The 42,350-nt window shown below is 54.8% G+C and carries 33 protein-coding genes and 1 pseudogene (1 of these 34 cut by a window edge); 23 read left to right on the plus strand and 11 right to left on the minus strand.

Annotated features, from left to right (window positions below; translation table 11 throughout):
* Positions 1–156, plus strand: the 3' portion of a protein-coding gene (locus C3451_RS11510) for an ATP-dependent endonuclease (protein ID WP_023299709.1). 1,503 nt of this gene lie to the left of the window's left edge; the window shows 156 of its 1,659 coding nt (coding positions 1,504–1,659); the start codon falls outside the window, past its left edge; the stop codon is at positions 154–156.
* Here C3451_RS11510 and C3451_RS11515 read toward each other — a convergent pair.
* A complete protein-coding gene (locus tag C3451_RS11515) occupies positions 153–1,109 on the minus strand; it encodes a VirK/YbjX family protein (protein ID WP_045623363.1) in 957 nt (318 codons plus the stop codon). The genes C3451_RS11510 and C3451_RS11515 overlap by 4 nt on opposite strands.
* Positions 1,110–1,268: 159 nt before the next feature.
* Between C3451_RS11515 and macA the strand changes: the two genes are divergently transcribed.
* Together macA and macB are read left to right on the plus strand one after the other, a co-directional pair.
* Positions 1,269–2,384 (plus strand): macrolide transporter subunit MacA, encoded by a 1,116-nt coding sequence (gene macA / locus C3451_RS11520; RefSeq protein ID WP_022647609.1) that lies wholly within the window; start codon positions 1,269–1,271, stop codon positions 2,382–2,384.
* Positions 2,381–4,321 (plus strand): macrolide ABC transporter ATP-binding protein/permease MacB, encoded by a 1,941-nt coding sequence (macB, locus tag C3451_RS11525; protein ID WP_045623365.1) that lies wholly within the window; start codon positions 2,381–2,383, stop codon positions 4,319–4,321. The genes macA and macB overlap by 4 nt, the downstream gene beginning before the upstream one ends.
* A 70-nt stretch (positions 4,322–4,391) precedes the next feature.
* Here the strand turns inward: macB and cspD are convergent, their stop codons facing one another.
* Complete coding sequence (gene cspD, locus C3451_RS11530) at positions 4,392–4,613, minus strand: cold shock-like protein CspD (protein WP_006174390.1); 222 nt, start codon at positions 4,611–4,613, stop codon at positions 4,392–4,394.
* Positions 4,614–4,880: 267 nt separating this feature from the next.
* On the opposite strand from cspD, the gene clpS reads away from it, so the two are divergent.
* The 3 genes from clpS to C3451_RS11545 all read left to right on the plus strand — a co-directional run bounded on the left by clpS (position 4,881) and on the right by C3451_RS11545 (position 8,211).
* Positions 4,881–5,201, plus strand: coding sequence for an ATP-dependent Clp protease adapter ClpS (clpS, locus tag C3451_RS11535; RefSeq protein WP_006174393.1), 321 nt, complete (start codon positions 4,881–4,883; stop codon positions 5,199–5,201).
* 27 nt (positions 5,202–5,228) lie between these two features.
* Complete coding sequence (gene clpA, locus C3451_RS11540; RefSeq protein WP_022647611.1) at positions 5,229–7,508, plus strand: ATP-dependent Clp protease ATP-binding subunit ClpA; 2,280 nt, start codon at positions 5,229–5,231, stop codon at positions 7,506–7,508.
* Between the two features lie 253 nt (positions 7,509–7,761).
* The gene (locus C3451_RS11545; protein ID WP_045309092.1) at positions 7,762–8,211 is read left to right on the plus strand and encodes a hypothetical protein; all 450 of its coding nucleotides are present in this window, start codon (positions 7,762–7,764) and stop codon (positions 8,209–8,211) included.
* 71 nt (positions 8,212–8,282) lie between these two features.
* Here the strand turns inward: C3451_RS11545 and infA are convergent, their stop codons facing one another.
* The 5 genes from infA to trxB form a co-directional block, all read right to left on the minus strand.
* Positions 8,283–8,501, minus strand: coding sequence for a translation initiation factor IF-1 (infA, locus tag C3451_RS11550; RefSeq protein WP_002211347.1), 219 nt, complete (start codon positions 8,499–8,501; stop codon positions 8,283–8,285).
* Positions 8,502–8,785: 284 nt separating this feature from the next.
* Complete coding sequence (gene aat / locus C3451_RS11555) at positions 8,786–9,490, minus strand: leucyl/phenylalanyl-tRNA--protein transferase (RefSeq protein ID WP_023299713.1); 705 nt, start codon at positions 9,488–9,490, stop codon at positions 8,786–8,788.
* 45 nt (positions 9,491–9,535) lie between these two features.
* Positions 9,536–11,257, minus strand: coding sequence for a cysteine/glutathione ABC transporter ATP-binding protein/permease CydC (gene cydC / locus C3451_RS11560; RefSeq protein WP_045623367.1), 1,722 nt, complete (start codon positions 11,255–11,257; stop codon positions 9,536–9,538).
* Complete coding sequence (cydD, locus tag C3451_RS11565; RefSeq protein WP_045623369.1) at positions 11,257–13,023, minus strand: cysteine/glutathione ABC transporter permease/ATP-binding protein CydD; 1,767 nt, start codon at positions 13,021–13,023, stop codon at positions 11,257–11,259. Before cydD ends, cydC begins: the two co-directional genes overlap by 1 nt.
* Positions 13,024–13,137: 114 nt before the next feature.
* Entirely contained in the window at positions 13,138–14,106 is a 969-nt protein-coding gene (trxB, locus tag C3451_RS11570) for a thioredoxin-disulfide reductase (RefSeq protein ID WP_028012555.1), read from the minus strand.
* Positions 14,107–14,649: 543 nt separating this feature from the next.
* Here trxB and lrp point away from each other — a divergent pair.
* From lrp to C3451_RS11625, 10 genes are all read left to right on the plus strand, one after another.
* Entirely contained in the window at positions 14,650–15,144 is a 495-nt protein-coding gene (lrp, locus tag C3451_RS11575) for a leucine-responsive transcriptional regulator Lrp (RefSeq protein WP_000228469.1), read from the plus strand.
* Between the two features lie 135 nt (positions 15,145–15,279).
* Positions 15,280–18,945, plus strand: a complete 3,666-nt coding sequence (locus tag C3451_RS11580) for a DNA translocase FtsK 4TM domain-containing protein (protein WP_045623370.1) — start codon at positions 15,280–15,282, stop codon at positions 18,943–18,945.
* Positions 18,946–19,072: 127 nt separating this feature from the next.
* Positions 19,073–19,687, plus strand: a complete 615-nt coding sequence (gene lolA / locus C3451_RS11585) for an outer membrane lipoprotein chaperone LolA (protein WP_022647618.1) — start codon at positions 19,073–19,075, stop codon at positions 19,685–19,687.
* Between the two features lie 9 nt (positions 19,688–19,696).
* Positions 19,697–21,040, plus strand: a complete 1,344-nt coding sequence (gene rarA / locus C3451_RS11590; RefSeq protein WP_045623372.1) for a replication-associated recombination protein RarA — start codon at positions 19,697–19,699, stop codon at positions 21,038–21,040.
* A gap of 92 nt (positions 21,041–21,132) precedes the next feature.
* A complete protein-coding gene (gene serS / locus C3451_RS11595) occupies positions 21,133–22,425 on the plus strand; it encodes a serine--tRNA ligase (protein ID WP_003858266.1) in 1,293 nt (430 codons plus the stop codon).
* A 211-nt stretch (positions 22,426–22,636) separates the two neighbouring features.
* Positions 22,637–25,081, plus strand: coding sequence for a dimethylsulfoxide reductase subunit A (gene dmsA / locus C3451_RS11600; protein ID WP_045623373.1), 2,445 nt, complete (start codon positions 22,637–22,639; stop codon positions 25,079–25,081).
* Positions 25,082–25,091: 10 nt separating this feature from the next.
* Positions 25,092–25,709 (plus strand): DMSO/selenate family reductase complex B subunit, encoded by a 618-nt coding sequence (locus tag C3451_RS11605; protein ID WP_063153539.1) that lies wholly within the window; start codon positions 25,092–25,094, stop codon positions 25,707–25,709.
* A gap of 1 nt (position 25,710) precedes the next feature.
* The gene (locus C3451_RS11610) at positions 25,711–26,574 is read left to right on the plus strand and encodes a dimethyl sulfoxide reductase anchor subunit family protein (protein ID WP_023299719.1); all 864 of its coding nucleotides are present in this window, start codon (positions 25,711–25,713) and stop codon (positions 26,572–26,574) included.
* Positions 26,575–26,848: 274 nt separating this feature from the next.
* Entirely contained in the window at positions 26,849–27,997 is a 1,149-nt protein-coding gene (locus C3451_RS11620; protein ID WP_023299720.1) for an MFS transporter, read from the plus strand.
* Between the two features lie 123 nt (positions 27,998–28,120).
* On the plus strand, positions 28,121–28,642 hold the full coding sequence (locus C3451_RS11625) for an anti-virulence regulator CigR family protein (protein WP_032624534.1): 522 nt from the start codon (positions 28,121–28,123) through the stop codon (positions 28,640–28,642).
* 36 nt (positions 28,643–28,678) lie between these two features.
* On the opposite strand, the gene pflA is transcribed toward C3451_RS11625, so the two are convergent.
* The 4 genes from pflA to ycaO all read right to left on the minus strand — a co-directional run bounded on the left by pflA (position 28,679) and on the right by ycaO (position 34,980).
* Positions 28,679–29,419 (minus strand): pyruvate formate lyase 1-activating protein, encoded by a 741-nt coding sequence (pflA, locus tag C3451_RS11630; RefSeq protein ID WP_003858250.1) that lies wholly within the window; start codon positions 29,417–29,419, stop codon positions 28,679–28,681.
* 203 nt (positions 29,420–29,622) lie between these two features.
* Positions 29,623–31,905 (minus strand): formate C-acetyltransferase, encoded by a 2,283-nt coding sequence (pflB, locus tag C3451_RS11635; RefSeq protein WP_022647624.1) that lies wholly within the window; start codon positions 31,903–31,905, stop codon positions 29,623–29,625.
* A gap of 51 nt (positions 31,906–31,956) precedes the next feature.
* Positions 31,957–32,814, minus strand: a complete 858-nt coding sequence (gene focA, locus C3451_RS11640; RefSeq protein ID WP_017384832.1) for a formate transporter FocA — start codon at positions 32,812–32,814, stop codon at positions 31,957–31,959.
* A 405-nt stretch (positions 32,815–33,219) separates the two neighbouring features.
* A complete protein-coding gene (ycaO, locus tag C3451_RS11645) occupies positions 33,220–34,980 on the minus strand; it encodes a 30S ribosomal protein S12 methylthiotransferase accessory factor YcaO (RefSeq protein ID WP_022647625.1) in 1,761 nt (586 codons plus the stop codon).
* Between the two features lie 127 nt (positions 34,981–35,107).
* On the opposite strand from ycaO, the gene C3451_RS11650 reads away from it, so the two are divergent.
* The 7 genes and pseudogenes from C3451_RS11650 to C3451_RS11680 form a co-directional block, all read left to right on the plus strand.
* A complete protein-coding gene (locus C3451_RS11650; protein ID WP_023299721.1) occupies positions 35,108–35,800 on the plus strand; it encodes a DUF421 domain-containing protein in 693 nt (230 codons plus the stop codon).
* Between the two features lie 162 nt (positions 35,801–35,962).
* Positions 35,963–37,051: a 3-phosphoserine/phosphohydroxythreonine transaminase gene (gene serC, locus C3451_RS11655; protein ID WP_022647627.1), complete on the plus strand. Its 1,089-nt coding sequence runs from the start codon at positions 35,963–35,965 to the stop codon at positions 37,049–37,051.
* Between the two features lie 68 nt (positions 37,052–37,119).
* The gene (aroA, locus tag C3451_RS11660; protein ID WP_045622039.1) at positions 37,120–38,403 is read left to right on the plus strand and encodes a 3-phosphoshikimate 1-carboxyvinyltransferase; all 1,284 of its coding nucleotides are present in this window, start codon (positions 37,120–37,122) and stop codon (positions 38,401–38,403) included.
* 185 nt (positions 38,404–38,588) lie between these two features.
* Positions 38,589–39,272, plus strand: coding sequence for a (d)CMP kinase (gene cmk / locus C3451_RS11665; protein WP_015570968.1), 684 nt, complete (start codon positions 38,589–38,591; stop codon positions 39,270–39,272).
* Positions 39,273–39,383: 111 nt separating this feature from the next.
* Positions 39,384–41,057 (plus strand): 30S ribosomal protein S1, encoded by a 1,674-nt coding sequence (gene rpsA / locus C3451_RS11670; protein ID WP_003858235.1) that lies wholly within the window; start codon positions 39,384–39,386, stop codon positions 41,055–41,057.
* 170 nt (positions 41,058–41,227) lie between these two features.
* Positions 41,228–41,515, plus strand: a complete 288-nt coding sequence (gene ihfB, locus C3451_RS11675) for an integration host factor subunit beta (protein WP_003858233.1) — start codon at positions 41,228–41,230, stop codon at positions 41,513–41,515.
* A gap of 211 nt (positions 41,516–41,726) precedes the next feature.
* Positions 41,727–42,335 (plus strand): annotated as a pseudogene (locus C3451_RS11680) (ComEC family protein); the annotation flags it as partial.
* Between the last annotated feature and the right edge of the window lie 15 nt (positions 42,336–42,350).

Here is a 42,350-nt window from a genome sequence, read left to right on the forward strand (position 1 = left end):
CGGGTGATTGCCAAAGCTATCCATCGGTCGTCAAAACCGGATTTGGCCATTGAAGTCGCGACGGAAGCGGGCAGGCGGGGCGTGGAGTCGGTGCCCACGCTGCTGCGTAAAATGTTCTCCCGCGTCCTCTGGCTGGCTCGCGGGAGGGCCGATTAACGGGCAGTCGCCTGCGAAACCTGTTGGATCAGGCTATCAAGCAGGGCATAGCGGCGGCGGTACTCGGACCGTTTTTTACTCGCAATCTCTTCCATCGGTTTGCGTGGCATGGTCAGTGGCAGGGCAAAGTTGCCGTTCTCCTGCTGCTGTCCGCCAAGGGAGCGCCAGAAGCTGTCATAGTCAGCCAGCAATTTTCCCTCTTTTTTCTTGCGATAGCGCCAGCTGCGGTAGATGTGGGTGGCGTTACTCACCGCGAGGATCTGCTCGACGGGGAAGGCGCCTGCCAGCGTCATGACCGCTTCAACCAGCAGACGTTTTGGGAACAGTCCGTGACAGGCTTTGGTCGCCAGCTGAATGTGCTCGTGCGGGACATGCGCTTTCGCCCCCTGCATTCCGCCGATGAAGAGCGTTGACTTGCCCTGGTATTTGCACAGCGTAAAGGTCAGCTCGGCCAGCACCGTGTTCTGGTGGTCACAAAAAGTGAGGGTCGCTTCCCCTTCTTTGTCCAGAAACGCATCCGCGCTCAGGCGAACGCTAAACTGCTGCTCCTCTTTGCCCGTTAACGTCACCAGCGTGATGCCCTGGCTGGAAAGGTAGCCGTTCAGCAGTGACGCCGGAAGATGGCGGCTCATCATCTGATAGTGATTGTCCAATGCGTCCAGCGTATTGTGACGGCCCATATTGACGGTCAGCCACGGTCGGTGCAGGCGGCACGGCAGGCCGGGCTGCACGCGCAGGATCTGCATCAGACGGGGCTGTTTTGCAAGGTTTCCGAGCAGGCGCGCAGTGGTGAACGGCGTTGCCAGCGAGCGCAACATAAACTTACGTCGATAGGCCGGATTTTGCCACGCCAGCCCCGGCGTGAGGGAACCCGATGCCAGGCTTTTAAACAGTTGCCAGCCCGATTTAGGCTGGGACAGCGTTGAATAAGGTGTATCGACGATGGAAGACATGTTAGATCCTGCTTCTGGTGGAATTTCGCTATTTCAGCAGGCGCTTTATCAACATCGGGTAAACAATTCCCGACGATTACGGGGATCGGGGGTTTCGTTGAGGAGTGGTTTAGATAAAATCAACGGTGATGATAGCCAGAACAATTATTTGGAATATTTATGAACCTGAAGGGAAAACGCAGAAAGCTGTTTCTGCTGCTGGCGGTAGTGGTGTTAGCAGGCGGATTCTGGTTATGGAAGGTACTGAACGCGCCGGTACCCCAGTATCAAACGCTGATTGTTCGTCCGGGCGAGCTGCAACAAAACGTGCTGGCGACGGGGAAGCTGGATGCCCTGCGTAAGGTTGACGTGGGCGCGCAGGTCAGCGGTCAGCTTAAAACCCTGTCGGTTGAGATTGGCGATAAGGTTAAAAAAGGCCAGTTGCTGGGCGTGATCGATCCTGAGCAGGCGCAAAACCAGATCCGCGAAGTGGAAGCGACGCTGATGGAGTTGCGCGCGCAGCGCGCTCAGGCTCAGGCGGAGCGTAATCTCGCTCAGGTCACCCTGTCGCGCCAGCAGGCGCTGGCGAAAACGCAGGCCATCTCGAAACAGGATCTGGACACAGCCGCCACGGAGCTGGCGGTGAAGCAGGCGCAGATTGGCACCATCGATGCGCAAATCAAGCGGAATCAGGCCTCGCTGGATACGGCGAAAACCAACCTCGATTACACGCAAATCGTTGCGCCAATGGCCGGGGAAGTGACGCAGATAACCACCCTGCAAGGCCAGACGGTCATCGCCGCGCAGCAGGCGCCGAACATCCTGACCCTGGCGGATATGAGCACCATGCTGGTGAAAGCCCAGGTATCTGAAGCGGACGTCATTCACCTTAAGCCGGGGCAGAAAGCCTGGTTTACGGTGCTGGGCGATCCGCAAACCCGCTATGAAGGGGTGCTGAAAGATATCCTGCCGACGCCGGAGAAGGTCAACGACGCCATCTTCTACTATGCGCGTTTTGAGGTGCCAAACCCGCAGGGCGTGCTGCGTCTGGACATGACCGCTCAGGTGCATATCCAGCTGACCGGCGTGAAAAACGTGCTGACGGTTCCGCTCTCCGCGCTGGGCGAATCCGCCGGGGATAATCGCTACAAAGTTAAGGTGCTGCGCAACGGTGAAACCCGCGAGCGGGAAGTGGTAATTGGCGCACGTAACGACACCGACGTGGTGGTGGTTAAAGGGCTGGAAGAGGGTGAGGAAGTGGTCACCAGCGAAAGCCTGCCTGGAGCCGCGCAATGACGGCGCTGCTTGAGCTGAATGACATTCGTCGCAGCTATCCGTCCGGCGACGGGCCGGTGGAGGTGCTGAAAGGCATCTCCCTGCGCGTTGAAGCCGGTGAAATGGTGGCGATTGTCGGGGCATCGGGCTCGGGTAAATCAACGCTGATGAACATTCTCGGCTGTCTGGATAAGCCTACCAGCGGCACCTATCGCGTGGCCGGGACGGATGTTTCCACCCTGGACGGCGACGCGCTGGCGAAGCTGCGTCGCGAGCATTTTGGCTTTATCTTCCAGCGTTACCATCTGCTTTCACACCTGAGCGCGGCGCAGAATGTGGAAGTGCCGGCGGTGTATGCGGGCGTCGAGCGCAAAAAACGCCTCGAACGCGCGAAGGCGCTGTTAACGCGTCTTGGGCTGGCGGAGCGTGTTGATTATCAGCCTTCGCAGCTTTCCGGCGGTCAGCAGCAACGCGTGAGTATTGCCCGCGCGCTGATGAACGGTGGGCAGGTGATCCTCGCCGATGAGCCAACCGGTGCGCTCGACAGCCATTCCGGTGAAGAGGTGATGGCGATCCTGCATCAGCTTCGCGATCAGGGGCATACGGTGATTATCGTCACCCACGATCCGCAGGTGGCAGCGCAGGCGGAACGCATTATCGAGATCCACGACGGCGAGCTAGTCAGCAACCCGCCGCCACGTCAGTCCAGAGCGGCGGCGGCGAAAGAGGCGCTGCCGGCCGCAACTGGCTGGGGCCAGTTTTCCAGCGGTTTCCGCGAGGCGCTGACCATGGCCTGGCTGGCGATGGCGGCCAACAAAATGCGCACTCTGCTGACCATGCTTGGCATCATTATTGGTATTGCCTCAGTGGTGTCGATTGTGGTGGTGGGCGATGCGGCGAAACAGCTGGTGCTGGCAGATATTCGCGCCATCGGGACTAACACCATCGACGTTTATCCCGGCAAAGATTTTGGCGACGACGAGCCGCAGTATCAGCAGGCGCTGAAGTATGACGATCTGGCGGCTATTCAGAAGCAGCCGTGGGTGAACTCCGCCACGCCTGCCGTCTCGCAAAACCTGCGTCTGCGCTACGGCAACATCGACGTGGCGGCCAGCGCTAACGGCGTCAGCGGAGATTACTTCAACGTCTACGGCATGACCTTCAGCGAAGGGGCGACCTTCAACGCTGAACAGCTGGCGGGCAGGGCGCAGGTGGTGGTGTTAGACGCTAACTCCCGCAGGCAGCTGTTCCCGAATAAGACCAATGTGGTGGGGGAAGTGATCCTCGTAGGCAACATGCCAGCGACGGTGATCGGCGTGGCGGAAGAGAAGCAGTCGATGTTCGGCAGCAGTAAAATCCTGCGCGTCTGGCTGCCGTACACCACCATTTCCGGGCGCATCATGGGGCAGTCATGGCTTAACTCTATTACCGTTCGAGTGAAGGAGGGCTACGACAGCGGGCTGGCGGAACAGCAGCTGGAGCGGCTGTTAACCCTGCGCCACGGGAAAAAGGATTTCTTCACCTGGAATATGGATGGCCTCTTGAAAACGGCGGAAAAGACCACACGTACTCTTCAGCTGTTCCTGACGCTGGTGGCGGTGATTTCGCTGGTCGTCGGCGGGATAGGGGTGATGAACATTATGCTGGTGTCGGTGACCGAACGTACGCGGGAGATCGGCATCCGCATGGCGGTCGGAGCCAGAGCCAGCGACGTGCTGCAGCAATTTTTGATTGAAGCGGTGCTGGTGTGTCTGGTGGGCGGTGCGATGGGGATTGCGCTCTCGATGATGATCGCCTTTGCGCTCCAGCTCTTCTTACCGGGCTGGGAGATTGGCTTCTCGCCGATGGCGATCCTGACGGCGTTTTTATGTTCCACCTTCACCGGTATTCTGTTCGGCTGGCTACCGGCGCGAAACGCGGCGCGGCTGGATCCGATGGATGCGCTGGCGCGCGAATAACCCGAAAATAAAAATGCCAGCCGATCGGGCTGGCATTTTGCCTGCAGGGTGTACACAATGAATCAGAGAGCTATGCAACCGCTTCTGCTTCAACGGGGACGATCAGACTGGCATGATTGCCTTTTGGCCCCTGGTGTACATCGAACCGGACGGACTGCCCGGCTTTGAGCGTCCTGTAACCATCCATCTGAATGGTGGAATAGTGAGCGAAGATATCCTCGCCGCCGCCTTCGGGGCAAATGAAGCCAAACCCCTTGGCGTTGTTGAACCACTTAACAGTACCCATTTCCATGCTTCGACATCCTTCGTAAATCTTATAAATTAAGATGGAATGAACCGGTGGTGGAGTGGGGGCTGTTCAAAACCTCGCCAACTCACGCTTGTACAATTTAGAGAAACGGAAGAAGCCGTCAAGCGTTTGGCGCTGGAGTTGGGACAATAATCAACCAAAATTTGAGGCAGTTAACGCTATTGCAACAGTTTGTGACAGACATCGCGGATGACAGTAATAGATGATTGTTATCTAACATCTGAGGTAGATTCAAAGTGGTTATGCATAATGGGTAAGACCAACGATTGGCTGGATTTTGACCAGCTGGCGGAAGATAAAGTGCGCGACGCGCTAAAACCGCCATCTATGTATAAAGTTATGTTAATGAACGATGATTACACGCCGATGGAATTTGTTATTGACGTGCTACAAAAGTTCTTTTCTTATGATGTTGAACGTGCAACGCAACTGATGCTTACCGTTCATTATCGTGGCAAAGCGATCTGCGGCATCTTTACTGCCGAAGTTGCGGAAACCAAAGTAGCGATGGTGAACGACTATGCAAGGGAGAATGAGCATCCGTTGCTGTGTACGCTGGAAAAGGCCTGATAAGGCATAAAATTGGGGGAGGTGCCTATGCTCAATCAAGAACTGGAACTCAGTTTAAACATGGCTTTCGCCAGAGCGCGTGAGCACCGACATGAGTTTATGACCGTCGAGCATTTGCTGCTCGCACTGCTTAGCAACCCATCTGCCCGCGAAGCGCTGGAAGCCTGCTCCGTGGATCTGGTGGCGCTACGTCAGGAACTCGAAGCCTTCATCGAACAAACCACACCGGTGCTGCCAGCCAGTGAAGAAGAGCGCGACACACAGCCGACGCTCAGCTTCCAGCGCGTGCTGCAGCGCGCGGTTTTCCACGTCCAGTCTTCCGGACGTAGCGAAGTGACGGGCGCCAATGTGCTGGTCGCCATCTTCAGTGAGCAGGAGTCCCAGGCGGCCTACCTGCTGCGTAAACACGAAGTCAGCCGGCTCGACGTGGTCAACTTCATCTCTCACGGAACGCGAAAAGACGAGCCTAACCAGGCATCGGATCCCAGCGGACAGATCAACAGCAATGAAGAGCAAGCAGGCGGGGAGGATCGTATGGAAAACTTCACCACCAACCTTAACCAGCTTGCTCGCGTTGGCGGTATCGACCCGCTGATTGGCCGCGACAAAGAGCTGGAGCGTGCCATCCAGGTGCTGTGCCGTCGCCGTAAGAACAACCCGCTGCTGGTGGGGGAATCTGGCGTGGGTAAAACCGCGATTGCCGAAGGTCTGGCCTGGCGCATTGTGCAGGGCGACGTGCCGGAAGTGATTGCCGACTGCACCATCTACTCGCTGGATATTGGCTCGCTGCTGGCGGGCACCAAATACCGCGGTGATTTTGAAAAACGTTTCAAAGCGCTGTTAAAACAGCTGGAGCAGGACACCAACAGCATCCTGTTTATCGATGAGATCCACACCATCATCGGCGCAGGCGCGGCTTCCGGTGGTCAGGTAGATGCCGCCAACCTGATCAAACCGCTGCTCTCCAGCGGCAAGATCCGCGTGATGGGCTCTACGACGTACCAGGAGTTCAGCAACATCTTTGAGAAGGATCGTGCGCTGGCGCGTCGTTTCCAGAAAATCGACGTTACCGAGCCGTCGGTTGACGAAACGGTGCAGATCATCAACGGTCTGAAAACCAAGTACGAAGCGCACCACGACGTGCGTTACACCGCGAAAGCGGTGCGTGCGGCGGTGGAGCTGGCGGTGAAATACATTAACGATCGTCATCTGCCGGATAAAGCGATCGACGTGATTGATGAAGCGGGTGCGCGTGCGCGCCTGATGCCAGCGAGCAAGCGTAAGAAAACCGTGAACGTAGCGGATATCGAGTCCGTGGTGGCCCGTATCGCACGTATCCCTGAGAAGAGCGTCTCTCAGAGCGACCGTGATACGCTGCGCACCCTCGGCAATCGCCTGAAAATGCTGGTCTTTGGTCAGGATAAAGCCATTGAGGCCTTAACCGAAGCGATCAAGATGGCCCGTGCTGGCCTGGGGCATGACCACAAGCCTGTCGGTTCCTTCCTGTTCGCCGGCCCGACCGGTGTGGGTAAAACCGAGGTAACGGTGCAGCTCTCCAAAGCGCTGGGCATTGAGCTGTTGCGCTTTGATATGTCCGAGTATATGGAGCGTCACACCGTCAGCCGTTTGATTGGTGCGCCTCCGGGCTACGTGGGCTTTGACCAGGGCGGCCTGCTCACCGACGCGGTGATCAAGCATCCGCACGCGGTACTGCTTCTTGATGAAATCGAGAAAGCGCACCCGGACGTGTTCAATATCCTGTTGCAGGTGATGGACAACGGGACGCTGACCGATAACAACGGGCGCAAGGCCGATTTCCGCAACGTGGTGCTGGTGATGACCACCAACGCCGGGGTGCGTGAAACCGAGCGCAAATCCATCGGCCTGATCCATCAGGATAACAGCACCGATGCGATGGAGGAGATCAAGAAGATCTTCACGCCGGAGTTCCGTAACCGTCTGGACAACATTATCTGGTTCGATCACCTGTCTACCGAGGTGATCCATCAGGTGGTGGATAAGTTCATCGTCGAGCTGCAGGTTCAGCTGGATCAGAAAGGCGTGTCGCTGGAAGTGAGCCAGGAGGCCCGCAACTGGCTGGCCGAGAAAGGCTACGACCGTGCGATGGGTGCCCGTCCGATGGCGCGCGTGATTCAGGACAACCTGAAGAAACCGCTGGCGAACGAACTGCTGTTTGGATCGCTGGTTGACGGCGGCCAGGTGACCGTGGCGCTGGATCAGGCGAAGAACGAACTGACGTACGATTTCCAGAGTGCGGCGAAGCACAAGCCGGAAGCGGCTCACTGAGTTGAAAGGTAAAAGCAAAACGGCAACTTCGGTTGCCGTTTTTTTTGTTTGCTCCCTCTCCCAGTGGGAGAGGGCTGGGGTGAGGGCATCAGGCCGCAGTGAAATTTTGCGAGGCGCTTTCCAGTTTCTTTCGAAGTCAGTTGCTGGATAAATCTACAGTAATAAAATGGCGTCGCACCTGCAAAATCGGGTGCCGGGATTGGCGTCCTGAAAGTGTGTGCACAGACAATCTTGCGTGCATAAAGGATTACATATGACTAATATTAATAGCTTCGCCCAGCTCTACACCGAACTCTCCCTCAACCCCGATCTCCCAACCCTGGCCGAGCGCTGCAAGCTGCTCACCGAAATCCTTCTCGACTGCAAATCTCTCCCGCAAACGCAGCCCGTTTGCCGCTGTCTCGGAGCTTATCTGGAAGAGGTAAAATCCGGCCTCACAGAATCCATGCGTGATTTTCAGGTGGTGGAATTTGAGGACGAAGCGGAACAGCCGCGACAAAAAGAGTGGTTGCTGGAAGATACAGAAACGAAATGTGACTACTGCCGGGCGTTAAACCACGTGCTGCTGGTTTCGCATTTTGACCGCGATATGTTGCCGCACCTGACGGGACTGTTGCATGACATTACCCACGCGATAGCTGAAGATTTAATCGTACCCATGAACCCGTGCATGACAATACATCTGCCGACACAGCCACACTAAGGCCATAAATAAAAAAGGCCGGGATTGTCCCGACCTTTTAAATATTCATCTGCCATTACAGGCGAAAACAATTAGCGACTACGGAAGACAATGCGGCCTTTGCTCAGGTCGTACGGGGTCAGTTCAACAGTCACTTTGTCGCCCGTCAAAATGCGGATATAGTTTTTGCGCATTTTACCGGAGATGTGCGCAGTTACCACGTGACCGTTTTCCAGTTCTACGCGAAACATGGTATTAGGCAACGTATCAAGTACGGTACCCTGCATTTCAATATTGTCTTCTTTGGCCATCTAATCCTCTGGGGTATCACTACCAAGTTTTGAACCGGCAAGATAATGCCGAAATTCATCAATTAAGTAAAGAATTGCGCGTTTAAAACGCAGCAAAACAATTTCAGCGTATTGCCCAAGCGTCACGGTACAACCGAACGGAAAGCGCATTCGTAAAGGGGATACGACAGGATAAACGTCAGGACGTTATCTGAAGCGAGGGTCCCAAACGGCGGCGGGGCAACAGGCAGAAGCTACTCTGCGGCGTAATTATAACACCCTCATAAAAAATATGCGGAAAACATTTAGGCATTGGGCATAAAGAGCATTCTGGGAACCCAAAAATCGCGCGGAAGAGTCTCCTGTCGGCACTGTTCAAGGTGTTCGATATAGCGTCGGCGGGAAATTTCAACCGCGCCGAGCGAGGCGGTGTGCTCATTCAGCACCTGACAATCCATCAGTTGTCCGCCGCGTTGGGCAAATTCCTGGCTAAAAACCAGCAGCGCGGTTTTCGACGCATTCGTGGCGCGGGAGAACATCGACTCGCCGCAGAAAAGCGTGCCCTGCGCCACCCCGTACATTCCCCCAACGAGGTCATCATCTTTCCATACTTCGATGGAGTGCGCGTAGCCCAGCTCATGAAGCTGGTGGTAGGCGATAATGATATCGCGGGTTATCCAGGTGCCTTCATGACGATCTTCAGCGCAGCCTTCGATTACCTGCCCGAAGGCGTGATTGAGCGTGACGCGATAGGGCGAATTTGCGTGAAAACGTTTCATGCTGCGGCTCAGGTGAAACTGCCCGGGCCACAGCACGGCTCGCGGGTCCGGAGACCACCATAAAATCGGGTCGCCGGGAGAAAACCACGGGAAGATGCCGCGCTGGTAAGCCATTAAGAGACGCGCCGGGCTGAGATCGCCGCCCAAAGCCAGCAATCCGTTAGGTTCACGCAGCGCCCCCTCCGGAGAAGGGAACGCAATATTATGGCGAGAAAGCTGCACCAGGCGCATGACAACAGAACTCCAGTACGCGAGAGAGGACGCTACAAATATAGTCTACAGGCGCTGTTTAAACTGGTAGTAGCGACCCTGTTTTGCCAGCAGCTCTGCGTGATTACCTTGCTCAATTATGTGTCCGTTGTCCATCACAATTATTCGATCTAAACTCACCAGCCCGCGCAGGCGGTGAGTGACCATCAGCACGGTTTTGCCTTTCATCACCTTTGTCAGTAAATCAAGAATTTGACTCTCGGTTGTCGCATCCAGACCTTCTGTCGGTTCATCCAGCAACATCAGCGGCGCATCGTGCAGCAAGGCGCGCGCGATGGCCAGACGACGCAGTTCGCCGCCGGAAAGCTGTCGGCCCCCTTCACCCAGCCAGCTGTTCAACCCGTCGTCCTCAAGCAGCTTGTGCAGCCCAACCTGTTCCAGCATCGCCCGCAGCGTATCGTCAGAGGCGTCCGGTGCCGCCAGAAGAAGATTATCGCGCAGCGTAGCGCTGAACAGGTGCACACGCTGGGGCACGACGCTGACGGTTTTACGCAAGGCCGCTTCGCTATAATCAGACAGCGGAAGGTCGTTAAACCGAATCTCGCCCTGCTGCGGGTCCCAGGCGCGCGTGAGGAGTTGCAAAAGCGTCGATTTGCCACATCCCGTACGGCCAAGGATCGCAATGCGCTGCCCGGCATCAACAGAAAGGCTGATATCTTCCAGCGCGTTTTGCGCCTGCTTGTCGTAGGCGAAGGTGACGTTGCTGAGCGTCAGCGCGACCTGCTCCGGCACGATGGTTTGACCCGCGCTGAACTTCACTTCCGGCTCCTGCTCTGCAATATCCGTAATGCGCAGCGCAGAGGCAATCACCTGGCCGAGATGCTGAAAGGCGCCGGTGACCGGGGCTAAGGCTTCGAAGGCTGCCAGGGCACAGAAAACAAACAGCGCAATCAGCGGGCCAGGCTGCGGGTTACCGCCCACGCCACCGGAGGCCATCCAGAGCATGGCGATAACGGCAAACCCACCGATTAACATCATCAGCGCCTGAGAAAACGCGGTCAGTTCAGACTGGCGACGCTGGGCTTCATGCCAGTTCAGTTCCGTATTTTCCATACGGGTGCGATAGCGCTTGCTGGCACCAAAAATGGTGAGCTCGGCCTGACCCTGCAACCAGGAGGTGAGCTGCTGGCGGTATTCCCCGCGCAGACGCGTCAGGTTCTCCCCGGTGGTTTTACCTGCACGATAAAACAGGGGCGGCAGAATAATCAGCGTCATCAGCATGATGCCGCCGAGCGTCAGTGCGATGGGAACATCCAGGAAACTCAACCCCAGCGTGACCACGACAATCACCACAAACGCGCCCACCATGGGCGAGATGACGCGCAGATAGAGGTGATCCAGCGTATCCACATCCGCAACTACGCGGTTGAGTAATTCGCCCTGCCGAAAACGTGCCAGCCCGGCAGGGGAGAGGGGCAGCAATTTGCTGAACGTATAAATACGCAGGTGTTGCAGCACGCGGAAGGTCGCGTCGTGGCTGACCAGGCGTTCGAAGTAGCGCCCGGCAGTTCGCGTAATCGCCGTGCCGCGCACCCCGGCGGCAGGCAGCATGTAGTTAAAGCTGTATAGCCCGGCAAAGCCTGCGGCCGCAGATGCGGAGAGGAACCAGCCAGAAAGCGTAAGCAGGCCGATGCTGGCGAGCAGAGTGATAATCGCCAGTACGATCCCGAGCGTCAGCATCCATTTGTGGCGTTTATACAAAGCAAGATAGGGAAGCAGGGCGCGCATCAGATATCCTCCTGACGGTTCGCCAGCAGGGTCGCAAAGGGCCCCTGCGCGGCAACAAGCGCGGCGTAATCGCCTTGCTCAACAATGTGTCCGTTTTCCATCACCCAGATCTGATCCCAGTCGGTAATACCTTCCAGCTGGTGGGTCACCATCAGGGTAGTTTGCTGGCGTGAGGCTGCGTTAAGCGCATCCATCACGCGCTGCTCGCTGTGAGCGTCCAGGCTGGCGGCGGGTTCGTCCAGCAGCATTAACGAACAGGGGTTCAGCAGCGCACGGGCAACCGCGACGCGCTGTGCCTGGCCCACTGACAGCCCGGCAGACTGATCGCCAATGACGGTATCGACACCCTGCGCAAGCAGCGGCAAAAACTCGCTGACCCAGGCGCGGTCGAGGACCGATTGCAGCTCATCGTCACGTGCATCCGGCCTTGCCAGCAGCACATTCTCGCGCAGCGTCGGGGCAGGCAGCTGAGGGTTTTGACCCACCCAGCTTAGCTGTTTACGCCAGGCATCAGGATCGAGCTCGCGCAGCTCCGTTTTGTTGATACGCAGCGATCCGGTGTACGCCATAAAACCTGACAGCGCATTCAACAATGAGCTTTTACCTGAGCCGCTGGTACCCACCAGCACCACACGTTGCCCGGCAGGCAGGGTGAAGTTCAGCGGGCCGGCCAGCACTTTGCCTTCAGGCGACAGAACAGAAAAATCCTGTGCTTCAATGGTCACCGGATCGTTCGTATTCAGCGTCACCTCACCACGCTCCGGATGCGCCAGCGGCGTTTCCATAAAGGTTTTCAGGCTGTCGGCAGCACCCACCGCCTGCGCTTTGGCATGGTAAAAGGTGCCGAGATCGCGAAGCGGCTGGAAAAATTCCGGGGCCAGGATCAGCGCCAGGAACCCGGCGGAAAGCGTGACCGCCGTACCGTAGTGGCCAAAGTCCAGCGCGCCGAGGTAGGAGAAGCCAAAGTAAACCGCCACCAGCGCAATCGACAGGGAGGTAAAGAACTCGAGCACGCCGGAAGAAAGGAAGGCCATGCGCAACACTTCCATGGTGCGCTGACGAAAATCCTGCGACGCCAGGCGAATGTTTTCGGTTTCCGCTTCACCACGACCAAAGATCCGCAGGGTTTCCATTCCGCGCAGACGGTCCAGGAAATGACCGCTCAACCGACCCAGCGCAAGGAAGTTGCGACGGTTAGCATCTGCCGCACCCATGCCGACCATCGCCATAAACAGCGGGATGAGCGGGGCGGTCCCCATCAGGATCAGAGCCGCTACCCAGTTAACAGGGAAGATGGCGATAACAATCATCAGAGGCACAAACACTGCCAGCGCCATCTGTGGAAGATAACGCGCATAGTAATCGTGCATATCGTCGATTTGCTCAAGGATCAGCGTCGCCCAGCTACCGGCCGGTTTGCCCTGGATCCACGCAGGCCCGGCTTCCGAAAGCCGGTCGAGCACTTTGCGGCGGATCTCATAGCGGATGTGCTGGCCGGCATGGAACCCAACCCGTTCTCGCAGCCAGACCACCCACGCACGCAGGACGAAAACCAGCACCAGAACGATAAACGGCAGCAGCAGCGCTTCGCGCGGGATGCTCTCCATGATCATATGATTGAGAATGCGGGCCAGCAGCCATGCCTGGGCAACAATCAACAGACCGCTGATAAATCCCAGAACGCGGGAGATCATAAGCCAGCGGCGGGACAGAACGCTTTGCTGTTTCAGCCAGCGCGTTAACTCTTGTTGACGGGTTTTTTCCATTGCGTACTTTGCAGGTGACGTTATAAGAAATTAGACATCTGCATGTTACACGTGAGCAAAAATAAAGGCGACCAGTGGCCGCCTTTATTTACGTTTGTTACTGACTTGTAAAGATTATTTACCTTGTTCTGCCAGTCCGTCCAGATAGCGTTCTGCGTCCAGCGCGGCCATACAGCCGGTGCCCGCAGAGGTGATCGCCTGACGATAAATATGGTCCATCACGTCGCCAGCCGCGAAGACGCCTGGGATGCTGGTCTGCGTCGCATTGCCGTGAATGCCAGACTGCACTTTGATGTAGCCGTTCTCCAGCTCAAGTTGGCCTTCGAAAATGGCCGTGTTCGGGCTGTGACCGATTGCCACAAACAGGCCTGCCACTTCCAGCGTTTCGACGTTATCGGTGTTCTGGGTATCACGGATACGCAGTCCCGCGACGCCCATCTGATCGCCAGTTACTTCTTCCAGCGTACGGTTGGTATGCAGCACAATGTTACCGCTCGCCACTTTGTCCATCAGACGTTTGATCAGGATCTTCTCCGCGCGGAAGGTGTCGCGACGGTGGATCAGGTGTACTTCTGAGGCAATGTTTGCCAGATACAGCGCTTCTTCCACAGCGGTGTTGCCGCCGCCGATCACCGCAACTTTCTGGTTGCGATAGAAGAAACCGTCGCAGGTCGCACAGGCTGATACGCCGCGCCCTTTGAATGCTTCTTCAGACGGCAAACCGAGATAACGGGCAGAGGCACCGGTAGCGATGATCAGCGCATCGCAGGTGTATTCACCGCTGTCGCCGGTCAGACGGAACGGACGGTTCTGCAAATCCACTTTATTAATGTGGTCGAACAGGATTTCGGTTTCGAATTTAGCAGCATGCTCGTGCATGCGCTCCATCAGCAGCGGCCCGGTCAGGTCGTTCGGGTCGCCCGGCCAGTTTTCCACTTCCGTGGTGGTGGTCAGCTGACCGCCTTTTTCCATCCCGGTAATCAGTACCGGTTGCAGGTTAGCGCGTGCAGCATAGACCGCTGCGGTATATCCCGCAGGTCCAGAACCAAGGATTAGCAGCTTACTGTGTTTGGTCGTGCCCATGAGATCCCCATTGTTGTTGGCAGGCAATGGGCTGGATTGTAGGGAATTTGTTGCCGTAAAAAAAGAGCACGACAGTTTTGCTTCCGATATATGCAATAGTCACGCCCTATGGATCAGACACGGTCATATCACGTCTGCTACTGAAAATCGCGCGTTTATAAGGCAATAAAATGATGATTAATACCCCCCCGTAATGAATATCTGGCATCTTGTACTAAAAATCGATGTTTTGCTTTGACAATCCCCTGCGCTTTTGCGAAAACATTCAAGGAAGAAAAAAAGACGCATGAACTGCATGTCGAATAGACATGCACGTAAATGCCATTTTTACCGGGTCAGTGAAATCTACGCATGGTGTGGACAGACGCCATACGTGATGTCTGTGACTGCTTTCGGGCAACGGTCTTCTTACCGCAGAACCCGAATCCACATCGCATCTAATACATAACCAGGCGATGTGATGAATAACGGGTGCAGGCTCTGAACAGTGATGTGCACAGGGTCCAGGCAGGAGTAGGGAAGGAATACAGAGAGACAATAATAATGGTAGATAGCAAGAAGCGCCCTGGCAAAGATCTCGACCGTATCGATCGTAACATTCTTAATGAATTGCAAAAGGATGGGCGTATTTCCAACGTCGAGCTTTCAAAACGTGTGGGACTTTCCCCGACGCCGTGCCTTGAGCGTGTGCGTCGACTGGAAAGACAGGGTTTTATCCAGGGCTATACGGCTCTGCTAAACCCGCATTATCTGGATGCCTCACTTCTGGTATTTGTTGAGATTACTCTGAATCGTGGTGCGCCGGATGTGTTTGAGCAATTTAACGCCGCTGTACAAAAACTTGAAGAAATTCAAGAGTGTCATCTGGTTTCCGGTGATTTTGACTACCTGTTAAAAACCCGTGTGCCTGATATGTCCGCCTACCGTAAGCTGCTGGGTGAAACCCTGCTGCGTCTGCCAGGCGTGAACGACACCCGTACTTATGTGGTGATGGAAGAGGTCAAACAGAGCAATCGTCTGGTTATTAAGACGCGCTAACACGGAACAGGTGCAAAATCAGTGTAGTTTGATTACACTCCTGTTAATCCATACAGCAACAGTGCCGGGGAGTCCCGGCGCTGTTGTCCGTTTTAGCACACAGGCAGGCCATGCCTGATACCTGGAGAGCCTTTCTTGAGCCAGGAATACACTGAAGACAAAGAAGTCACATTATCTAAGCTAAGCAGCGGACGTCGTCTCCTCGAGGCGTTACTGATTGTTATTGCCCTTTTTGCCGTCTGGCTGATGGCCGCCTTACTCAGTTTCAACCCCTCAGATCCCAGCTGGTCGCAAACCGCATGGCATGAGCCTATTCATAACTTAGGTGGCGTTCCCGGTGCCTGGCTTGCGGACACGCTCTTTTTCATTTTCGGAGTGATGGCTTATACCCTTCCCGTCATCATTATTGGCGGATGCTGGTTTGCCTGGCGTCATCGACAGAACGACGACTACATCGATTATTTTGCCGTTTCGCTGCGCCTGATTGGCGCCCTGGCGCTGATCCTCACCTCCTGTGGGCTGGCGGCGATCAACGCTGATGATATCTGGTACTTCGCCTCCGGCGGGGTGATCGGCAGCCTGTTGAGCTCCGCGCTGCAACCGATGCTTCATAGCAGCGGCGGCACGCTGGCGCTGCTCTGTATCTGGGCGGCGGGCCTGACGCTGTTTACCGGCTGGTCCTGGGTGAGCATTGCTGAGAAGATCGGCAGCTTTATTCTGACGCTGCTGACGTTCGCCAGCAACCGTACCCGTCGTGACGATACGTGGGTCGATGAAGACGAGTATGAAGATGAGTACGAAGAGGAAGACGAGGCGCCTGTACAGCGGCGTGAATCTCGCCGCGCGCGTATTCTGCGCGGTGCTCTGGCGCGCCGCCAGCGCGTCGCTGAAAAATTTGCTAACCCGTTAGGCCGTAAAACGGATGCCGCGCTGTTCTCCGGCAAACGTATGGATGAAGACGAGCAGATTGAGTATCGCGGTGCGGCCGTCGACCCTGATGACGTACTGTTCTCTGGCCATCGAGCCACGCCGGGAGAGTATGACGAATATGATCCGCTGCTGAATGGCCACTCCGTGACTGAACCGGTAGCCGCTGCTGCTGCCGCAACGACGGCTGCGCAGGCCCATGTTGCGCCTGTTGAAGCCGTGATGCCGTCCTCGCCTGTTCCGGCACCGGAGTCCGCGATCCAGCAACCGCAGGTAGACTGGCAGACTGCGCCAGGCGTCCATACGCCTGAACCGACCATTGCGCCTGAGCCTGAAAGTTATATTCCTGTGCAGCAGGAACAGTGGCAGCAACCGTATCAGCCGCCTGAACCTGCCAGCGTGCCGCAACAACCGTATCAGGCTTATACGCCCGAACCCGCTGTACCTGAACAGCCATACGTTGCACCGGTGTCTGAACCCGAAGTGGTGGAGGAAGCGAAGCCATCCCGTCCGCCATTATACTATTTTGAAGAAGTGGAAGAGCGCCGCGCCCGTGAGCGCGAGCAGCTTGCCGCCTGGTATCAGCCCGTGCCCGAGCCGGTGCAGGAGCCTGTTGCAAAAGCGCCTTCGGTCAGCGTTCCACCTGTAGAACCTACGCCAGCCGTTGCGTCGGGTGCAGAAGCCGTGAAGCAGGCAACGGCAGCCGCTGCCGCGTCCGCTCCGCTATTCAGCCCGGCAACCGACAGCGCCCCGCGTCCTCAGGTGAAAGAGGGCATTGGTCCACAGCTGCCGCGCCCTAACCGCGTGCGCGTACCGACTCGCCGGGAGCTGGCCTCTTATGGCATTAAACTGCCTTCCCAGCGTATGGCGGAAGAAAAAGCCCGTGAGTCCGACTACGAAGATGATGCCGACGAACTACATCAGGATGAGCTGGCGCGTCAGTTTGCTGCCCAGCAGAATCAGCGTTACGGCGAAGAGTATCAGCATGACGTGCCTTCACAGCAGGACGAGGATGATGCGGCCGAAGCGGAGCTGGCGCGCCAGTTTGCAGCAACGCAGCAGCAGCGTTATTCCGGTGAGCAACCTTCGGGGGCAAACCCGTTCTCGCTGTCGGATTTCGAATTCTCACCAATGAAAGATCTGGTGGATGATGGCCCAAGCGAACCGCTGTTCACGCCGAGCGTAATGCCGGAAGCGGAGCCGGTGCGTCAGCCGCCTGCACCACAGGCTTACGGGCAGCCGCAACAGCCGGCGCCGCAGGCGTATGCGCAGCCGCAGACACCTTCTCAACCGCCTCAGCCACAGTTCCAGCAGCCAGCACCACAGCCGCAGGAGAGCCTGATTCACCCGCTGCTGATGCGTAACGGAGACAGCCGACCGCTGCAACGACCAAGTACGCCGCTGCCGTCGCTGGATCTGTTAACGCCACCGCCAGCGGAAGTCGAGCCGGTGGATACCTTTGCCCTTGAGCAGATGGCCCGTCTGGTGGAAGCGCGTCTGGCTGACTTCCGCATTAAAGCGGACGTGGTGAACTACTCACCGGGCCCGGTGATCACCCGTTTCGAACTGAACCTGGCACCGGGCGTAAAAGCGGCGCGTATTTCTAACCTCTCCCGCGACCTGGCGCGTTCTCTGTCCACCGTGGCGGTACGCGTGGTGGAAGTGATCCCAGGCAAGCCTTACGTTGGCCTTGAGCTGCCAAACAAGAAACGCCAGACCGTTTATCTGCGTGAAGTTCTGGATAACACCAAATTCCGCGACAACCCGTCCCCGCTGACCGTGGTGCTGGGTAAAGATATCGCCGGCGATCCGGTGGTTGCCGATCTCGCGAAGATGCCGCACCTGCTGGTTGCGGGTACAACAGGCTCGGGTAAATCGGTCGGGGTGAACGCCATGATCCTCAGTATGCTCTACAAAGCGCAGCCTGAAGACGTGCGTTTCATCATGATCGACCCAAAAATGCTCGAACTGTCCGTCTACGAAGGCATTCCGCATCTGTTAACGGAAGTGGTTACCGACATGAAGGACGCCGCCAACGCATTACGCTGGAGCGTCAATGAAATGGAGCGTCGCTACAAGCTGATGTCGGCGCTGGGCGTGCGTAACCTGGCCGGTTATAACGAGAAAATCGCCGAGGCGGCGCGTATGGGCCGTCCGATTCCGGACCCATACTGGAAGCCGGGTGACAGCATGGATGCCCAGCATCCGGTGCTGGAAAAACTGCCTTACATCGTGGTGCTGGTGGATGAATTTGCCGACCTGATGATGACCGTTGGCAAGAAAGTGGAAGAGCTGATTGCGCGTCTGGCACAGAAAGCGCGTGCGGCGGGCATCCACCTGGTACTGGCAACGCAGCGTCCGTCCGTGGATGTAATCACCGGTCTTATTAAGGCAAACATCCCGACCCGTATCGCGTTTACCGTGTCGAGTAAAATTGACTCCCGTACTATCCTTGACCAGGGCGGAGCAGAGTCGCTGCTGGGGATGGGTGATATGCTCTATTCCGGGCCGAACTCCACCTCGCCGGTGCGTGTTCACGGTGCGTTTGTTCGCGACCAGGAAGTGCACGCGGTTGTGCAGGACTGGAAAGCGCGCGGGCGACCGCAATATGTTGACGGCATCACCTCTGACAGCGAAAACGAAGGTGGCGGCGGTGGTTTTGACGGCGGCGAAGAGCTGGATCCGTTATTCGACCAGGCGGTTAATTTCGTCACCGAAAAACGCAAAGCGTCCATCTCCGGCGTGCAGCGCCAGTTCCGTATCGGTTACAACCGCGCGGCGCGTATCATTGAGCAGATGGAAGCCCAGGGCATCGTGAGCGAACAGGGGCACAACGGTAACCGTGAGGTGCTGGCGCCACCGCCTTTTGAGTAATCTTCAGCGATTGCAAAGAAGGGTAAATCAGCAAAAATTAAGCATATTCTTCTGTCGCCTGCCTTCGGGCAGGTACAGAATAGAAACGGAACCCCCATATCGGGAAGACGTATTTTAAGGAATAACAATGAAAAAAATCGCCATCGCCTGTGCATTACTCTCCAGTTTTGTTGCCAGCAGCGTCTGGGCTGATGCAGCCAGCGACCTTAAAAGCCGACTGGATAAAGTGAGCAGTTTCCACGCCAGCTTCACGCAAAAAGTGACTGACGGCAGCGGCAACGCGGTGCAGGAAGGCCAGGGAGATTTGTGGGTGAAACGCCCAAATCTGTTCAACTGGCACATGACCCAGCCGGATGAAAGCGTTCTGGTGTCTGACGGTAAAACCCTGTGGTTCTACAATCCGTTTGTTGAGCAGGCGACCGCCACCTGGCTAAAAGACGCGACCAGCAATACGCCGTTTATGCTCATTGCCCGTAACCAGTCCAGCGACTGGCAGCAGTACAACATCAAACAAAACGGTGATGAGTTCGTCCTTACGCCAAAAGGCAGCAACGGTAATCTGAAGCAGTTCACCATTAACGTGAGCAGCAACGGTACCATCAATCAGTTCGGCGCGGTTGAGCAGGACGATCAGCGCAGCAGCTATCAGTTGAAGTCTCAGCAAAACGGCGCCATTGATGCATCGAAATTCACCTTTACCCCGCCGCAGGGCGTAACGGTGGACGACCAACGCAATAAGTAAGAGGCATGAGTGAGCAACCTGTCGCTCGATTTTTCAGATAATGCGTTTCAACCTCTGGCCGCCCGTATGCGGCCAGAAAATTTAGCGCAGTACATCGGTCAGCAACATCTGCTGGCTGCGGGGAAACCCTTGCCGCGCGCTATTGAGGCGGGGCATCTGCACTCCATGATCCTCTGGGGGCCACCCGGCACCGGAAAAACCACGCTCGCTGAAGTGATTGCCCGCTATGCCAACGCGGACGTTGAGCGCATCTCGGCGGTCACGTCGGGGGTGAAAGAGATCCGCGAGGCGATCGAGCGGGCGCGACAAAACCGCAATGCCGGACGTCGCACCATTCTGTTTGTCGACGAAGTTCACCGCTTCAACAAGAGCCAGCAGGACGCCTTTCTGCCGCACATTGAAGACGGTACGATTTTCTTTATCGGCGCCACCACGGAAAACCCGTCGTTTGAACTGAACTCTGCGCTGCTCTCCCGGGCGCGCGTGTATCTGCTTAAATCGCTGACCACGGAAGATATCGAAAAAGTTCTGACGCAGGCGATGGAGGACAACGCGCGTGGTTACGGCGGGCAGGATATCGTTCTGCCGGACGAGACGCGTCTTGCTATCGCCGAACTGGTTAACGGTGATGCCCGTCGTGCGTTGAACACGCTCGAAATGATGGCCGATATGGCCGAAGTGGACGATGCGGGCAAGCGCGTATTAAAGCCTGAACTGCTCACCGAAATTGCCGGTGAGCGTAGCGCGCGCTTCGATAATAAAGGCGATCGTTTTTACGACCTCATCTCTGCTTTACATAAGTCCGTGCGCGGCAGCGCTCCGGATGCGGCGCTCTACTGGTATTCGCGTATCATCACCGCCGGTGGCGATCCGTTATATGTCGCGCGTCGCTGCCTGGCGATTGCGTCAGAAGATGTCGGTAATGCCGATCCACGCGCCATGCAGGTCGCTATTTCCGCCTGGGACTGCTTTACCCGCGTCGGGCCTGCGGAGGGCGAGCGTGCCATTGCGCAGGCAATTGTCTATCTGGCTTGCGCACCGAAAAGTAACGCGGTGTATACCGCCTTCAAAGCGGCGATGTCGGATGCACGTGAACGTCCGGACTACGATGTGCCGGTTCATCTGCGCAATGCGCCTACCAAATTGATGAAAGAGATGGGTTACGGGCAGGAGTATCGCTACGCCCATGACGAACCCAACGCCTACGCCGCCGGGGAAGAGTATTTCCCGCAGGAGATGGCACAAACCCGCTATTATCACCCCACAAACAGAGGTCTTGAGGGTAAGATTGGCGAAAAGCTCGCCTGGCTTGCCGGACAGGATCAAAATAGCCCTATAAAACGCTACCGTTAGTTCAATCGTTGCGGTAATGTTGGCAATATATCTCTGTGGCCGCAGGCTGTGGTCACTTTTTCCTCTTTTAATTCGATAAGCACAGGATAAGCATGCTCGATCCCAATCTGCTGCGTAATGAGCCAGACGCAGTCGCTGAAAAACTGGCACGCCGGGGCTTTAAGCTGGATGTAGATAAGCTGCGCGCTCTTGAAGAGCGTCGTAAAGTTTTGCAGGTACAAACAGAAAATCTGCAGGCAGAGCGTAATTCTCGATCGAAATCCATTGGCCAGGCGAAAGCGCGCGGGGAAGATATTGAGCCATTACGCCTGGAAGTGAACAAACTGGGTGAAGAGCTGGATCAGGCGAAAGCTGAACTGGACGTTCTTCAGGCTGAAATTCGTGATATCGCTCTGGCGATCCCGAACATTCCTGACGACAGCGTCCCTGTCGGCAAAGACGAAAACGACAACGTTGAAGTGAAACGCTGGGGTACGCCTCGCGAGTTTGACTTCGAGGTGCGCGATCACGTGACGCTGGGCGAAATGCACGCGGGCCTGGACTTTGCGGCTGCGGTTAAGCTGACCGGTTCTCGCTTCGTGGTAATGAAAGGTCAGATTGCTCACCTGCACCGCGCGCTGGCGCAGTTTATGCTGGATCTGCACACCGAGCAGCATGGCTACAGCGAAACCTACGTTCCGTATCTGGTTAACCACGATACGCTGTACGGTACAGGCCAGCTGCCGAAATTTGCCGGCGATCTGTTCCATACCCGTCCGCTGGACGAAGAAGCTGACAGCAGCAACTACGCGCTGATCCCAACCGCGGAAGTGCCGCTGACCAACCTCGTGCGTGATGAGATCATCGACGAAGACGATCTGCCAATCAAACTGACTGCGCACTCTCCATGTTTCCGTTCTGAAGCCGGTTCTTACGGTCGTGATACGCGCGGTCTGATCCGTATGCACCAGTTCGATAAAGTTGAGATGGTGCAGATCGTTCGTCCGGAAGAGTCTATGGACGCGCTGGAAGAGATGACAGGTCACGCAGAGAAAGTGCTGGAGCTGCTGGGGCTGCCATACCGCCGTATGGCGCTGTGCACCGGTGACATGGGCTTCGGCGCCTGCAAAACCTTCGACCTCGAAGTCTGGGTGCCTGCGCAAAACACCTACCGTGAAATCTCCTCTTGCTCTAACGTCTGGGATTTCCAGGCGCGTCGTATGCAGGCGCGTTGCCGCAGCAAGTCCGACAAGAAGACCCGTCTGGTTCATACCCTGAACGGTTCTGGTCTGGCGGTTGGCCGTACGCTGGTTGCCGTGCTGGAGAACTACCAGCAGGCAGATGGTCGTATTGAGATCCCTGAGGTGCTGCGTCCTTACATGAAAGGCCAGCAGTTCATCGGCTAATATTTTGCTGCAAAACAAAAAAGCGCCTCAGGGCGCTTTTTTTATATCTTTGATTTGATACGACGCAATATTCCCTCCCTCTAAAGTAGTAATACTCCTCCGAACGAAAGTTAGCATAAAACACCTGTAACGAAGGAATTCGTTATATATAAAACTACATAGCGGTATGCGCCGCCTCTCTTTTCTTTGTGAGCAACCAAAGTGAGTCTTTATGAAAATCAAAGCGCCTGAAGCGTTAATGGCTGCCGAGGTCACTCGCCGTGGGTTGATGAAAACCACGGCAATAGGTGGTCTGGCGGTTGCCAGCAGCGCCTTTACGCTTCCTTTTACCCGTCTGGCGTCGGCGGCGGAGGCTCTGTCTCCCGCTTCAGCCCCGGAAAAAGTGGTGTGGAGTGCCTGTACCGTTAACTGTGGTAGCCGTTGTCCCCTGCGTATGCATGTTGTGGACGGTGAAATCAAATACGTTGAAACCGACAATACCGGCGATGATAACTACGAAGGGTTACACCAGGTTCGTGCCTGTCTGCGTGGCCGCTCAATGCGCCGTCGCGTTTATAACCCGGATCGTCTGAAATATCCGATGAAGCGTGTCGGTAAGCGTGGGGAAGGGAAGTTCGAGCGCATTAGCTGGGACGAAGCCTACGATATTATCGCGACCAACATGCAGCGCCTGATCAAAGAATACGGCAACGAATCCATCTACCTGAACTATGGCACCGGGACGCTGGGCGGCACCATGACCCGCTCCTGGCCGCCGGGTAAAACGCTGGTAGCGCGCCTGATGAACTGCTGCGGCGGCTATCTCAACCATTATGGCGACTACTCTTCCGCACAGATTGCCGCGGGCCTGAACTACACCTATGGCGGCTGGGCAGACGGTAACAGCCCGTCGGATATAGAAAACAGCAAGCTGGTGGTATTGTTCGGCAACAACCCGGGCGAAACGCGTATGAGCGGCGGTGGGGTAACCTATTATCTTGAGCAGGCGCGCGCCAAATCCAACGCACGTATGATCATCGTCGATCCGCGCTACACCGATACCGGCGCGGGGCGAGAAGACGAGTGGATCCCTATCCGCCCTGGTACCGATGCGGCGCTGGTCAATGCGCTGGCGTATGTGATGATCACTGAAAACCTCGTCGATCAGCCGTTCCTTGATAAATACTGCGTCGGCTATGACGAGAAGACGCTGCCAGCCAGCGCACCGGCTAACGGGCATTACAAAGCGTATATTCTTGGTCAGGGCAGCGACGGGGTAGCGAAAACCCCTGAGTGGGCATCCACCATCACCGGCATTCCAGTCGAACGTATTGTTCAGCTGGCCCGTGAAATTGGTTCAGCAAAACCGGCTTATATCAGCCAGGGCTGGGGACCGCAGCGTCACGCGAACGGCGAAATTGCCACCCGCGCTATTTCTATGCTCTCGATTCTGACTGGCAACGTCGGCATTCACGGCGGTAATAGCGGGGCGCGTGAAGGCTCGTATGAAGTACCGTTTGAACGTATGCCAACGCTGGATAACCCGGTTCAGACCAGCATCTCCATGTTTATGTGGACGGACGCGATCGAGCGCGGCCCGGAAATGACCGCGCTACGCGACGGTGTTCGGGGCAAAGATAAGCTGGATGTGCCAATCAAAATGATCTGGAACTATGCCGGTAACTGCCTGATCAACCAGCACTCAGAGATCAACCGCACCCACGAAATCTTGCAGGACGACAAGAAGTGCGAAATGATTGTGGTGATCGACTGCCACATGACCTCATCGGCGAAGTATGCCGATATTCTGCTCCCAGACTGCACCGCCTCTGAGCAGATGGATTTCGCGCTGGACGCCTCCTGCGGCAACATGTCCTATGTGATCTTCACAGACCAGGCCATCAAACCGCGCTTCGAGTGCAAAACTATCTATGAGATGACGTCCGAGCTGGCGAAACGTCTTGGCGTTGAGCAGCAGTTCACAGAGGGGCGTACTCAGGAAGAGTGGATGCGCCATCTGCACGAGCTCTCACGCAAAGCCATTCCAGACCTGCCGGACTTCGATACCTTCCGCAAGCAGGGCATGTACAAGCAGCGCGATCCGGAAGGGCATCACGTGGCGTATAAAGCCTTCCGCGACGATCCGCAGGCCAATCCGCTGACCACGCCGTCGGGCAAAATCGAGATCTACTCCGAAGAGCTGGCAAAAATTGCCGCAACGTGGGAATTGTCGGAAGGGGACGTTATCGATCCGCTGCCGATCTATACGCCTGGCTTCGAAAACTACAACGATCCGCTGACGGAGAAATTCCCACTTCAGTTAACCGGTTTCCACTACAAAGCGCGTGTTCACTCCACCTACGGCAACGTTGACGTTCTGAAAGCGGCCTGCCGACAGGAGATGTGGATCAACCCGATGGATGCGAAAGCGCGCGGCATCAGTAATGGCGATCGCGTACGTATCTTCAACGGACGTGGCGAAGTGCATATCGAAGCTAAAGTGACTCCGCGCATGATGCCTGGCGTTGTCGCGCTGGGGGAAGGGGCCTGGTATAACCCGGATGCGAACCGTATCGATCAGGCGGGCTGCATCAACGTTCTCACTACGCAGCGTCCATCGCCGCTGGCGAAGGGCAACCCATCCCACACAAACCTCGTTCAGGTTGAAAAGGCGTAAGGAGTAACCGATGACAACCCAGTATGGATTTTTTATTGATTCCAGCCGCTGCACCGGGTGTAAAACCTGCGAGCTGGCCTGCAAGGATTACAAAGATCTGACCCCGGACGTCAGCTTCCGTCGTATTTATGAATACGCGGGCGGCGACTGGCAGGAGGATAACGGCGTCTGGCATCAGAACGTCTTCGCCTATTACCTGTCGATTGCCTGCAACCACTGCGAAGATCCGGCCTGCACTAAGGTCTGCCCGAGCGGGGCAATGCACAAGCGCGACGACGGTTTTGTGGTGGTGGACGAGGATGTCTGCATTGGCTGTCGCTACTGCCACATGGCCTGCCCGTACGGCGCGCCGCAGTATAACGCGGCTAAAGGCCACATGACCAAGTGCGACGGCTGCCACAGCCGCGTGGCGGACGGCAAAAAGCCCATCTGCGTCGAGTCCTGCCCGCTGCGCGCGCTGGACTTTGGCCCGGTTGAAGAGCTGCGTAAAAAACACGGTCAGCTTGCTGCGGTCGCGCCGCTGCCGTCTGCGCACTTCACGAAGCCGAGTATTGTGATTAAACCTAACGCCAACAGCCGTCCGACGGGTGATACCACCGGCTACCTGGCAAACCCGAAGGAGGTGTGAGATGGGAAGTGGATGGCATGAATGGCCGCTTATGATCTTCACGGTCTTTGGGCAGTGCGTGGCAGGCGGGTTTATCGTCCTTGCGCTGGCGCTGTTAAAAGGGAACCTCAATGCTGAACAGCAGCAGCGTTTAGTGTTGAGCATGTTTGGCCTGTGGGTGTTGATGGGGATTGGGTTTATCGCCTCTACGCTGCACCTGGGCTCACCGATGCGCGCGTTTAACTCCCTGAACCGCGTAGGTGCCTCTTCGCTGAGTAACGAGATTGCCAGCGGCGCAATCTTCTTTGCAGTTGGCGGGCTGGGGTGGTTACTGGCAGCGCTGAAAAAGCTGCCGTCAGGGTTACGTGCGTTGTGGCTCATCGTCACCATGGTACTGGGCGTTGTCTTCGTCTGGATGATGGTCCGGGTGTACAACACCATCGATACCGTTCCGACCTGGTACAGCGTCTGGACGCCGATGAGCTTCTTCCTGACCATGTTTATTGGCGGGCCGCTGCTGGGTTATCTGCTTCTGCGTGTAGCTGGCATTAATGGTTGGGCGATGCGCCTGCTGCCCGCGGTCTCGCTGCTGGCACTGGTCATCAGTACCGTTGTAGCGCTTATGCAGGGAGCGGAGCTGGCGACGATTCACAGCTCTATCCAACAGGCTTCGGCGCTGGTACCGGATTACGGTTCTCTGATGGCCTGGCGTGTGGTGCTGCTGACGGCGGCGCTGGTGTGCTGGATTGCCCCTCAGCTTAAAGGTTACGCGCCTGCGCTACCGTTGCTGTCACTGGCCTTTGTGCTGGTGCTGGCAGGGGAGTTAATTGGTCGCGGCGTATTTTACGGTCTGCATATGACGGTCGGTATGGCTGTCGCCAGCTAATTTTAGATTTTGTCATAAAAAGCCGGGACATAGTGCCCGGCTTTTCTTTTTTCATTCATGAAATTTTTCGACTGATGTTTCGTTGTAAAAATTCCCGGAAATAAATAAAAACAAATAGATAATTAATATTGGTAGCAGGCTTTGCATTAGCAGGATGAGTTTTTTAAATCGACAAGGCGCATATCGTGCGTGACGCCTGAATCGGTGGATTGACTTTGTTTTTGCCAGTGGCATGATGCGCACGAAATCTGAACTTCCTCACGGTTTTTAATCCATGACCACCTATACCCGCCCGGTGCTTTTGTTGCTCTGTGGCCTGCTTTTGCTGACCCTGGCGATCGCGGTGTTGAACACACTCGTCCCGCTATGGCTCGCCCATGAAAACTTACCAACCTGGCAGGTGGGTATGGTTAGCTCGTCCTTTTTTACGGGCAATCTGCTGGGCACCTTATTAACGGGCAGCCTTATTAAGCGCTTTGGTTTTAACCGCAGCTATTATCTGGCGTCGCTGATCTTTGCCGTCGGATGCGCCGGTTTAGGACTGATGGTCGGCTTCTGGAGCTGGATGGTCTGGCGCTTTATTGCGGGCGTTGGCTGCGCCATGATCTGGGTGGTGGTTGAAAGTGCGCTGATGTGCAGCGGCACGTCCCGTAATCGCGGGCGTCTGCTGGCGGCTTATATGATGGTTTACTACGTCGGTACCGTTCTGGGACAACTGATGGTCAGCAAATTCCCAACCGACCTGATGAGCGTTCTGCCATGGGTAACAGGGATGGTGCTGGCCGCAATTCTGCCGCTGCTCTTTACCCGTATCGTGAACCAGAGCAGTGAGCATCAGGAGGCCACGCACGTTTGGCCGATGCTGAGACTGCGCCATGCGCGCCTGGGGATTAACGGCTGTATTATTTCCGGGATTGTGCTGGGGTCGCTCTATGGCCTGATGCCGCTTTATCTTAACCATCAGGGCGTCAGCGATTCCGGGATCGGTTTCTGGATGGCGGTGATGGTCAGCGCGGGGATTGTCGGCCAGTGGCCGATTGGCCGCCTGGCGGACCGCTTTGGTCGTCTGCTGGTGCTGCGCGTCCAGGTTTTCGTGGTCATCATGGGCTGTCTCGCCATGCTCAGCAACGCCGCGATGGCGCCTGCGCTGTTCATTCTGGGGGCTGCGGGTTTTACGCTCTATCCGGTCGCGATGGCCTGGGCCTGTGAGAAAGTTGAGCATCACCAGCTGGTGGCGATGAACCAGGCATTGTTGCTGAGTTACACCATCGGCAGTTTACTGGGGCCGACTTTTACCGCTATGCTCATGCAAAATTACTCTGATAATCTGCTGTTTATCATGATCGCCAGCGTATCGTTTATTTATCTGTTAATGTTGCTGCGCAAAGCGGGCGAGCACCCAACGCCAGTGGCACATGCCTGATTAAATAAAAGCCTGTCGATGACAGGCTTTTTTGTCCCTGTCACATATAAGACTTTTACTTATTGTGAGTTTTTACTGCCTGGCGATAATTCAAATGAGTTCTACCACTAAAAGGCAGCAATCATGTCTACTCGTCGTTTTTCCACTACCGCACTTGCCGTAGTGTTGGCTTTAACGTTTGCAACGGCTCCGGCCATGGCTAATCCAGGAAACGGGAATGGCGGTGGTCACGGAAACGGTGGCGGACAAGGTAATAGCGGCAATCATGGTAACGGGAACGCTGGTAACCATGGTAATAAGCACAATAACGGCCAGGATAATCCAGGGAAATCGGATAAGAGCTTTAAAAACAGCAACGATGTTGGTCATGATGTTGACGTCCGCGTGAGCTTCGATCATGCCCGCCATCTGGCACTGAATTACGGCTTAACGGGCTACGACTCTCTGCCTCCGGGTATTGCGAAAAACCTGGCGCGCGGTAAGCCACTGCCTCCGGGTATTGCGAAGAAAACCGTGCCAGCCGATATGCTGGGTCAGCTTCCTTCTTATCCGGGCTATGAATGGCGCGTGGTGGGTGACGACCTGGTCTTAATTGCGCTGAGTACCGCGATTGTGACTTCCGTGATTAACGGCGTCTTTAAATAGAATATAAAAAGGCCCGGTTTTCACCGGGCCTTTTCGTTAATACATGACCTTGTGGCCATACTGCTCAAGAATACCTTTGACGCGCTCCATCGTCTCTTTTTTCGGCGGCTTCACGCCATCGAGCTTGTACTCTTCACCCATTGCCACCCATTTGTGTTTACCCAGCTCGTGATAGGGCAGGAGTTCAATTTTCTCCACGTTACCCATATCCCGGGTAAATTCGCCCAGACGATGTGCAGAATCATCATCATCTGACCAGCCCGGTACCACCACGTAGCGGATCCAGGTCTTGACGCCTTTGTTGGCAATGTATTTGGCAAATTCCAGCGTACGGTGGTTTGAGACGCCAACCAGATTCTGGTGGATCTCATCATTCATCTGCTTGAGATCGAGCATCACCAGATCGGTCACTTCTAGCAGTTCATCAATAACCGGATCGTAACGGCGCACAAAGCCGTTGGTGTCGAGGCAGGTATGAATACCTTCTTTATGGCAGGCGCGGAACCAGTCGCGCACAAATTCAGCCTGAAGAATGGCTTCACCGCCGGATGCCGTCACGCCACCGCCGGACGCGTTCATGAAGTGGCGATAGGTCACCACCTCTTTCATCAGATCTTCAACGGTGACTTCTTTGCCGCCATGGGTGTCCCAGGTGTCACGGTTATGGCAGTACAGGCAGCGCATCAGGCAGCCCTGGAAGAAAGTGATAAAGCGGATCCCCGGGCCATCGACGGTGCCACAGGATTCAAAGGAGTGAATGCGACCAATAATTGACATTGCGGTGATATCTCCGAATTTGGCCCATCCGGGGGCCTATGTAGATGCACAGCTCAAAGGCTATGTCGAGTCTGTTTTGGCTGTTATCCATTAAGTATAGATAGCGGACAAAAGAGACTGATGAAGCGAGGGTGTTAAAAAGGCCCCACTTGCGTGGAGCCTTTATTGTACGCTTTTTAACGCGTGATTTCAGTCAATTCCACTTACATGGACTGAGTGAAAGTACGGGTGATAACGTCCTGCTGCTGTTCTTTCGTCAGGGAGTTAAAACGTACTGCGTAGCCAGATACGCGGATGGTCAGCTGAGGATACTTCTCAGGATGTTCCATCGCGTCGAGCAGCATTTCACGGTTCATCACGTTCACGTTCAGGTGCTGACCACCTTCAATGGACGCTTCGTGGTGGAAGTAACCATCCATCAGACCCGCGAGGTTAGTTTTACGCACTTCGTCGTCTTTACCCAGAGCGTTTGGCACGATAGAGAAGGTGTAAGAGATACCATCTTTCGCGTATGCAAACGGCAGTTTAGCAACGGAGGTCAGAGAGGCAACCGCACCTTTCTGGTCACGACCGTGCATTGGGTTAGCACCTGGGCCGAATGGCGCGCCAGCACGACGACCGTCTGGGGTGTTACCGGTTTTCTTACCATACACAACGTTAGAGGTGATGGTCAGAACAGACTGAGTCGGGATAGCGTTACGATAGGTAGTGAGTTTCTGAATTTTCTTCATGAAACGTTCTACCAGGTCAACCGCCATGTCATCAACGCGAGCGTCGTTGTTACCAAACTGCGGATATTCGCCTTCGATTTCGAAGTCGATAGCCAGACCATCTTCGTCACGAATTGGTTTAACTTTCGCATATTTGATTGCAGACAGGGAGTCAGCCGCAACGGACAGACCTGCGATACCACACGCCATGGTGCGAACGACGTCACGGTCGTGCAGCGCCATCAGAGAGGCTTCGTAGCTGTACTTGTCGTGCATGTAGTGGATGACGTTCAGCGCAGTGACATACTGCTTAGCCAGCCAGTCCATGAAGTGATCCATGCGCTCCATCACTTCGTCGAAGTTCAGAAGGTCGCCTTTGATCGGTTCAGACTTAGGACCAACCTGCATTTTCAGTTTTTCGTCAACGCCGCCGTTGATTGCGTACAGCATGGTTTTCGCCAGGTTTGCACGCGCACCGAAGAACTGCATTTGCTTACCAACAACCATTGGGCTTACGCAGCACGCGATAGCGTAGTCGTCGTTGTTGAAGTCCGGACGCATCAGGTCATCGTTCTCGTATTGCAGAGAAGAGGTGTCGATGGACACTTTAGCGGCGAATTTCTTGAAGTTCAGTGGCAGTTTTTCAGACCACAGAACGGTGATGTTCGGCTCCGGAGAAGGACCCATGGTGTACAGGGTGTTCAGGAAGCGGAAGCTGTTTTTGGTTACCAGCGTACGGCCATCTACGCCCATACCGCCGATAGATTCGGTTGCCCAGATTGGGTCACCAGAGAACAGCTCATCATATTCTGGAGTACGCAGGAAACGAACCATACGCAGTTTCATGACCAGGTGGTCAATCATTTCCTGAGCGTCTTGCTCGGTGATTTTGCCTGCTTTGATATCGCGTTCGATATACGCATCCAGGAAGGTGGACACGCGGCCGAAGGACATTGCTGCACCGTTCTGAGACTTAACCGCGGCCAGGTAGCCGAAGTAGGTCCACTGAATAGCTTCCTGAGCGTTGGTTGCAGGACCAGAGATATCACAGCCGTATTTAGCCGCCATCTCTTTGATCTGACCCAGCGCACGGTGCTGTTCAGCAATCTCTTCACGCAGACGGATAGTCGCTTCCAGGTTTACGCCGTTTTCCAGGTCAGACTGGAGAGAGACGAACTGCGCGTATTTGTCTTTCATCAGGAAGTCGATACCGTACAGCGCAACGCGACGGTAGTCACCGATGATACGGCCACGGCCATAGGCATCTGGCAGACCGGTCAGAACGCCAGATTTACGGCAGTTCAGAATGTCTTTGGTGTAAACATCGAATACACCCTGGTTATGGGTTTTACGGTATTCGGTGAAGATTTTTTTCAGCATTGGGTCCAGCTCGCGGTTATACGCTTTGCAGGAACCTTCAACCATTTTAATGCCACCGAACGGGATGATTGCGCGTTTCAGTGGTGCTTCAGTCTGGAGACCAACGATTTTCTCAAGGGCTTTGTTGATGTAGCCAGCATCGTGAGAAGTGATGGTAGAAGCAACGGAGGTGTCAAAATCAACTGGCGCGTGAGTGCGGTTTTCCAGTTTAACGCCTTCCATTACGCTGTCCCACAGCTTGGTGGTTGCGTCAGTTGCACCAGCCAGGAAGGATTCGTCACCTTCATACGGGGTATAGTTTTTCTGAATGAAGTCACGGACGTTGACTTCATTCTGCCAGTCACCTTTCGTAAAACCTTCCCAGGCTGTGGCTAACTTTTCATTAAGCTCGGACATGTAACACCTACCTTCTTAAGTGGATTTTTTATTTACTGCCTGAGACAACCATTAATGATGATCGCCGCCACGCAGGTAAATGACCCAGTATGTCAACCCAACTAACAGACCCCCACCGATAATGTTCCCGATAGTGACGGGGATCAGGTTATCAGTAATGAAATTCATAATAGTCAGGTGTGAAAAACTTTCCGGGGTTGAACCAACAGCAGTCCAGAACTCCGGGCTTGCAAAGTTGCGGATAACAATCCCCATCGGGATCATGAACATATTCGCAATACTGTGCTCAAAGCCGCTGGCAACAAACATCGCAACCGGCAGAACCATAATCATGGCTTTATCCATCAGGCTACGACCAGAGTAGCTCATCCAGACCGCCAGGCAGACCATCAGGTTTGCAAGGATGCCGAGAGCAACGGCTTCGATAAATGTATGGTGCATTTTGTGGTCGGCGGTTTGCAGGACGTTAAGCCCCCAGCCGCCGTTGGCGGTCATGTACTCGCCAGAAAGCCACATCAACAGAACAAAGAGCAGACAGCCAATCAGGTTGCCAACGTAGACGTTGAGCCAGTTGCGCCCCAGTTGACCCCAGGTAATTCTTCCGCTGGCTTTTGCCACAACAATCAGCACCGTTGAGGTGAAGAGGTCGGCGCCGCAGATGACGCAGAGGATCAGGCCCAGTGAGAAGCAAATACCACCAATCAGTTTCGCTATGCCGAAAGGCATCCCGGCAGTGCCGGTGGTGGCTGTGATATAGAAGACGAAAGCGATGGAGATGAACACCCCAGCCGTAATGGCCAGAAAGAACGTCGTCATCGGATGTTTCGTTGCTTTGTAGACACCCGCTTCTTCGGCAACTTTCGCCATCGCAGCGGGGAGTAATAGATCAAAAGGGTTGTCAGCTTTCACACTAACTCTCTCTTTATTAAGTCGGCGACGAGATACTAACAAAGCATTATAGAAGAGAAATTGATATAGATCATATCTCGCCTGGCTTATAGGCCCGCAGTGTGTATGGTTTTACAGCAAAAGCGGAGTAAGTATTTGATTATCCTTATAAAAATAAATTTTAAAAGTTATGAAAAGAGTTGAATTTTTTCCTTCAGCCTCCCGTGGAACAGTTAATTAAAATGGAGTATTAATTAGAATTAGTAACAGTAAAGCCCAGGTAAGCGTTTTTATATTTACCCGTAGTTAACTTAATTATTACAATTAAACGTCATTGCGGAAAAATAAAAAAAAGGGGCAATGAAATTGCCCCGTAATATAGCTCAGGCGATTGAATACGCCTACAGCCATTAATGTTATATGCGCTTATTTTGACCAGTAAGCGGCTTTAGCCTTCTGCAATTTTTCATACGCATTCAGCAGCGACTGATGCGCCGGGAAGGCTTTCAGATCGCTGTCAACCGCTTGCAGGCCATAGAACGGTTCTTCACCGCTCAGCGCCGCGCTGGCAGCCTCAACGGCATCTGCACCGTACATGCGGACGAAGGCGTTCAGATACTGCAATGGCTCGCGGTCGTCTTCCTGAGAAAGCAAGAGCAGCGTTTGCAGGCAACGGTAATAGTTAGTGCGCTCGGCGGAGAAGACGGACTGGTTAAACTCCATCGTCCACTCGGTCCAGGCCAAAGCCTGATCCAGATCGCCGCCCGCCAGCGCCAGCATCGCTTTTAGCTCGCCGATGCGCAGCGTGTACCAGCCGTTATCTTTTCCGGTTGCCAGACCCAGCAGTTCGCGTACGCGGGTGAAATCATCGTGTCCTTCTTCGTCCAGTTGGGCGATCAGGTTCAGATAATCTTCTTTATCCCACTCGCTGCCCGGCAGGGCCAGCAGGGTTTCACGCAGATGCGCGCCCATGCTGTTGTTCGCCAGCCACAGATCTTCTGCCGGATAGATGTCCGACATACCCGGCACAATAATACGGCACGCATAAACGCCGAGGTGTTCATAGTCGGCAATATAGACTTCCTGATCTTCCGCGTTGAAGATCGCCATCAGGGTGGCGAACTCTTCTTCCGTCGTACCGGCAAAGCTCCAGTCCACGAACGGATAGTCCGCGTCCTGTTTGAACATATCCCAGGAGATCAAACCGCTGGAGTCGATGAAGTGCGTTTCGAGGTTGGTGTGCTCGGCGACTTCTTCATCATCAAAGGTTGGCGGGGTGAATACGTCGAGATCTTTCAGGCTACGACCTTGCAGCAGTTCGGTCACGGTACGCTCCAGCGCCACGCCGAAGTCCGGGTGCGCGCCGAAAGAGGCGAAGCAGGTGCCATTTGCCGGGTTAAACAGTACCACGCAGATAACCGGATATTTGCCGCCCAGAGAGCCGTCATAAGCAAAGATTGGGAAACCTTCCGCTTCCAGTTTGGCGATGGATTCCACCACGCCCGGGTAGCGCGCCAGCACGTCAGCCGGGATCTCCGGCAGACTGATGGATTCAGCAATAATACGGTTTTTGATGTGACGCTCGAAAACTTCAGACAACCCCTGTACACGCGCTTCGTTACGGGTGTTACCGGCAGACATACCGTTAGACACATACAGATTGCCAACGATGTTCATTGGAATGTAAACGGTCTGCTCGTCAGACTGACGGGTGAACGGCAGGGCGCAGATACCACGATCCTCATTGCCGGATTGCAGGTCGATCAGCATGCTGGCGGTCAGTTCGTTTTCCGGATCGTAGAACGCGCGCAGGCGGGCATCGAGAATGCCTTCCGGCAGTTCGTCGTCTTCGGGTAGCGGGAACCATTTTTCGTTCGGGTAGTGAACGAACGGGCCGTTGGCAATCGTTTCACCCAGCCAGAAGTCGGCGAAGAAATAGTTGGTGGACAGACGCTCAAAATACTCACCCAGCGCAGAGGCCAGTGCCGCTTTTTTGGTCGCGCCTTTGCCGTTGGTAAAGCACAGCGCACAGTCTTTGTCGCGAATATGCACGGACCAGACGTGAGGCACCGGATTCAGCCAGGAGGCTTCTTCGATATTAAAGCCCAGGTCGGTCAGTTTCTGCTGGAAGCGAGCGATGGAATCTTCCAGAGCGGCGTCTTTGCCGGGGATAAACGTTTGAGTCATGGCGTTCACTTTTATCGTACGTAAAGCGCGCAATGATACGGGTTTTGCGTGACGGGTGCTATCTCCGGCGAAAATAAATGGCTGGGCTATGCTTATAAGCAGTAACCTACTGTTAAGGCATAAAAAAATGAAAGCATTTGATCTCCAGCGGATGGCGTTTGATAAAGTCCCACCTGAGTTTTTAGGCGAAGTGGCGTTGCGTAGCCTGTACACCTTTGTACTCGTCTTCCTGTTTCTGAAAATCACCGGACGTCGCGGCGTGCGGCAGATGTCACTGTTTGAAGTGCTGATTATCCTGACGCTGGGTTCGGCGGCAGGGGACGTTGCCTTTTATGACGATGTGCCGATGGTGCCGGTTTTTATCGTCTTCGTGACGCTTGCGCTGCTGTACCGGCTGGTCATGTGGCTGATGTCGAAAAGTGAAAAACTGGAAGATCTGTTCGAAGGAAAACCGGTGGTGATTGTCGAAGATGGTCAACTGGCCTGGGAGAATGTGCAAAGCGCCAATATGACGGAGTTTGAGTTCTTTATGGAGCTACGTATAAGCAGCGTTGAACAACTGGGGCAGGTGCGTCTGGCGATTATGGAAACGAACGGTCAAATCAGCGTTTATTACTATCCTGACGATGAGGTCAAGCCCGGCCTGTGCATACTGCCGGATATGCTTATCGAGCGATACAAAACCGTCCCTGATGCGGGCCAGTATGCCTGCATAAAATGCAGCCATGTGGTGGTCATGCAGGCGGGCGATCATCAATTATGCCCTCGCTGTACAAATCCAGAATGGACGAAGGTTAGCCGGGCTAAACGCATTACCTGACAGCGATTTTGTCGGTTTTGCGACAACGGTACGGCAGATTGTTTTGTGTGACGAGGGGCACATTTCTTCGGCCATAAGTTTTAGACATTGCGGCGCGTGTCACTGAATGATAAAACCGATATCCACAGTTATAACTTATGGCTTTTAGCGTGGTGAGGGGAAATGGCTCAAGTCTTTAATTTCAGTTCAGGTCCGGCAATGTTACCGGCAGACGTGCTCAAACAGGCTCAACAGGAGCTGTGTGACTGGAACGGTCTGGGTACGTCGGTGATGGAAGTTAGCCACCGGGGTAAAGCGTTTATTCAGGTGGCGGAAGAGGCAGAAAAGGATTTTCGCGATCTGCTGAACATTCCCTCGAACTACAAAGTATTGTTCTGTCACGGCGGTGGACGCGGTCAGTTTGCGGGTATTCCGCTCAATCTGCTGGGCGACAAATCCACCGCTGATTACGTTGATGCCGGCTACTGGGCGGCCAGTGCGGTAAAAGAAGCGCACAAATATTGCACGCCGAACGTTATCGATGCCAAAGTGACCGTTGACGGTATGCGCGCCGTGAAGCCGATGAGTGAGTGGCAGCTTTCTGACAACGCCGCGTATCTTCATTACTGCCCGAACGAAACCATCGACGGTATCGCTATTCACGAAGAGCCAGACTTTGGCGAAAATGTCATTGTGACGGCGGACTTCTCCTCCACCATTCTGTCCACGCCGCTGGACGTCAGCCGCTACGGCGTCATCTACGCGGGTGCCCAGAAAAACATCGGTCCTGCGGGTCTGACTATCGTTATCGTGCGTGAAGACCTGCTGGGGAAAGCCCATAAGTCTTGCCCGTCAATTCTGGATTACACCGTCCTGAACGACAACGATTCCATGTTCAACACTCCACCAACGTTCGCCTGGTATCTCTCCGGCCTGGTCTTCAAATGGCTGAAGCAAAAAGGCGGCGTGGCGCAGATGGACAAGATCAATCAGCAAAAAGCTGAACTGCTGTACGGCGTGATCGACAAGAGCGATTTCTACCGTAACGATGTCGCCAAAACTAACCGTTCGCGCATGAACGTGCCGTTCCAGCTGGCGGACAACAACCTGGATAACGTGTTCCTGGAAGAGTCCTTCGCGGCGGGTCTGCATGCGCTGAAAGGTCACCGTGTGGTAGGCGGTATGCGTGCCTCTATCTATAACGCGATGCCGCTGGAAGGCGTTAAAGCCCTGACTGATTTCATGATCGACTTCGAACGTCGTCACGGTTAATTGGCTGTTTTTCACCCCCGCAGCGTTCCTGCGGGGTTTTTATTATGTTGAGTTGAGAGTTAAGTTTCATGGAATCCCTGACGTTACAACCTATCGCGCGGGTAGATGGCACCATTAATCTGCCTGGTTCAAAAAGTGTCTCGAACCGCGCTCTGCTGCTGGCAGCTCTGGCAAACGGCACCACCGTCCTTTCCAACCTGCTGGACAGCGATGACGTGCGCCATATGCTCAATGCACTGAAAGCGTTGGGCGTTCAGCACGCGCTGTCAGACGATCGTACCCGTTGTGAAGTCACCGGTAACGGCGGCGCATTACATTCCGCTGAAGCGCTGGAGCTTTTCCTGGGTAACGCTGGTACGGCGATGCGTCCTCTGGCCGCTGCGCTGTGTCTTGGGAGCAACGATATTGTGCTGACCGGCGAGCCGCGCATGAAAGAGCGTCCGATCGGCCACCTGGTCGATGCCCTGCGTCAGGGCGGCGCGCAGATTGATTATCTTGAGCAAGAAAATTACCCGCCACTGCGTCTGCGCGGTGGTTTCACTGGCGGTAATGTTGAGGTTGATGGTAGCGTCTCCAGCCAGTTCCTGACGGCACTGCTGATGACCGCACCGCTGGCTCCAAATGATACCGTGATTAGCATTAAAGGCGATCTGGTCTCTAAGCCGTACATTGATATCACGCTGCACCTGATGAAAACCTTTGGTGTTGAGGTGGAAAACCAGTCATACCAACGCTTCGTGGTTCGCGGTGGCCAACAGTATCAGTCTCCGGGTCACTACCTGGTTGAAGGCGATGCTTCATCCGCCTCCTATTTCCTTGCCGCAGGCGCGATTAAAGGCGGTACGGTAAAAGTGACGGGTATTGGTCGCAACAGCGTGCAGGGCGATATTCGTTTTGCCGACGTGCTGGAAAAAATGGGCGCGGTTGTGACCTGGGGCGATGACTTCATCTCCTGTACGCACGGTGAGCTGAACGCCATCGACATGGACATGAACCATATTCCTGACGCGGCAATGACCATCGCCACCGCTGCGCTGTTTGCGAAAGGCACCACCACGCTGCGTAACATCTATAACTGGCGCGTAAAAGAGACTGACCGCCTGTTCGCAATGGCAACCGAGCTGCGTAAAGTGGGGGCGGTGGTAGAAGAGGGCGAAGACTACATTCGCGTCACGCCGCCGGCAAAACTGCAATTTGCAGAAATTGGCACCTACAACGATCACCGCATGGCGATGTGTTTCTCGCTGGTGGCGCTGTCAGATACGCCAGTCACCATCCTTGACCCGAAGTGCACGGCGAAAACCTTCCCGGACTACTTCGAACAGCTGGCGCGCATTAGCACCCTGGCCTGACGATCGTATGCCGCATCTCCTGATGCGGCATTTCCTTACGCTTTCTGACAGTCATCCTCTTTCATTTCTTCTACACTCTGCTTCAATCATTCCGTAATTTGCACGCAAAGGTAACAGTTGCGCACGTTGGCGCGTATAATGCGCGGCGTTCATGTAAACGGTATGCCTTAATTAAGGAGAAAAAGATGACGGCAATTGCCCCGGTAATCACCATTGATGGGCCAAGTGGCGCAGGGAAAGGTACTCTGTGCAAAGCGATGGCGGAAGCATTGCAATGGCATCTTTTAGATTCGGGAGCAATCTATCGCGTGCTGGCGCTGGCTGCGCTGCATCATCATGTAGATGTTGCGTCTGAAGAAGCGCTGGTACCGCTGGCTGCACATCTGGATGTGCGCTTTGTCTCTACTGATGGCAACCTTGAAGTGATCCTGGAAGGGGAAGATGTCAGCGGTGAAATCCGTACGCAGGAAGTGGCCAATGCGGCCTCTCAGGTGGCGGCTTTCCCACGCGTTCGTGAAGCGCTGTTACGTCGCCAGCGCGGTTTCCGCGAAGCGCCGGGGCTGATCGCCGACGGCCGCGACATGGGAACCGTGGTATTCCCTGATGCGCCAGTGAAAATTTTCCTTGACGCCTCTTCGGAAGAACGTGCTCAACGCCGCATGCTTCAGTTGCAGGAAAAGGGGTTTAGTGTTAACTTTGATCGCCTTTTATCCGAGATAAAAGAGCGCGATGATCGCGATCGTAACCGCGCCGTCGCACCACTTGTTCCCGCGCAAGACGCATTAGTGCTGGATTCGACCAGTTTAACTATTGAGCAAGTGATTGAAAAAGCGCTACAATATGCGCGCCAAAAACTGGCACTCGCGTAATCGCGACCGATTTAGCAGTACCCCCGCTGCAATGGATTGACGGCGGGTATGTGAAACAACCCCATCCGGCACGGAGCCAGGTGGACGTTAATATTAACCTGAAGATTAAACATGACTGAATCTTTTGCTCAACTGTTTGAAGAATCCTTAAAAGAAATCGAAACCCGTCCGGGTTCCATCGTTCGCGGTGTTGTTGTTGCTATCGACAAAGACGTAGTACTGGTTGACGCCGGTCTGAAATCTGAGTCCGCCATCCCGGCTGAGCAGTTCAAAAACGCCCAGGGCGAGCTGGAAATCCAGGTAGGTGACGAAGTTGACGTTGCTCTGGACGCAGTAGAAGACGGCTTCGGCGAAACCCTGCTGTCTCGTGAGAAAGCTAAACGTCACGAAGCATGGATCACGCTGGAAAAAGCTTACGAAGAAGCTGAAACTGTGGTCGGTGTTATCAACGGCAAAGTTAAAGGTGGCTTCACTGTTGAGCTGAATGGTATTCGTGCGTTCCTGCCAGGTTCTCTGGTAGACGTTCGTCCAGTCCGTGACACCCTGCACCTCGAAGGCAAAGAGCTTGAGTTCAAAGTAATCAAGCTGGACCAGAAGCGTAACAACGTTGTTGTTTCCCGTCGTGCCGTTATCGAATCCGAAAACAGCGCAGAACGCGATCAGCTGCTGGAAAACCTGCAGGAAGGCATGGAAGTCAAAGGTATCGTTAAGAACCTCACTGACTACGGCGCATTCGTTGACCTGGGCGGCGTTGATGGCCTGCTGCACATCACCGACATGGCGTGGAAACGCGTTAAGCACCCAAGCGAAATCGTGAACGTGGGCGACGAAATCACTGTTAAAGTGCTGAAGTTCGACCGCGAGCGTACTCGTGTATCCCTCGGCCTGAAACAGCTGGGCGAAGATCCATGGGTAGCTATCGCTAAGCGTTACCCAGAAGGTACTAAACTGACTGGTCGCGTTACCAACCTGACCGACTACGGCTGCTTCGTTGAAATCGAAGAAGGCGTTGAAGGCCTGGTGCACGTTTCCGAAATGGACTGGACCAACAAAAACATCCACCCATCCAAAGTTGTTAACGTTGGTGATGTAGTGGAAGTGATGGTTCTGGATATCGACGAAGAACGTCGTCGTATCTCCCTGGGCCTGAAGCAGTGCAAAAACAACCCATGGCAGCAGTTCGCGGAAACCCACAACAAGGGCGACCGTGTTGAAGGTAAAATCAAGTCTATCACTGACTTCGGTATCTTCATCGGCCTGGACGGCGGCATCGATGGCCTGGTTCACCTGTCTGACATCTCCTGGAACGTTGCAGGCGAAGAAGCAGTTCGTGAATACAAAAAAGGCGACGAAATCGCAGCAGTTGTTCTGCAGGTTGACGCAGAGCGTGAACGTATCTCCCTGGGCGTTAAACAGCTCGCAGAAGATCCGTTCAACAACTGGGTTGCACTGAACAAGAAAGGCGCAATCGTAAACGGTAAAGTGACTGCTGTTGACGCTAAAGGCGCAACCGTAGAACTGGCTGACGGCGTTGAAGGTTACCTGCGCGCTTCCGAAGCTTCACGTGACCGCGTTGAAGATGCAACTCTGGTTCTGAGCGTTGGTGACGACGTTGAAGCTAAGTTCACCGGTGTTGACCGTAAGAACCGTGCAATCAGCCTGTCTGTTCGTGCTAAAGACGAAGCTGATGAGAAAGATGCAATCGCAACTGTGAACAAACAGGAAGATGCAAACTTCTCTAACAACGCAATGGCTGAAGCTTTCAAAGCAGCTAAAGGCGAGTAAGTTCAGGTTCGCACCATCATTTGAGCTGTAACGCATTTACAGCGCGAAGGATGGAGAGCAGACTTGACAGATTGCAGGATTCGTCCTGTAATCAATAACAAAGGGCGGCTACGGCCGCCCTTGTTTAATAAGCTGTTCAGCTAATGGGTTTGAAAGGAACCGGAGGAATCATGACCAAGTCAGAATTGATTGAAAGACTTGCCAGTCAGCAACCGCATATCCCTGCCAAGGCTGTGGAAGATGCCGTTAAAGAGATGCTGGAGCATATGGCTACCACTCTTGCCCAGGGCGAGCGCATTGAAATCCGCGGTTTCGGTAGTTTTTCCCTGCACTATCGTGCACCACGTACCGGGCGTAACCCGAAGACTGGCGATAAAGTGGAGCTGGAAGGAAAGTATGTTCCGCACTTTAAGCCGGGTAAAGAACTGCGCGATCGCGCCAATATTTACGGTAACTGAGTTTAATCATCAGGGTTAAACTGAGTTTAAAGAAAGCACCTTAGGGTGCTTTTTTTGTATCCCGCCCTGCATTTCTGAATACGCGCCGCATTTAAATTTTCTCTTTGCTGTAAACGCTTAAAAACGTTGCAGCGCCCGCTGTAAATCACGCCTTTTCTGTCTGACGACGCATCAGTCCCGCCGCATAATCGCCTGAAACATGGAGGTGAAGATGGGGATCCACGTTATCAGTATGTGCGCCATTCTGGCCATAATCCCGCTCTATTGGTTACCCGTTTTGCCAGATTTGCATATTGTCTGGTTGCTGATTGCCGCAGGAGTTGCGTTATCCGTACAGAAGAGAAAATGGCTCAGGTTTTCAGGACTCGCATTGCTTTTTATGTGCTGGGGGATCCTGGCCGCTCAGGAAAGCGTGTGGCCGATGAACCATTTAACGAAAGCACCGCAGCAGGCCGAGGTGGTCATTACCGCAACGGACGGCGCAACGATGCATCAGGGAAGGATTATCAGCCTCAATGGAGAACGCGTGTGGGCTGCCATGGGCGTGTCACTCTACGGCAACTACCTGCCTCAAAATGTCTGCGTGGGTCAACGCTGGGCAATGACCCTGCGGCTCAGGGCGGTACACGGAGAGCTCAACGATGGCGGCTATGATTCGCAGAAAAACGCCTTTGCCCGACACCAGACGCTGAGCGGACGGTTTACCCATGCGGAGATTGTCGACGCACGCTGTAGCCTGCGTTCGCAATACCTGACATCACTACAGAATACGCTTTCAGCATATCAGTGGGGGCCCGTGATCCTGGGGCTGGGGGTGGGCCTGTCCTGATCCACA

It is taken from the genome of Enterobacter sp. 301B, assembly GCF_003850715.1.
Lineage (GTDB): Bacteria > Pseudomonadota > Gammaproteobacteria > Enterobacterales > Enterobacteriaceae > Enterobacter > Enterobacter intestinihominis.

Bases quoted from the DNA above. Each gene is read 5' to 3' on its own strand.
- C3451_RS11515 (WP_045623363.1), bottom strand. From the start codon at position 1,109: ATGTCTTCCATCGTCGATACACCTTATTCAACGCTGTCCCAGCCTAAA.
- macA (WP_022647609.1), top strand. From the start codon at position 1,269: ATGAACCTGAAGGGAAAACGCAGAAAGCTGTTTCTGCTGCTGGCGGTA.
- macB (WP_045623365.1), top strand. From the start codon at position 2,381: ATGACGGCGCTGCTTGAGCTGAATGACATTCGTCGCAGCTATCCGTCC.
- cspD (WP_006174390.1), bottom strand. From the start codon at position 4,613: ATGGAAATGGGTACTGTTAAGTGGTTCAACAACGCCAAGGGGTTTGGC.
- clpS (WP_006174393.1), top strand. From the start codon at position 4,881: ATGGGTAAGACCAACGATTGGCTGGATTTTGACCAGCTGGCGGAAGAT.
- clpA (WP_022647611.1), top strand. From the start codon at position 5,229: ATGCTCAATCAAGAACTGGAACTCAGTTTAAACATGGCTTTCGCCAGA.
- C3451_RS11545 (WP_045309092.1), top strand. From the start codon at position 7,762: ATGACTAATATTAATAGCTTCGCCCAGCTCTACACCGAACTCTCCCTC.
- infA (WP_002211347.1), bottom strand. From the start codon at position 8,501: ATGGCCAAAGAAGACAATATTGAAATGCAGGGTACCGTACTTGATACG.
- aat (WP_023299713.1), bottom strand. From the start codon at position 9,490: ATGCGCCTGGTGCAGCTTTCTCGCCATAATATTGCGTTCCCTTCTCCG.
- cydC (WP_045623367.1), bottom strand. From the start codon at position 11,257: ATGCGCGCCCTGCTTCCCTATCTTGCTTTGTATAAACGCCACAAATGG.
- cydD (WP_045623369.1), bottom strand. From the start codon at position 13,023: ATGGAAAAAACCCGTCAACAAGAGTTAACGCGCTGGCTGAAACAGCAA.
- trxB (WP_028012555.1), bottom strand. From the start codon at position 14,106: ATGGGCACGACCAAACACAGTAAGCTGCTAATCCTTGGTTCTGGACCT.
- lrp (WP_000228469.1), top strand. From the start codon at position 14,650: ATGGTAGATAGCAAGAAGCGCCCTGGCAAAGATCTCGACCGTATCGAT.
- lolA (WP_022647618.1), top strand. From the start codon at position 19,073: ATGAAAAAAATCGCCATCGCCTGTGCATTACTCTCCAGTTTTGTTGCC.
- serS (WP_003858266.1), top strand. From the start codon at position 21,133: ATGCTCGATCCCAATCTGCTGCGTAATGAGCCAGACGCAGTCGCTGAA.
- dmsA (WP_045623373.1), top strand. From the start codon at position 22,637: ATGAAAATCAAAGCGCCTGAAGCGTTAATGGCTGCCGAGGTCACTCGC.
- C3451_RS11605 (WP_063153539.1), top strand. From the start codon at position 25,092: ATGACAACCCAGTATGGATTTTTTATTGATTCCAGCCGCTGCACCGGG.
- C3451_RS11610 (WP_023299719.1), top strand. From the start codon at position 25,711: ATGGGAAGTGGATGGCATGAATGGCCGCTTATGATCTTCACGGTCTTT.
- C3451_RS11620 (WP_023299720.1), top strand. From the start codon at position 26,849: ATGACCACCTATACCCGCCCGGTGCTTTTGTTGCTCTGTGGCCTGCTT.
- C3451_RS11625 (WP_032624534.1), top strand. From the start codon at position 28,121: ATGTCTACTCGTCGTTTTTCCACTACCGCACTTGCCGTAGTGTTGGCT.
- pflA (WP_003858250.1), bottom strand. From the start codon at position 29,419: ATGTCAATTATTGGTCGCATTCACTCCTTTGAATCCTGTGGCACCGTC.
- pflB (WP_022647624.1), bottom strand. From the start codon at position 31,905: ATGTCCGAGCTTAATGAAAAGTTAGCCACAGCCTGGGAAGGTTTTACG.
- ycaO (WP_022647625.1), bottom strand. From the start codon at position 34,980: ATGACTCAAACGTTTATCCCCGGCAAAGACGCCGCTCTGGAAGATTCC.
- C3451_RS11650 (WP_023299721.1), top strand. From the start codon at position 35,108: ATGAAAGCATTTGATCTCCAGCGGATGGCGTTTGATAAAGTCCCACCT.
- serC (WP_022647627.1), top strand. From the start codon at position 35,963: ATGGCTCAAGTCTTTAATTTCAGTTCAGGTCCGGCAATGTTACCGGCA.
- aroA (WP_045622039.1), top strand. From the start codon at position 37,120: ATGGAATCCCTGACGTTACAACCTATCGCGCGGGTAGATGGCACCATT.
- cmk (WP_015570968.1), top strand. From the start codon at position 38,589: ATGACGGCAATTGCCCCGGTAATCACCATTGATGGGCCAAGTGGCGCA.
- rpsA (WP_003858235.1), top strand. From the start codon at position 39,384: ATGACTGAATCTTTTGCTCAACTGTTTGAAGAATCCTTAAAAGAAATC.
- ihfB (WP_003858233.1), top strand. From the start codon at position 41,228: ATGACCAAGTCAGAATTGATTGAAAGACTTGCCAGTCAGCAACCGCAT.